Source organism: Acidocella aluminiidurans (assembly GCF_055383125.1).
On sequence record NZ_AP031589.1, the window covers coordinates 2,460,558 to 2,516,892 of the forward strand.

General features: G+C 64.5%; 56 protein-coding genes and 1 pseudogene (2 of these 57 only partly in view). 31 read left to right on the top strand and 26 right to left on the bottom strand.

Features of this window, described 5'->3' with window-relative positions; genetic code table 11:
* A protein-coding gene (locus ACZ46S_RS12220; protein ID WP_464061934.1) for a hypothetical protein crosses the window boundary here: on the top strand, nt 1-308 show its final stretch. 655 nt of this gene lie to the left of the window's left edge; 308 of the gene's 963 nt are visible here — the last part of the coding sequence; its start codon lies beyond the left edge, outside the window; the stop codon is at nt 306-308.
* A gap of 209 nt (nt 309-517) precedes the next feature.
* Here the strand turns inward: ACZ46S_RS12220 and ACZ46S_RS12225 are convergent, their stop codons facing one another.
* The 6 genes from ACZ46S_RS12225 to ACZ46S_RS12250 all read right to left on the bottom strand — a co-directional run bounded on the left by ACZ46S_RS12225 (nt 518) and on the right by ACZ46S_RS12250 (nt 9,094).
* A complete protein-coding gene (locus ACZ46S_RS12225) occupies nt 518-1,513 on the bottom strand; it encodes a WD40 repeat domain-containing protein (RefSeq protein WP_464061935.1) in 996 nt (331 codons plus the stop codon).
* 169 nt (nt 1,514-1,682) lie between these two features.
* Nucleotides 1,683-2,426: an ABC transporter permease gene (locus tag ACZ46S_RS12230; RefSeq protein ID WP_464061936.1), complete on the bottom strand. Its 744-nt coding sequence runs from the start codon at nt 2,424-2,426 to the stop codon at nt 1,683-1,685.
* Nucleotides 2,423-3,166 (bottom strand): ABC transporter ATP-binding protein, encoded by a 744-nt coding sequence (locus ACZ46S_RS12235; protein ID WP_464061937.1) that lies wholly within the window; start codon nt 3,164-3,166, stop codon nt 2,423-2,425. Before ACZ46S_RS12235 ends, ACZ46S_RS12230 begins: the two co-directional genes overlap by 4 nt.
* 78 nt (nt 3,167-3,244) lie before the next feature.
* Nucleotides 3,245-4,750, bottom strand: coding sequence for an efflux transporter outer membrane subunit (locus tag ACZ46S_RS12240; protein ID WP_464061938.1), 1,506 nt, complete (start codon nt 4,748-4,750; stop codon nt 3,245-3,247).
* Between the two features lie 3 nt (nt 4,751-4,753).
* Nucleotides 4,754-7,894, bottom strand: a complete 3,141-nt coding sequence (locus ACZ46S_RS12245; RefSeq protein ID WP_464061939.1) for an efflux RND transporter permease subunit — start codon at nt 7,892-7,894, stop codon at nt 4,754-4,756.
* Between the two features lie 21 nt (nt 7,895-7,915).
* Nucleotides 7,916-9,094, bottom strand: coding sequence for an efflux RND transporter periplasmic adaptor subunit (locus ACZ46S_RS12250; protein ID WP_464061940.1), 1,179 nt, complete (start codon nt 9,092-9,094; stop codon nt 7,916-7,918).
* A 202-nt stretch (nt 9,095-9,296) separates the two neighbouring features.
* Here ACZ46S_RS12250 and ACZ46S_RS12255 point away from each other — a divergent pair, with 202 nt between their 5' ends.
* Nucleotides 9,297-9,944 carry a TetR/AcrR family transcriptional regulator gene (locus tag ACZ46S_RS12255; RefSeq protein ID WP_464061941.1) on the top strand — a complete coding sequence of 216 codons (648 nt, stop codon included), beginning with the start codon at nt 9,297-9,299 and terminating at the stop codon, nt 9,942-9,944.
* A gap of 174 nt (nt 9,945-10,118) precedes the next feature.
* On the top strand, nt 10,119-10,244 hold the full coding sequence (locus tag ACZ46S_RS12260; protein ID WP_295742207.1) for a hypothetical protein: 126 nt from the start codon (nt 10,119-10,121) through the stop codon (nt 10,242-10,244).
* 118 nt (nt 10,245-10,362) lie between these two features.
* Here the strand turns inward: ACZ46S_RS12260 and ACZ46S_RS12265 are convergent.
* From ACZ46S_RS12265 to ACZ46S_RS12275, 3 genes are all read right to left on the bottom strand, one after another.
* A protein-coding gene (locus ACZ46S_RS12265; protein ID WP_464061942.1) for an IS630 family transposase occupies nt 10,363-11,308 on the bottom strand; the annotation gives its coding sequence in 2 pieces (ribosomal slippage) (nt 10,363-10,968 and nt 10,970-11,308; 945 coding nt in all).
* Between the two features lie 106 nt (nt 11,309-11,414).
* Nucleotides 11,415-12,083: a hypothetical protein gene (locus ACZ46S_RS12270; RefSeq protein WP_464061943.1), complete on the bottom strand. Its 669-nt coding sequence runs from the start codon at nt 12,081-12,083 to the stop codon at nt 11,415-11,417.
* On the bottom strand, nt 11,990-12,826 hold the full coding sequence (locus ACZ46S_RS12275; RefSeq protein ID WP_464061944.1) for an FAD/NAD(P)-binding protein: 837 nt from the start codon (nt 12,824-12,826) through the stop codon (nt 11,990-11,992). The genes ACZ46S_RS12270 and ACZ46S_RS12275 overlap by 94 nt, the downstream gene beginning before the upstream one ends.
* Before the next feature lie 92 nt (nt 12,827-12,918).
* On the opposite strand from ACZ46S_RS12275, the gene ACZ46S_RS12280 reads away from it, so the two are divergent.
* Both ACZ46S_RS12280 and ACZ46S_RS12285 read left to right on the top strand, forming a co-directional pair.
* Nucleotides 12,919-14,142, top strand: a complete 1,224-nt coding sequence (locus tag ACZ46S_RS12280; RefSeq protein ID WP_464061945.1) for an allantoate amidohydrolase — start codon at nt 12,919-12,921, stop codon at nt 14,140-14,142.
* A gap of 59 nt (nt 14,143-14,201) precedes the next feature.
* Nucleotides 14,202-14,888 (top strand): DUF6766 family protein, encoded by a 687-nt coding sequence (locus ACZ46S_RS12285; protein ID WP_464061946.1) that lies wholly within the window; start codon nt 14,202-14,204, stop codon nt 14,886-14,888.
* 3 nt (nt 14,889-14,891) lie between these two features.
* Here ACZ46S_RS12285 and ACZ46S_RS12290 read toward each other — a convergent pair whose 3' ends face one another.
* Nucleotides 14,892-16,109: a M20/M25/M40 family metallo-hydrolase gene (locus ACZ46S_RS12290; protein ID WP_464061947.1), complete on the bottom strand. Its 1,218-nt coding sequence runs from the start codon at nt 16,107-16,109 to the stop codon at nt 14,892-14,894.
* Nucleotides 16,110-16,254: 145 nt separating this feature from the next.
* Here ACZ46S_RS12290 and uraD point away from each other — a divergent pair, with 145 nt between their 5' ends.
* The 11 genes from uraD to ACZ46S_RS12345 all read left to right on the top strand — a co-directional run bounded on the left by uraD (nt 16,255) and on the right by ACZ46S_RS12345 (nt 28,484).
* Complete coding sequence (gene uraD, locus ACZ46S_RS12295) at nt 16,255-16,668, top strand: 2-oxo-4-hydroxy-4-carboxy-5-ureidoimidazoline decarboxylase (protein WP_464061948.1); 414 nt, start codon at nt 16,255-16,257, stop codon at nt 16,666-16,668.
* Complete coding sequence (uraH, locus tag ACZ46S_RS12300; RefSeq protein ID WP_464061949.1) at nt 16,665-16,973, top strand: hydroxyisourate hydrolase; 309 nt, start codon at nt 16,665-16,667, stop codon at nt 16,971-16,973. Before uraD ends, uraH begins: the two co-directional genes overlap by 4 nt.
* On the top strand, nt 16,945-17,886 hold the full coding sequence (gene puuE / locus ACZ46S_RS12305; RefSeq protein ID WP_464061950.1) for an allantoinase PuuE: 942 nt from the start codon (nt 16,945-16,947) through the stop codon (nt 17,884-17,886). Before uraH ends, puuE begins: the two co-directional genes overlap by 29 nt.
* Nucleotides 17,887-17,938: 52 nt before the next feature.
* Nucleotides 17,939-19,657 carry a thiol reductant ABC exporter subunit CydD gene (cydD, locus tag ACZ46S_RS12310; protein WP_464061951.1) on the top strand — a complete coding sequence of 573 codons (1,719 nt, stop codon included), beginning with the start codon at nt 17,939-17,941 and terminating at the stop codon, nt 19,655-19,657.
* Nucleotides 19,650-21,326, top strand: coding sequence for a thiol reductant ABC exporter subunit CydC (cydC, locus tag ACZ46S_RS12315; RefSeq protein WP_464061952.1), 1,677 nt, complete (start codon nt 19,650-19,652; stop codon nt 21,324-21,326). The genes cydD and cydC overlap by 8 nt, the downstream gene beginning before the upstream one ends.
* A gap of 306 nt (nt 21,327-21,632) precedes the next feature.
* Nucleotides 21,633-23,243: a cytochrome ubiquinol oxidase subunit I gene (locus ACZ46S_RS12320; RefSeq protein ID WP_464061953.1), complete on the top strand. Its 1,611-nt coding sequence runs from the start codon at nt 21,633-21,635 to the stop codon at nt 23,241-23,243.
* A 13-nt stretch (nt 23,244-23,256) separates the two neighbouring features.
* Complete coding sequence (cydB, locus tag ACZ46S_RS12325; protein ID WP_464061954.1) at nt 23,257-24,396, top strand: cytochrome d ubiquinol oxidase subunit II; 1,140 nt, start codon at nt 23,257-23,259, stop codon at nt 24,394-24,396.
* Nucleotides 24,397-24,413: 17 nt separating this feature from the next.
* Entirely contained in the window at nt 24,414-24,605 is a 192-nt protein-coding gene (locus tag ACZ46S_RS12330) for a hypothetical protein (protein ID WP_295746287.1), read from the top strand.
* A gap of 414 nt (nt 24,606-25,019) precedes the next feature.
* Nucleotides 25,020-27,158, top strand: a complete 2,139-nt coding sequence (locus tag ACZ46S_RS12335) for an Orn/Lys/Arg decarboxylase N-terminal domain-containing protein (protein ID WP_464061955.1) — start codon at nt 25,020-25,022, stop codon at nt 27,156-27,158.
* On the top strand, nt 27,110-27,307 hold the full coding sequence (locus ACZ46S_RS12340) for an Orn/Lys/Arg family decarboxylase (protein WP_464061956.1): 198 nt from the start codon (nt 27,110-27,112) through the stop codon (nt 27,305-27,307). The genes ACZ46S_RS12335 and ACZ46S_RS12340 overlap by 49 nt, the downstream gene beginning before the upstream one ends.
* A 157-nt stretch (nt 27,308-27,464) precedes the next feature.
* Nucleotides 27,465-28,484, top strand: coding sequence for a fatty acid desaturase family protein (locus ACZ46S_RS12345; protein WP_464061957.1), 1,020 nt, complete (start codon nt 27,465-27,467; stop codon nt 28,482-28,484).
* 39 nt (nt 28,485-28,523) lie between these two features.
* On the opposite strand, the gene ACZ46S_RS12350 is transcribed toward ACZ46S_RS12345, so the two are convergent.
* The 7 genes from ACZ46S_RS12350 to ACZ46S_RS12380 form a co-directional block, all read right to left on the bottom strand.
* A complete protein-coding gene (locus ACZ46S_RS12350; protein ID WP_008494800.1) occupies nt 28,524-28,733 on the bottom strand; it encodes a cold-shock protein in 210 nt (69 codons plus the stop codon).
* Between the two features lie 202 nt (nt 28,734-28,935).
* Nucleotides 28,936-29,370 (bottom strand): hypothetical protein, encoded by a 435-nt coding sequence (locus ACZ46S_RS12355; protein ID WP_464061958.1) that lies wholly within the window; start codon nt 29,368-29,370, stop codon nt 28,936-28,938.
* Entirely contained in the window at nt 29,367-29,543 is a 177-nt protein-coding gene (locus tag ACZ46S_RS12360; RefSeq protein WP_464061959.1) for a hypothetical protein, read from the bottom strand. The genes ACZ46S_RS12355 and ACZ46S_RS12360 overlap by 4 nt, the downstream gene beginning before the upstream one ends.
* A gap of 20 nt (nt 29,544-29,563) precedes the next feature.
* A complete protein-coding gene (locus tag ACZ46S_RS12365; RefSeq protein ID WP_464061960.1) occupies nt 29,564-30,061 on the bottom strand; it encodes a TIGR00645 family protein in 498 nt (165 codons plus the stop codon).
* Between the two features lie 68 nt (nt 30,062-30,129).
* Nucleotides 30,130-31,224 (bottom strand): redox-regulated ATPase YchF, encoded by a 1,095-nt coding sequence (ychF, locus tag ACZ46S_RS12370; RefSeq protein WP_464061961.1) that lies wholly within the window; start codon nt 31,222-31,224, stop codon nt 30,130-30,132.
* On the bottom strand, nt 31,224-31,802 hold the full coding sequence (gene pth, locus ACZ46S_RS12375; protein WP_464061962.1) for an aminoacyl-tRNA hydrolase: 579 nt from the start codon (nt 31,800-31,802) through the stop codon (nt 31,224-31,226). Before pth ends, ychF begins: the two co-directional genes overlap by 1 nt.
* Before the next feature lie 19 nt (nt 31,803-31,821).
* Complete coding sequence (locus ACZ46S_RS12380) at nt 31,822-32,475, bottom strand: 50S ribosomal protein L25/general stress protein Ctc (RefSeq protein WP_295745149.1); 654 nt, start codon at nt 32,473-32,475, stop codon at nt 31,822-31,824.
* A gap of 111 nt (nt 32,476-32,586) precedes the next feature.
* On the opposite strand from ACZ46S_RS12380, the gene ACZ46S_RS12385 reads away from it, so the two are divergent.
* Together ACZ46S_RS12385 and ACZ46S_RS12390 are read left to right on the top strand one after the other, a co-directional pair.
* A complete protein-coding gene (locus tag ACZ46S_RS12385) occupies nt 32,587-33,375 on the top strand; it encodes a carbon-nitrogen hydrolase family protein (protein ID WP_464061963.1) in 789 nt (262 codons plus the stop codon).
* Between the two features lie 3 nt (nt 33,376-33,378).
* Nucleotides 33,379-34,064, top strand: a pseudogene (locus tag ACZ46S_RS12390) (alpha/beta fold hydrolase).
* Here the strand turns inward: ACZ46S_RS12390 and feoB are convergent.
* Both feoB and ACZ46S_RS12400 read right to left on the bottom strand, forming a co-directional pair.
* Nucleotides 34,056-35,969 carry a ferrous iron transporter B gene (feoB, locus tag ACZ46S_RS12395; RefSeq protein WP_464061964.1) on the bottom strand — a complete coding sequence of 638 codons (1,914 nt, stop codon included), beginning with the start codon at nt 35,967-35,969 and terminating at the stop codon, nt 34,056-34,058. The pseudogene ACZ46S_RS12390 and the gene feoB overlap by 9 nt on opposite strands.
* 14 nt (nt 35,970-35,983) lie before the next feature.
* Nucleotides 35,984-36,292 carry a FeoA family protein gene (locus ACZ46S_RS12400; RefSeq protein WP_464061965.1) on the bottom strand — a complete coding sequence of 103 codons (309 nt, stop codon included), beginning with the start codon at nt 36,290-36,292 and terminating at the stop codon, nt 35,984-35,986.
* 94 nt (nt 36,293-36,386) lie between these two features.
* On the opposite strand from ACZ46S_RS12400, the gene ACZ46S_RS12405 reads away from it, so the two are divergent.
* The 5 genes from ACZ46S_RS12405 (at nt 36,387) to ACZ46S_RS12425 (ending at nt 40,251) form a co-directional block, all read left to right on the top strand.
* Nucleotides 36,387-36,680: a hypothetical protein gene (locus ACZ46S_RS12405; RefSeq protein ID WP_464061966.1), complete on the top strand. Its 294-nt coding sequence runs from the start codon at nt 36,387-36,389 to the stop codon at nt 36,678-36,680.
* A gap of 47 nt (nt 36,681-36,727) precedes the next feature.
* Nucleotides 36,728-37,159: a CBS domain-containing protein gene (locus ACZ46S_RS12410; protein WP_008494785.1), complete on the top strand. Its 432-nt coding sequence runs from the start codon at nt 36,728-36,730 to the stop codon at nt 37,157-37,159.
* Nucleotides 37,160-37,280: 121 nt separating this feature from the next.
* Nucleotides 37,281-38,492 carry a 5-aminolevulinate synthase gene (hemA, locus tag ACZ46S_RS12415; protein WP_464061967.1) on the top strand — a complete coding sequence of 404 codons (1,212 nt, stop codon included), beginning with the start codon at nt 37,281-37,283 and terminating at the stop codon, nt 38,490-38,492.
* Nucleotides 38,489-39,265, top strand: a complete 777-nt coding sequence (locus ACZ46S_RS12420; RefSeq protein ID WP_464061968.1) for an SDR family oxidoreductase — start codon at nt 38,489-38,491, stop codon at nt 39,263-39,265. Before hemA ends, ACZ46S_RS12420 begins: the two co-directional genes overlap by 4 nt.
* A gap of 407 nt (nt 39,266-39,672) precedes the next feature.
* Nucleotides 39,673-40,251, top strand: coding sequence for an acetate uptake transporter (locus ACZ46S_RS12425; protein ID WP_464061969.1), 579 nt, complete (start codon nt 39,673-39,675; stop codon nt 40,249-40,251).
* 324 nt (nt 40,252-40,575) lie between these two features.
* Here ACZ46S_RS12425 and ACZ46S_RS12430 read toward each other — a convergent pair whose 3' ends face one another.
* Nucleotides 40,576-42,561, bottom strand: coding sequence for a putative bifunctional diguanylate cyclase/phosphodiesterase (locus ACZ46S_RS12430; protein ID WP_464061970.1), 1,986 nt, complete (start codon nt 42,559-42,561; stop codon nt 40,576-40,578).
* Between the two features lie 240 nt (nt 42,562-42,801).
* On the opposite strand from ACZ46S_RS12430, the gene ACZ46S_RS12435 reads away from it, so the two are divergent.
* From ACZ46S_RS12435 to ACZ46S_RS12455, 5 genes are read left to right on the top strand one after another with little or no spacing between them, the layout of a single operon-like run.
* A complete protein-coding gene (locus ACZ46S_RS12435; protein WP_464061971.1) occupies nt 42,802-43,092 on the top strand; it encodes a hypothetical protein in 291 nt (96 codons plus the stop codon).
* Complete coding sequence (gene fabI, locus ACZ46S_RS12440; RefSeq protein WP_464061972.1) at nt 43,089-43,874, top strand: enoyl-ACP reductase FabI; 786 nt, start codon at nt 43,089-43,091, stop codon at nt 43,872-43,874. Before ACZ46S_RS12435 ends, fabI begins: the two co-directional genes overlap by 4 nt.
* Nucleotides 43,875-43,884: 10 nt before the next feature.
* Nucleotides 43,885-45,588, top strand: a complete 1,704-nt coding sequence (locus tag ACZ46S_RS12445; RefSeq protein ID WP_464061973.1) for a PHA/PHB synthase family protein — start codon at nt 43,885-43,887, stop codon at nt 45,586-45,588.
* Nucleotides 45,589-45,599: 11 nt separating this feature from the next.
* A complete protein-coding gene (locus ACZ46S_RS12450; protein WP_295742071.1) occupies nt 45,600-46,991 on the top strand; it encodes a bifunctional enoyl-CoA hydratase/phosphate acetyltransferase in 1,392 nt (463 codons plus the stop codon).
* On the top strand, nt 46,984-48,174 hold the full coding sequence (locus ACZ46S_RS12455; protein ID WP_464061974.1) for an acetate/propionate family kinase: 1,191 nt from the start codon (nt 46,984-46,986) through the stop codon (nt 48,172-48,174). Before ACZ46S_RS12450 ends, ACZ46S_RS12455 begins: the two co-directional genes overlap by 8 nt.
* On the opposite strand, the gene ACZ46S_RS12460 is transcribed toward ACZ46S_RS12455, so the two are convergent.
* From ACZ46S_RS12460 to hemE, 6 genes are all read right to left on the bottom strand, one after another.
* Complete coding sequence (locus ACZ46S_RS12460) at nt 48,159-49,004, bottom strand: oxidoreductase (RefSeq protein ID WP_464061975.1); 846 nt, start codon at nt 49,002-49,004, stop codon at nt 48,159-48,161. The two genes, ACZ46S_RS12455 and ACZ46S_RS12460, sit on opposite strands and share 16 nt — an antisense overlap.
* A gap of 189 nt (nt 49,005-49,193) precedes the next feature.
* A complete protein-coding gene (locus ACZ46S_RS12465; protein WP_464061976.1) occupies nt 49,194-49,811 on the bottom strand; it encodes a LysE family translocator in 618 nt (205 codons plus the stop codon).
* Nucleotides 49,808-50,257: a protoporphyrinogen oxidase HemJ gene (gene hemJ / locus ACZ46S_RS12470; RefSeq protein WP_464061977.1), complete on the bottom strand. Its 450-nt coding sequence runs from the start codon at nt 50,255-50,257 to the stop codon at nt 49,808-49,810. Before hemJ ends, ACZ46S_RS12465 begins: the two co-directional genes overlap by 4 nt.
* Nucleotides 50,254-50,913 carry an HAD family hydrolase gene (locus ACZ46S_RS12475; protein ID WP_464061978.1) on the bottom strand — a complete coding sequence of 220 codons (660 nt, stop codon included), beginning with the start codon at nt 50,911-50,913 and terminating at the stop codon, nt 50,254-50,256. The genes hemJ and ACZ46S_RS12475 overlap by 4 nt, the downstream gene beginning before the upstream one ends.
* A complete protein-coding gene (hemH, locus tag ACZ46S_RS12480) occupies nt 50,903-51,934 on the bottom strand; it encodes a ferrochelatase (RefSeq protein WP_464061979.1) in 1,032 nt (343 codons plus the stop codon). The genes ACZ46S_RS12475 and hemH overlap by 11 nt, the downstream gene beginning before the upstream one ends.
* Nucleotides 51,931-52,941, bottom strand: a complete 1,011-nt coding sequence (gene hemE / locus ACZ46S_RS12485; RefSeq protein ID WP_464061980.1) for a uroporphyrinogen decarboxylase — start codon at nt 52,939-52,941, stop codon at nt 51,931-51,933. The genes hemH and hemE overlap by 4 nt, the downstream gene beginning before the upstream one ends.
* A gap of 283 nt (nt 52,942-53,224) precedes the next feature.
* On the opposite strand from hemE, the gene ACZ46S_RS12490 reads away from it, so the two are divergent.
* The 3 genes from ACZ46S_RS12490 to leuS form a co-directional block, all read left to right on the top strand.
* Nucleotides 53,225-54,088, top strand: coding sequence for a pyruvate, water dikinase regulatory protein (locus tag ACZ46S_RS12490; RefSeq protein ID WP_295742091.1), 864 nt, complete (start codon nt 53,225-53,227; stop codon nt 54,086-54,088).
* Nucleotides 54,089-54,283: 195 nt separating this feature from the next.
* Nucleotides 54,284-55,063: an SDR family oxidoreductase gene (locus tag ACZ46S_RS12495; protein WP_464061981.1), complete on the top strand. Its 780-nt coding sequence runs from the start codon at nt 54,284-54,286 to the stop codon at nt 55,061-55,063.
* Between the two features lie 161 nt (nt 55,064-55,224).
* Nucleotides 55,225-56,335 carry the start of a leucine--tRNA ligase gene (leuS, locus tag ACZ46S_RS12500; RefSeq protein ID WP_464061982.1) on the top strand. The gene runs 1,451 nt beyond the window's last position, so only the first 1,111 of its 2,562 coding nucleotides appear in the window; it begins with the start codon at nt 55,225-55,227; its stop codon lies beyond the right edge, outside the window.

Genomic DNA, 56,335 nt, shown 5'->3' on the forward strand with positions numbered 1-56,335 from the left:
AGAAAGAACACAATAATAAAATTGACGATGAAATAATTGCCGAAATCCGCCGCTCTCGTTTCGTGGTCGCAGACTTCACATGCGGAATGATTGGCGGAACGGACGGACAAGTTTCTGTTTCTAGGGGTGGGGTATATTATGAAGCCGGATTTGCGCAGGGTTTGGGCATCCCGGTGATCTGGACATGTCGCGCAGATTCTATAAATCACGTGCATTTTGATACGCGACAATACAATCATATCGTTTGGAGTACCTCCGAGGAGCTTCGGCAAAAACTGCTCAACCGCATCCGGGCAGTCATTTTTTAAATTCCGATTATGCGGGATATGCTATGATATTGGGTTTTAAGTTTTGTCTGCTTTGCGAGGCTGGCACCTGAAACCGGACCGGCAGAAATTCCCCACACACCGTCTTTACAGATCCAGCGCCCAGTGCAGCAGTTTTTTCAGCAGCACATCCACCCCCACCCAAAGCAGATTCGTCATCCCCGCGAGCAGCCGGGCATTGGCGTTCGGCATCACCTTGCATCCAGTTGCAGCGCGTAGACATCAATCTTTCCGTTCACGGCGATGGCGAGCTCTTGCCCATCCGCCGAAAGGGCGGGGATGGCGACGGCATCGCCGATATCGGCGCTGATGGTCTGCGCCGGGCCGCCATTCAGGGGACAGAGTTTGGCCCCGCCTCGTTCATCGGTGACGACGAGGCCGCGCTGATCCGGCAGCCAGAGCATATTCGCCACACCATCCAGCTGGGGGCCACATAATGTCGAGGGCGCGCCGTGCGGGATGCCGTGCGAAACATGCCAGAGCAGAACCGGCGCGGTTGGAAACGGGTTGGGGGCCGTGCGTGGCGTACCGTCCGGTGATTGCAGCTCGACATGCCCGCCATTGGCAAAGCCAGCCGCCAGCACCGCGCCATTCGGGCTATAGGCCAGGGCGGATAAAGGTTCGGTCCAGCCATTGACCGGCAAGGCCAGCGTGCCCTCCGGCTTTGCCGCGGCGCTTGCATAAAAATCCAACCGATCCGGCGCGCTGGCGACGGCAAGGGTGGCACCATCCGCCGAGAGGGCGAGTTGCAGCATGTAGCTCACATTGATCACCGTTTCCGGCTGAAAGCCCGGCAAGGTGAAAAGCCGGATGGCACGCGCCCCAACCCCGTTGGCGGCGGCGGCGATGGTTTTGCCATTCGCCGCGATCGAAAGCATCGCCGCCCCCGCATCTTGGCCGGGCAGGCCCTCAATGTCGCGCTGCTTGGCGCCCGTGCGCGCCGCCCAGAGCGAGAGGAAGGCGGGGCCGCTTTGGCGTTGCGGCGGCAGGATCAGCGTGGCGCCGTCCGGGCTGAAGGCGAGCACCCCTTGCCCCCGGCTTTGGATCAGGCCGCCAATCTCCGGGATCACCGCGCGCGGGGCACCGGTTTTGGCATCGAGGATATGAACGCCGTCCGTTCCCGCATAAGCGATCTCACGGCCATCCGGACTCAGCGCCAGCCCGACGACCGGAGCATCATCAATCACAAACCCGGCAATCTGCCGTACGGGCTGTGCCGGCGCCGCCAGGGGCGCCGCAAGGGCCAGACTCAACGCCGCGAGAGGATGCCAAAGACCTTGCATTGCGTTTTGCTGCCGGGTGGAAGGGGCTTTGATGCCTTATAGTGGCGCGGTCCGGATCAGACCATGGACGCTTTTATGAGTCCGGCGCCCAGTGCAGCAGTTTTTTCAGCAGCATATCCACCCCCACCCAGAGCAGAATCGTCATCCCCGCCAGCAGCATCAGGGCGGCGAACATCACATTTGTCTGCATCCGGGCATTGGCGTTCAGCATCACATAGCCCAGCCCTTCGGAGGCGCCGGCCCATTCGCCGATGATGGCGCCGATGGGGGCGACGGAGGCGGCGATGCGCAAGCCGGCGCCGAAGGCCGGCAGGGCCGCCATCAGCCGCACCCGCCAGAGGATGGAAAGCCGCGAGGCGCCCATGGTGCGGGCCAGGTCCAGCCAGCCCGGCTCGGTGCGGCGCAGCCCGTCATAGAAGGCGGCGGTGACGGGGAAGAAGATCACCAGCACCGCCATCAGCACTTTTGAGGCGAGGCCGAAGCCCAGCCACAGCACCAGCAGCGGCGCCAGGGCGAAGACCGGCACCGCCTGGCTGAGCAGCAGCAGCGGCAGCAGCCAGCGCTGCACCCCGCGCGAGGCCACCATCACCAGCGCGCAGCCCGCCCCGAACAGCGTGCCCAAGCCCAGCCCGAGGGCGATTTCCAGCAGCGTCACCAGCGCGTTGCGGGCCAGGAAGCCCCATTGCGCCACCAGCGTCTGCGCCACCGCGCCGGGGCCGGGCAGCAGGAAGGCGGGGATATTGGCGAAGCGCGCCAGCCCCCACCAGAGCGCCAGCAGCCCCACGCAGGTGCCCAGCGGCCGCAGCACCCGGCTCATGCCCCTTGCCCCGCCAGCAAGGCGCGCAGCAGCTCGGCCTGGGTGTGCAGCAGCGCCGCGTCATCCGGGGCGCGGGGCGGGGTGCCGGGCACGCTGATCGCCGGGCCGAGGCGCGCCGGCTGCCCCGCCATCACATGCAGCCCATGGCCGAGCCGGCAGGCTTCCAGCGGGTCGTGGGTGATCAGCAGCATCGTCCGCCCGGCCAGCAGCTTTGCCGCCAGCGATTGCATCTGGGCGCGGGTGATCGCATCCAGCGCCGAAAACGGCTCGTCCATCAGCACCACCGGCCGGTCCTCATACAGCGTGCGGGCCAGGGCGACGCGCTGGCGCATGCCGCCGGAGAGTTCCTTGGGCAAAGCGCGCTCGCGCCCGGCCAGCCCCACCGCGGCCAGCAGCGCCATGGCCCGCGCCCGATCCGGGCGCTGCCCGCGCAGCCGGCTGCCGAGTGTGACATTCTCCAGCGCCCGCGCCCAGGGATAGAGCAGATCCTGCTGGCCCATCCAGGCGATGCGCGGGGCCAGGGCCAGGCCGTCATCGGCTTCCACCACCCCGGCATCCGGTGTCTCCAGCCCGGCGGCGATGCGCAGCAGGCTGGTCTTGCCCACCCCGCTCGCCCCCAGCAGCGCCACGCAGCGCCCCGCCGGCACGGTCAGCTCCAGCCCCTCGAAGAGCGGGCGGCCTTCATAGCGCAGGGTCAGCCCGTGCAGGTGCAAACCGGGCGGGCGGGGCGTTTGCTTCATCCCGTTCAGCTATACCCGCTTGCGCGCATGAAAAAAGGCCGGACCCCGGGGTCCGGCCTTGCACGGGGCAATTGCCTGTCAGTTGCCTGTCAGCGATGCCGGCTTGCCGGGGGCTTGCCCGGTCTGGGGCTGAGCCACCGGCTGCGCGGCCGGCACCGTTTGCGTGCCCGGGGTGCTGTTCGCCTCCCAGCCGCCGCCCAGCGCCTTGTACAGCGTGATCTCGTTCTGCCGCTGCGCCAGCTGCAGCGCCACCAGATTGAGCTGCGCGCTGAGCAGATCATTCTGCGCCACCAGCACGTTCAGGTAGGTGTCGATCCCCGCCTTGAAGCGCATCTGCGCCAGATCGTAATAACGCTGATCCGCGTTCACCAGATCCTGCTCATACTTCACCTGGTCCACATAAGTCGCCCGGCCGTTCAGCGCGTCCGAGACATCGTGGAAGGCGGACTGGATGGTCGCCTCATAGGTCGCGATCTGGATCTTCTTCTCGACCTTGGCGATATCGAGATTGGCGATATTGGCGCCGGCGGTGAAGATCGGGATGGTGATCTGCGGCTGGAAGGACCAGGAGGTCTGGCCGCCGGAGAACAGGCTGCTGAGGCTATTGCTGGCGACACCGCCGCTGGCGGTGAGCGAGATCGACGGGAAAAACGCCGCCCGCGCCGCGCCGATATTGGCATTCGCCGCCAGCAGCTCATGCTCGGCCGCGCGGATATCCGGGCGGCGGGTGAGCAGGTCGGAGGGCAGACCGGCCGGCACGTGCGGCAGCGGCGCCTCGGCATCCAGCCCGTCCACCGCGTTCATCTGCGCGAGCAAGGCGGGCGGAATGGGCGCGCCGGCCAGCAGCACCAGCTCGTCCATATCCTGCGCCACCTGGCGCTGATATTGCGCGACGCTGGCCGCCGCCGTGTCGTAGGTGATCTGCGCCTGGGCCAGATCCTGCGCCGTCACCGTGCCGTTATTCAGCTCCAGCTGCACCAGCGACAGGGATTTCTGATCCGCCGCCGCGGTGTTCTGCGAAATCCGCAGCGATTGCCGGTCCGCCAGCCAGGTATCGTACTCGGACGCCACCTGCGCCACCAGCGAGATCTGGGTGCTGAGCGCGGTATCCAGATCGCTCAGGAAGGTCTCATGCGCGGACTTCGCGGTCGAGCGCAGCTTGCCGAACAGATCGATCTCCCAGGAGACCGCCTGCGCGCCCAGGCTGTATTCATGCGAGGTGATGGCCCGCCCGGCCGAGCTGAGATTGGCCGGGGTGTGGGTGACGCTTTGATAGGCATCGCCCTCGATGGTCGGGAACAGGCTGGCGCGATCGACGCGATATTGCGCCTGCGCCTGCTGCACGTTCAGCGCCGTCTCGCGGAAATTGCGGTTATTCGCGAGGCTGAGGGAAATCAGCTGCTGCAGCGCCGGGTCCTTGAAGAAATCCTTCCAGCCGAGATCGGCGGCGGCGGGGCCGGAGCCCCCGCCGCCCACCGGGTAGGCATTCTGCACCGGCAGCGCCGGGCGGTGATAGGCCGGGATGAGCGAGCAGCCCGAGAGCAGCCCCAGCATCAGGGCGGAGACCGGTTTCACGTTACGCATGGATCAATGGCCCCCGCCGGTATGTGTCACTTCCACCTGCTCCGACTTGCGGCGCACCTTGGTCAAGCCAAGCACCACGACGAAGAAGATCGGCACGAAGAAAATCGCGAGCACCGTGGCGGTGACCATGCCGCCGACAACGGCGGTGCCGATGGCGGTTCGCGCCCCGGCGCCCGCCCCGCTGGCGATCGCCAGCGGGAAGGTGCCGAGGACGAAGGCGATCGAGGTCATCAGGATCGGCCGCAACCGCTCCTGCGCCGCATGCAGCGCCGCATCGAACAGGCTTTCGCCCTGCTCGTAGAAATTCCGCGCGAACTCGACAATCAGAATGGCGTTCTTCACCGCCAGCCCCATCGTGGTCAGCAGGCCGATCTGGAAATACACGTCATTGGCAATGCCGCGCAGCAGATTGGCCAGCACCGCGCCGATGATGCCCAGCGGCACCACCAGCATCACCGCCACCGGGATCGACCAGCTTTCATACAAGGCCGCCAGGCAGAGCAGGATGAAGACGACGGAGATGGTATAAAGCGCGCCGGTCTGCGAGCCGGCTTTCACCTGCTCGTAGGAGAGGCCGGTCCATTGCATGGTAACGCCCTTGGGCAGCTCGGCGGCGAGCTTCTCAACCTCCGCCATCGCCGTGCCCGAGCTCACCCCCGGGGCCGGCTGGCCCTGCATCTCATAGGCCTCGTCGCCATTATAGATTTCCACCGCCTGCGGGCCGACGCTCCAGCTGCCGGAGGTGAAGGCGCTGAACGGCACCATGCCGCCGGAGGAATTGCGGACATACCATTTATCCAGGTCGCTCGGCTGCATGCGCGCATCCGCCTCACCCTGGACATAGACATCCTTCACACGCCCGTCGCGCTGGAACTGGTCGACATATTCCGAGGCCAAAGCCGCCTGAATGGTGGTGTTGACATCGCTCATCGACAGCCCGAGCGCCGAGGCCGCCTCACGATCGACCTTCAGATTATATTGCGGCGCCTCGCCGAGGCCATTGGGGCGCACCGCCTCCAGCAGATGATCCTGCGCCGCCAGCCCCAGGAACTTGTTGCGGGCATTGAAGAAATCCTGGCTGCTGAGATTGCCGGAATTCATCAGCTCCAGATCGAAGCCGGTGGCGTTGCCCAGCTCCAGCACCGGCGGCGGCTGCAGCACGAAGACCTGCCCGGCCGGGTTGCCGGCGAAATGCGCCATCACCCGGCCCGCGATCGCGGCGACATTCTGCGACGCCTTGGGCCGGTCGGCCCAGGGCTTCATCAGCATCACCAGGAAGCCCTGGCTCTGCGCCTGACCGGCGAAGCTGAAGCCGGTGACGTTGAAGACGGATTTCACATTCGCGGATTCGGTCTTATCGATATAGTCACGCAGCTCGGTGTTCAGCGCCGTGGTCTGCTCGGCGGTGGAGCCGGTCGGCAGGGTCACCTGGCCCAGCAGCAGCCCCTGATCCTCGTTCGGCAGGAAGCCTGTCGGCAGCCGGGTGAACAGGAAGACGGTGAGGATGGTGATGCAGACAAAACCCACCATGGTCAGCCGGCGATGGCGCGACATTCTGCGCACGCCGCCGAGATAACCGTTACGGGTACGGTTGAAGTTGCGGTTGAACCAGCCATAGAACCCGCGCGTGCCGGCCCCTTCCTTCGGCGGGCGCAACAGCGAGCCGCAGAGCGAGGGGGTGAAGATCAGCGCGGTGAGGATAGACAGCACCATGGCCGAGACGATGGTGACGGAGAACTGGCGATAGATCACGCCGGTGGAGCCGCCGAAGAAGGCCATCGGCAGGAACACCGCCGCCAACACCAGCGCGATGCCGACCAGCGCCCCGGAGATTTCATCCATCGATTGGCGCGCCGCTTCTTTGGGCGCGAGCTTGCGCTCATGCATCAGACGATCGACATTTTCCACGACGACGATGGCGTCATCGACGAGCAGCCCGACGGCCAGCACCATCGCCAGCATGGTCAGGGTGTTGATCGAGTAGCCCAGCGCCGCCAGCACCCCGAACGTGCCCAAGAGCACGATCGGCACGGCGATGGTCGGCACCAGCGTGGCGCGGATATTCTGCAGGAACAGCAGCATCACCAGGAACACCAGCACGATGGCTTCCAGCAGCGTCTGCACGACCTCTTCCAGCGACAGCACGATATAAGGCTGGGTGTCGTACGGATAAACCAGCTTCACCCCCGGCGGCAGGCTCTTCGCCAGCACCGCCAGCTCCTGCTTCACCGCCTTTTCGGTATCCAGCTGGTTGGCGCCGGGCGCCAGCTTCAGCCCCATGGCGGCGGTCGGGTGGCCGTTGAAGGTGGCGTCGATCGCGTAGCTCTGCGGCCCCAGCTCGACCTTGGCGACATCCTTCAACCGCACCTGGGCGCCGCTGGTCTCCACCTTCAGCAGAATATTCTCGAACTGCTTGGGGTCGGTAAACTGGCTCGGGCCGTTGATCAGCGCGTCCAGCCGCTGGCCCTTCACCGCCGGCAGGCTGCCCAGCTCGCCGGACGGCACCTGGATGTTCTGCGCCTGGATGGCGGAGACGACATCGGCGGCGGTCAGGCCGTATTTGAACAGCTCACCCGGATTGAGCCAGATGCGCATCGCATATTCCGAGCCGAACAGCGTATAATCGCCAACGCCGGGAATACGGGTGATCGGATCCTCGAAATTGGAGGCGATGTAATCCCCGAGCGCGGCGTGATCCATGGTGCTGTTCGTGGATTCGAGCGCGAAGAACAACATATAGTTCTTCTCGGCCTTGCGCACATTGATGCCGCTTTGGGTCACTTCGCTCGGCAAGGTCGGCTCGGCCAGAGAGAGCTTGTTCTGCACCTGCACCTGGGCGATGTTCGGATCGGTGCCCTGCTTGAAGGTCAGGGTGATCGTCACCGCGCCGGTCGCCTCGGCGGTGGAATCGATATATTCCAGCCCGTCCAGACCCGACATTTGCTGCAGGATCGGCCGGATCACCGTATTCGCCGCCGTCGTCGCATTCGCGCCGGCATAGTTGGTGGAGATCGAGATCGCCGGCGGGGCGATGGAGGGATATTGCGCGATCGGCAGCTGGGTAATCTCGATGGCGCCGGCCAGCATCAGCACCAGCGCCAGAACCCAGGCGAAAATCGGCCTGTCAATGAAGAAACGTGACATATTAGAGTCCTGGAACCGGGGTCAGGAAGCGGCGTTGCCGGAGGCGAATTTGGCGGTCTCGTCGGTGGGCGTGACCTTCTGGCCGGGGGTGGCGTTGAGCAGCCCATCGACGATCACGCGATCGCCCGGCTGCAGCCCGCCCGTCACCACCCAGTCATTGCCGAGCGTGGCGCCGGTCTGGATCACTTTCTGCGCGACCACATCGTCCTTTCCGACCACCAGCACGGTCGGGTCGCCATGGGTGTCGTGGGAGACGGCCTGCTCGGGAACCAGAATGCCGCTCTTGTCCACCCCTTCATCGATCACCGCATGCACATACATGCCCGGCAGCAGCAGATGGTCGGGGTTGGGGAAGATCGCGCGGACCAGCACCGTGCCGGTGGTCTGGTCCACATTCACCTCGGCGAACTGCATCTTGCCCGCCGGCGCGTAGGCGGTGCCGTCCTCCAGGGTCAGCGTCACCTTGGCCGTGCCATCGGCGTTGGTCTGCAGCTTGCCGGACTGCATTTCCTGCTTCAGCCGCAGCCAGGTATCGGAGGATTCGTTCAGATCGACATAGATCGGGTCGAGCTGCGTCACCGTCGCCAGCGCGGTGCTCTGGTTGGCCGTCACCAGCGCGCCGGGGGTCACCGTCGAGGCGCCGATGGTGCCCGAGATCGGCGAAAACACCTTGGTGTAATTCAGGTTGATCTGCGCGCTCTCGATGCTGGCCTTGGCGGAGGCGACATTGGCCTCGTCCTCTTTCACCGTCGCCAGCGCGTTGTCGTAGGATTGCTGGCTGACCGCCTGGGCCTGCGCCAGGGGCTTGTAGCGGCGGGCCTGCGCCTGGTCCGTGGCGAGCTGGGCTTCATCATGCTTCAAGGTGGCGACGGCACTGTCGTAAGTCGCCTGATAGGGCGCCGGGTCGATCTGATAAAGCTGCTGCCCGGCCTTCACATCCGAGCCTTCGACGAACAGCCGCTTGAGAATCACGCCGGTCACTTGCGGGATGATCGGCGCCGTCATCACCGCCGCGGTGCGGCCCGGCAATTCGGTTTGCCGGATCACCGGCTGGGTTTTGATGGTGACGGTGCCCACCGCCGGCGGCGGCGGCGCGGAGGCGGCCTTCTGCTTGTCACAACCAGCCAGCAGCGTGAGCCCGGCAAGGCACGTTGCCGCCAGGGCACGGCCACGGGCGGGGCGACGAAATTCGACGGACATCAAGACCTCTCAAGGCAGGCTGGAAATGAAAAAGAAAGAAATCCGGTTAGAGTACGCAGAGTGAAGCAACACGCTCGAAACATTTACAGTACTTATAAGTACTGATATTGTGCGATTGCGAAGGACTGTCAAGACGCGACCGGTTGCATTTTGTAGCCGCCGCGGACCTGGAGCAGACGCAACGAAACTGGATGGAAATTAGGTGGCCAAGGAGATTTGCAAGCATCGGGGGCGGCCGAAAGCCTGTACGGACGAGACGCAGCGGCGATTGATCATCGATTGTTCACGGCGCCTGTTCCTGGAACAAGGCTATGGCGCGACCCGGACCGAGGATATCGCGGCGCAGTGCAAGATTTCCAAACAGACGCTTTACCGGCTGTTCCCGGGAAAATCCGCGCTGTTCGCCGCGATCGTGGATGCTGACCGCCCGCAATGGCTGGAGCTACCGGTGCCCGACGACCTGCCCTTGGCGACAGCGCTGGAGCGGATTTTCCGGATCGATATCAGCGAGGACGAGGACAGGCAGCGGCTGGATTTCTTCCGCATGACCCTGGCGGAGGCCCAGACCTACCCGGAGCTGAGCGAGATCACCCGGACCAGCGGGGCGCAGCAGGCCTATGCGGCGCTGGCCATCTGGATGCAGCGCCAGGCGGATCGCGGCGTGATCAACCTGGCGCTGGATGCGCTGACCAGCGCGCGCATGCTCTCGGACATGATTTTCGGCGCGATGATCGGGAAATCCATCGGTGATTTCGCCTGGCGCAGCGGCGAGGCGCGGCGCGCCCATATCCGCGCCGCCATTCATGTCTTCCTGCACGGCGTCTGCCCCGCCGCAGCCGCGTCAGCCTAACCCCATATTGCGCCGCACATGCGCGCGGAGCACAAAGCGGCCTTTCGGTTTTTAGGTCGCAATCCGGGAGTATTTTCTGGCCTTTGCCGGATCACAGCGCTAAGCTGACGATCCACCGCGCGAAAAGACGCGGCCCATTCCCGATCTGGGGGCGTGGAAGCAAAGGCAAGACACATGAACGACGTGACAATCTGGGCGGAAATGTTGGCGGTGCCGGTGGCAATCGGCTTCCTTGCGGTGATGATCTGCTTGTTCAAGGACAGGCTGGAATTCGAGCGCCACCACCCCCACAAGCCGTAAAATCAGCCCCGCCTCCCGGAGAGCTCCGGCAGCGCCGGCCAGGTGACGATCCTCAGCGTGCGGCGAGACGCAAAAACCGCCATGTCTTAGAGCATCAAGCTTTTAGAGTCTGATGACTTTAAGTTGACGCATAGCCTGCATTAGCGAGGTAGTTTTTGCACTCTTGCGGTGTGAAGGCGTCGAGTAGCGATCCGATCCGTCGCCAGGTTGCTTCCTTTGTTCTCTCGGCGGCTTTTCTGAGCAGGTGTTTGAGCTTGGCGAAAACTTGCTCGATGGGGTTGAGGTCTGGGCTATACGGCGGCAGGAACAAGAGCCTGGCGCCTTTGGCGCGGATGGCAGCTCTGATGGCGGGTTTCTTGTGGCTGGAGAGATTGTCCAGCACCACAATGTCACCCTGCTTGAGCGTGGGGCAAAGCTGCTGTTCGACCCAGGCGGTGAAGCTGGCGGCATTGATCGGCTGGTCGAAAACGAACGGTGCATCGATCCGGTCACATCGCAGTGCGGCGATGAACGTCATGGTTTTCCAGTGGCCATATGGTATCTTGGCATGCAGGCGCTGGCCCACAGGCGCCCAGCCGCGCAACGGCGCCATATTGGTCTTTGCCCAGGTCTCATCAACAAAGACCAGGCGCGTGGGGTCAATCCGGCGCTGATATTTTTGCCATCGCTCCCGATGGCGTGCGATCTTTGGCCTGAGCTGCTCGGCCGGCAGAACGCTTTTTTTTGAAGCTCAGCCGTTCTTCGTGAACAAAGCGCCAGACCTGGACATAGTCCACCTTCACGCCAAATTCAGCGAACAGCTCTGCGACAAGCCCGCGCAGCGTGAAGTCGCGGGCGGCCCTTGCAATCAGCCAGTCGCGCAAAGCACCGCGCAACAGCCGCGGCTTATGTCCGCCGATTTGCGATGGTGCCACACTGCCGGTCTCGCGATGCCGACGAACCCATTTGATCGCACTGCTCTCCGACACACCAAACCGAACCGCCGCCCCACGCGCCGACATCCCGCCAGTTAAAACCGCACCAACAACACGCTCACGATGGTCCATCGAATAGGGATGCGCCATCCAACGCTGGCCTCCATACCCAGCAATCAGCTTGAATCACAATTCAAACCGCGCCGGAATCCCAAATCAGAGTCAGATCAATGTCATCATGCTCTAGCTTGAGGCGCTAGGGCCAGACCCCGCTGAACTCCTCCTCCGCATAAGCCTTGTAATCCGCGAGGATCTCCGGCGCATCGTCGGTGAAAAGCTGCGAGACCACGCCGTAAACCAGTTTCGGCGCGGCGAATTTCATGCCTGAGAGCGCCGAGGCGGAGAGCCCGAGACTCGCCAGCGCCGCATAGTTGAAATTGAACAGCCCGTGCAGCCGGTCCGCCCCCTCCGGCGTCTTCGCGGTGAAGGCAAAATCCCTGGCCAGATAAGGATGATCGTCGATCAGCTTGTTCGGCTTCGGCGCCTGGTATTTATCCCGCCAGCAGGCAATGTCCCCGGCCAGCGCCACCAGCTCCGGGCGCAGCCGCGCATCGGTGAGCAGCCCGGTGGAGAGCACCAGGAAATCGAAAACATAGCTGCCCTTCGGCGTCGTCACCTCCACCCCATCCGGCGTCTCCCGCACTGAAAGCCAGGGCTCGCCAGGATGGAAGGAGAAGCCTTCATAGGCGCAGGCGCGGTTGAACGTGTCGTTGGTCGGCGGCTGGTTGAAGGACAGGAAATGGTCGATCCCGTCATAACGCTGGGCATCGCTCAGATCCGAAAAATGCCCGAGAAACCCGGCATTTTCCATGAAGCGGATCGGGTTGATCCGGGGCAGCGCCGGCTTGCGGATGAAGACCTGCACGCGCCCCACCCCTCCCCCAGCGCGAACTGCGCATTGTCAAAGGCCGAGGCGCCGCCGCCGAGAATGCCGATGCGGCGCCCCTGCATCGCGGCATAATCCACCGCCTCCGAGGTATGGGCGTAGCGGGATTTCGGCAGCGTCTTGATGAAATCCGGCGTGTGCCATTCGCCGCCGCCCTGAATGCCGGTGGCCAGCACCACCTTGCGCGCCAGCAGCGCCGAGCCGCTCGCATGCACGCGAAACAGCCCGCGCTGCACCGGCTCGATCAGCGTCACCTTCGCCTCGTTGCGCACCGGAATCCCCAGAATCCGGCGATACCACATGAGATAGCGCATCCAGGCCGCGCGCGGGATTTTGCCCAAAGCCTCCCAACCCTCGGCGCCATATTGCGCTTCCCACCAGGCGCGGAAAGTGAGCGCGGCCAGGCCGAGATCGACCGAGATCAGATGCTTGGGTGTGCGCAATGTGACCATCCTGGCATAGGTCACCCAGGGGCCTTCCTGGCCTTCCGGATTCTCATCCAGCACCAGGATATTCTCCACCTTCTCGCGCATCAGCCCGAAGGCCGCCGCCAGCCCGCTCTGGCCGCCGCCGACGATCAGCACGTCGTACACATGCCCTTCCGGATGGCGATGCGGGCGCACCCAGGGCCTGGCCGGATAATCCAGGCAGGCCAGATCATGCCGGACCCGCGCCGCCAGCGCCGCCAGCGCCTCGCTCTTCGGGGGAGAGATCTGGTCCATCCTTGGGCACTCCTTCACGCTGCTGGCTCCAAAGCAAATGCTAGCGAGCCATCTTATTGCGGGCAATCGCTATCTGCGGCTAGTTTTTGGGCATGACTCAGAGCCTTGGCGCCATCGCCGTCTCCCGTTGCGACCTGTTCAAGCAGCCGCCTTACAGCGAGGAGGCAGGCGCGCTGACCCGCCGCTTCCTGACACCCGCGCATAAGGCGGCGCTGGAGACGCTGACCGGCTGGATGCAGGCGGCCGGGATGAGCGTGCGGCTGGATGCGGCGGGCACGCTGATCGGCCGTTATGAGGGCACCGGCGCGGGCAGCGTGCTGATCGGCTCGCATATCGACAGTGTCCGCGATGCCGGCGCCTATGACGGCGCGCTGGGGGTGATGCTGGGGCTGGGCGTGGTCGAGGCGCTGGCCCGGCAGGGCAAGCGCCTGCCCTTCGCCATCGAGATCCTGGCCTTCGGCGATGAGGAAGGCTCGCGCTTCCACGCCTCGATGACCGGCAGCCGCCATCTCGCCGGCACGCTGGCGGACGACCCCACCACACTTCTGGATGAAGACGGCATTTCCATGGGCGAGGCGATGCGCGGCTTCGGGCTGGACCCGGCCGCCCTGCGCCAGCCCCCGCCGGGGCAGGATGTGCGGCTCTATCTGGAAGCGCATATCGAGCAAGGCCCGGTGCTGCAGGCGCAAGGTCTGGCGCTGGGCATCGTCACCGGCATCGCCGCGCAGACCCGCCTGGCCGTGAACCTCACCGGCATGGCCAACCATGCCGGCACCACGCCGATGGGGCTGCGCCGGGACGCGCTGGCCGCCGCCGCCGAGGCGGTGCTGCTGGTCGAGCGGATCGCCATGCGCGAGGGCATCGTCGGCACGGTCGGCGCGCTCAGCGTCGCCCCCGGGGTGGGCAATGTGATCCCCGGCGGGGTGAGCTTCTCGGTCGATCTGCGCGCCCCGCTGGCCGGCCCGCGCGATGCGGCGGAACGGGAGTTCCGCGAGGGGCTGGCGGCACTCTGCGCCCGGCGCGGCATCGGCCATGAGGTGAAAATCGTCCAGCAGCTCGCCCCCTGCCTGTGCGACGACATCGCCCAGAGCCTGCTGGCGGAGAGCATTGCCGCGCAAGGCGGGCGGCCCTTCGCGCTCGCCTCCGGCGCCGGGCATGATGCGATGAGCATGGCCGCGCTCTGCCCCGTGGCCATGCTGTTCATCCGCTGCCGCGACGGGGTCAGCCACAACCCCGCCGAACATGTGACGCCCGAGGATGTGGACGCGGCGGCGCGGGTGATGCTGGATTTCCTGGAGCGCCTGGCCGCGCGCTGAGCCATCTTCCCTGCGGCCTTGGCGGACATATATCTGCAAGACACGCTCAGAGGATGCGCATGTCCAGCCTGACCACCCCGTTGAACGAGAGTCTCGGCAACCGCCTGCGCAAGCTCTGGCGCGATGACGGGCTCTCCATCGCCTTCTTCACCCTGTTCATCCTCTGCCTGATCCCGCAGGGGCTCACCGGCTGGGCCGATTATAATGGCAGCCTGAAATCAGCGCATTTTCCGCCGGTCTCCCTCGGCGCCTATCTGCGCACCGGCAATTTCCTGGATGGCGCCTTCAGCAACTGGCAGGCGGCGATTTTGCAGCTGGCGGTGTTGATCGCCTTCAGCGCGGTGCTGCGGCAGAAAGGCGCGGCGCATTCGCGCAAGCCGGAGGGGTTCGGCCATCGCAGCCTGTATCTGAGGCTGCGCCGGCGCGACAACCTGGCCGACACGCTCTATGCCAACTCGCTGTCCCTGGCGTTCATCGCCATGTTCATCATCGCCTTCGGGCTGCATCTGCTCTTCGGCAGCTGGCGCTATAACGAACAGCAAACGCTGCAGCATCTGCCGACCCTCTCCACCCTTTCCTATGCCGGCAGCGCGGATTTCTGGTTCTCGGTGTTCCAGTGCTGGGAGGCCGAGTTCGGCGCCATCGGCCTCTATGTCGTGCTCAGCATCTTCCTGCGCCAGGAGAACTCGCCGGAATCCAAGAAAGTGGAGGCGCGGGATGGGGATACCGGCGAGACCAACGAGTAGGCCTCACCCCAGCAGATCCGCCAGCGCCAGCGCCACCACCTTGGTCGCGCGGTGCAGATCCCTAAGCGGCAGGCGCTCATCCGCCCGGTGCGCGTTGGCTTCCTCGATGCTGCGCGGCCCCGCGCCGTAGAGCACGATCGGCACGCCGGCGGCGGCGTAATGGCGGGCATCGGTATAAAGCGGCACGCCGGTGGTGCCGATCGGCTCGCCGTAGATTTCGGTCGCCCGGCGGCTCAGCGCCTCCGCCAGCCGCTCGCTCCCCGGCAGCGGGGTCAGCGGCAGCGCCAGCAGCACCTGGCGGATCTCCACCCGCGCCCCCGGCACCGCCACCACCGCCTGTTCGATCAGCGCCCGCAGCCCGGCTTCCACCGCCGCCGGGTTCTCGTCCGGGGTGATGCGCCGGTCCAGACGCAGCGTGATCTTGTCCGGCACCACATTGGTGTTGATGCCGCCCGAGATCAGCCCCACCGTCAGCCCTGGCGCGCCGATGCCGGGGATGGCGGAAGGCTGGCCGCGCAGGCTGGCCCGCTCGGCATAGAGGGCGTTGAGCACGCAGGTCGCGGCCTGCAGCGCGTCGATCCCGGTTTCCGGCTTCGCCGCATGGGCGGAGCGGCCGAGCACGGTCACTTCCAGATGCAGGCAGCCATTATGCGCGGTGACGACATTATAGGAGAAGCCCGCGGCAATCGCGGCATCCGGCTTGGAAATCCCCTCCGCCAGCAGCCAGCCCGGGCCGATCTCGCCGCCCGTCTCCTCATCGTAGGTGATATGCAGCTCGATCGTGCCCTTCAGCGCCAGCCCGCTCTCCTTCAGCGCCTTCAGCGCGAAGGCATAGGAGGCGATGTCGGATTTCGAGACGGCGGCACCGCGCCCATACATCCAGCCCTCACGGATCTCCGCCCCGTACGGGTCCGCGCTCCAGCCCTCGCCGGGCGGCACCACATCGCCATGGGCGTTGAGGGCGATGGTCGGGCCCGGGCCGAAGCCGTGGCGGACGATGAGATTGGTGCTGCTGACCATGCCATGCGCCCGCACCAGCGCCTCGGGGACCGCATGACGTTCCACGTGGAACCCTAACCGCTCGAGCAGTTGTGCTGTCATCGCCGCGTGCGGGGCGCAGTCCCCGGCCGGGTTATCGGAGGGGTGGCGGACCAGTTCGGCGAGGAATTCCTCGCGGGTGGCGTCATGCTGGTCGATCAGGTCGGTCAGGCTCTTCATCATCTCAGTCCCGGTTGCGCGCTTGGGCTATCGGCGCCACTATGCTTGGGTGAGTGATTTTCGCCAAGCGTGTCGCGAAATTCCCGGAGGTCGACATGATCGCTGAGTCCGGCCCGTATCTCGGCCTGTTCGAGCATTCCCCTGGGTGGTGGAACGGGCCTTCACAACCTCCCCCTTCCCGGACAAGGCCAGCCTGCACGCGGCTTTGATGGCGGTGGTGGCGGATGCGGCACAGGCCGAACAGCTGGCGCTGATCCGCGCCCATCCGGAGCTTGGCGCCGGCCAGGCGGACCTCACCGCCGCCTCCCAGGCCGAGCAGCAAGGGGCGGGGTTGCGGGCGCTGAGTGCGGAGGAATTCGCCCGCTTCACCGCGCTGAACGCCGCCTATCGGGAAAAATTCGGCTTTCCCTTCATCATCTGCGTGCGGCTGCAGCCCGGCAAGGCGGCGATCCTGGAAGCCTTCGCCAAGCGGCTGGCGCATGACCCCAGCACGGAGAAGGAGACCGCCTTGCGTGAAATCGGGCATATCACCTGGTTGCGGCTGCAGGACATCACGCCATGAAGGGCCTTACCACCCATGTGCTGGATGTGGTCCAGGGCTGCGGCGCGGCGGGAATGCAGGTGGAGCTGCACGCGCCGGGCGGGACGGTCACCTCGGTGACGCTGGACGAGGGCGGGCGCGCCTGCCTGGCCGAAACCCTCACCGCCGGCGCCTATGAGCTGCGCTTCCATGCCGCCGCCTATCGCCGGGCGGCCGAATTTTACGACATCATTCCGGTGCGCATTCTGGTGCATGAGCCGGAGCGCCATTATCACGTCCCCTTGATCCTGAGCGCCTATGGCTATTCCACCTATCGCGGCGGCTAACAGCCCCGCCTACCCGCGCGACCTTGTCGGCTATGCCGGCCATCCGCCCCGCATCACCTGGCCAGGCGGGGCCAGGCTCGCGCTCAGCTTCGTGCTGAATTACGAGGAAGGGGCGGAAAACACCGTGCTGCACGGCGATGAAGGGGCGGAGACCTTCCTCTCCGAAATCGTCGGCGCCGCCCCGGTGCCGGGCATGCGCCATCATTCCATGGAAAGCCTCTATGATTACGGGGCGCGGGCCGGGTTCTGGCGCATCCGCAAGCTGTTCGAAGAGCACGGCATGCCGCTCACCGTCTATGGCGTGGCGATGGCGATGCAACGCAACCCGGAGGCGGTGGAGGCGATGCTGAAATCCGGCTGGGAGATCGCCAGCCACGGCTATCGCTGGATCAATTACCAATATGTGCCGGAAGAGATCGAGCGCGAACATATGCAGCGCGCCATCGAGATCATCACCTCCCTCACCGGCCACCGCCCGCTCGGCTGGTACACTGGCCGCACCAGCCCCAACACCGCGCGGCTGGTGGTCGAGGAAGGCGGGTTTGTCTATGACGCCGACAGCTACGCGGATGATCTGCCCTATTACGACACCACATGGGGCAAGCCGCAGCTGATCCTGCCCTACACGCTGGACAGCAACGATATGCGCTTCGCCGCCGTGCAGGGCTTCAATACCGGCGCGCATTTCGTCACCTACATCAAGGACGCGATCGACGCGCTGCGGCTGGAAGGGGAGAGCAGCCCGAAAATGCTCTCCATCGGGCTGCATTGCCGGATCATCGGCCGGCCCGGGCGCATCGGCGCGCTGCGGGAGATTCTGGATTATGTCGCCAGCCTGCCGGATGTCTGGGTGGCGCGAAGGATCGACATCGCCCGGGAATGGCTGCGCCAGGTGCCGCCGCCGGAAGCGTGAGGATTTGACATAGATCTTGGCGCAGGCGGGCCGGCCGGGTTAGCTCGGCCGCATGAGTGACCGCATGGATCCGCGCCTGATGCGCGAAGGCAAGCGCGCCAGGGGCGCGCTTTATGGTAGCATCGGGCTGGGGCTGCTCTCCGCCTGGGTGGTGATCGGCCAATCCGTGCTGCTGGCGAAGCTGGTCACCGCCATCTCGTTTCACCATGTAAGGCTGGAGCGGCTGGAGACGCCGCTTTTGCTGCTGGCCCTGCTGTTCGGGCTGCGGGCTGTGCTCACCTATGGCGCCGAGCGCCTGGCCAGCCGCGCCTGCCTGACCATCAAAACCGGGCTGCGCGCCGCCTTGCTGGAACGGCTGTTCGCGCGCGGCCCGGCCGAGGGCGCCGCCAGCGCCGCGCACGCCACCGTGCTGCTGGACGGGGTGGAGGCGCTGGAGCCCTATTTCGCCCGCTATCTGCCGCAGATGTATCTCTGCGTGGCGGTGCCGCTGGCCATCCTCGCTTTGGTGTTTTCGCTGGACTGGATCAGCGGGCTGGTGCTGCTGGTCGCGGGGCCGCTGATCCCGCTATTCATGGTGTTTGTCGGCTACCGGGCGGAGGCGATCAATCAGCGCCAATGGCTGAAGCTGCTGGGCTTAAGCACGCATTTCCTGGATGTGCTGCAGGGTCTCACCACGCTGAAGCTGTTTGGCCGGGCGCGTGATGAGATCGCCATCATCGCGCGGATGTCCGACGATTATCGCCGCACCACCATGGATGGGCTGCGCATCGCCTTTCTCACCAGCGCGGTGCTAGAATTTTTCGCGTCGCTGGCGATCGCGCTGGTGGCGGTGCTGTTCGGGGCGCGGCTGATCCACGGGCATTTCGATTTCTACCCGGCCTTTCTGGTGCTGCTGCTGGCCCCGGAATATTTCGTGCCGCTGCGCGGGCTTTCGGTGCATTACCATGCAAAGATGAGCGCCATTGCCGCCGCGCGGCAGATTTTCGACCTTCTGGATGCGCCGGTGCCCGCGCGCGGCAGCGCCCGGCTGGCGCCGGCTGAGACGTATGAGATTGCCTGCGAAAAGCTGAGCTTTGCCTATGAGGGGCAGGTGGTGTTGCAGGATGTCACCGCCCGCTTTCCGGCCGGCAGCACCACCGTCATCGTCGGTGCCAGCGGGGCGGGCAAGACCACGCTCTCGCGCCTGCTGCTGGGGTTTCTCACCCCCAGCGCCGGGCGGATTCTGGTGAATGGGCAGGATCTGGCCGGCATCGATCCGCAAAGCTGGTGGCAGGCCCTGGCCTGGGTGCCGCAAAGCCCGCGCCTGTTCAAAGGCAGTGTCGAGGATAATCTCGCCCTCGGGCTGCCCCAGCGGGACTTCGCCGTGCTGCGCAATGCCGCGGCGCGCGCCCATGCCTATAATTTCATTCAAAGCCTGCCCGGCCAGTTCGGTGCGGCGATCGACGAGGGCGGCGCCAATATCTCCGGCGGCGAGACCCAGCGCCTCGCCCTCGCCCGCGCCTATGCCCGCCAGGCGAAGCTGCTGATCCTGGACGAGGCCACCGCCAGCCTGGATGCGCGGACCGAGGCGGCGATATTGGACGCGATGGACCAGGATGCGGGTGTCACCGCCATCATCATCGCACATCGGCTGGCGCTGGCCGAGCGGGCGGACCAGGTTCTGGTGCTGCAGGAGGGGCGGCTGGTGCAGTCCGGCACCCATGCCAGCCTGCGGGCCGTTCCCGGCCCCTATCGGGACATGCTGCGCACACAGGAGGCGGCCTATGTCTGACATCTGGCGTCTGATCCGCCTGACCGCGCCGCGCCAAGGCTGGATGCTGGCCGGGCTGGGGCTGGCCACGCTGACCTTGCTGGCGAATTTCGGGCTGCTCGCCCTCTCCGGCTGGTTCCTCGCCGCCACCGCCATCGCCGGCCTAGCCGGGATCGCGGCGCAGAATGCCTTCAACTTCTTCACCCCCTCGGCGATGGTGCGGTTTTTCGCGACGCTACGGGTGGCCTCGCGCTATGCCGAGCGGCTGGTCACGCATGAGGCCACCTTCCGGCTGCTGGCGGATCTGCGGGTCTGGTTCTACACCCGGCTGGAGCCGCTGGCCCCCGCCGCGCTGCAGGGGCAGCGCAGCGCGGATCTGCTGGGGCGCATCGTCGCCGATATCGACACGCTGAATTTGTTTTATCTGCGGGTGTTCGTGCCGGTGCTGACCGCTTTGGCGGCCTCGCTGCTGATGGCGGCGTTCTTCGCGTTCTTCTCCTGGCCGGCGGCGCTGGCGCTGATCCTCGGGCTGGGGTTGAACGGCGCCCTCGCCCCGGTGCTGACGGCGCGGCTGGGCGCCGGCCCGGGGGCGGAGATCACCCGGCTGAATGCGGGTTTGCGGGCCGAGTATGTCGAGGCGCTGCAAGGCATGGGGGAGCTGCTGGTGAGCGGCGCGGCTGCGGCGATGCAGGCCCGCGCGGCGGCGCTGAATGAAGAGCTGGCCGGTGCCCAGGCGCGGCTTGGCAATGGGGCGGCGCTGGGCGCGGCGCTCTCCGGGCTGGCGGCGAACGCGACGCTGCTGGCGGTGCTGGTGTTCGGCGCGCGGCGCTTTGAGGCGGGCGGGCTGAGCGCCGCACAAGTGCCGATGCTGCTGCTCGGCGCCATGGCCGCCTTCGAGGCCACGGCCCCGCTTCCCGCGGCGCTGAATTATCTCGGCCAGATCAAAACCGCCGCGCGGCGTATTTTCGCGCTGGCGGACCAGATGCCGCCGGTCGCCGCCCCCGCAACCGCCGCCCCGGATTTGCAGCGCTACGATCTGGAGCTGGCGGGGGTCGCGCTTGCTTATGATGGCGGCCGCAAGGTGCTGGATGGGTTCAGCCTGAGCCTGCCGGAAGGGCGGCGTGTCGGGATTGTGGGCGTCTCCGGCGCCGGCAAATCCACGCTGATCAATCTGCTGCTGCGCTTTCATGAGTACCAGGCCGGCACGGCGCGGTTTGGCGGGGTGGATCTGCGGGCCTTTTCCAGCGCGGAGATGGCGCGCCATGCCACCATCATCTCCCAGCGCAGCCATCTGTTTCACACCAGCATCCGGGATAATCTGCTGCTGGCCAATGGCGCGGCGGATGAGGCGGCACTTTGGCACGCGCTGGAGGTGGCGCAGCTGGCCGGCTTCGTGCGCGGGCTTACACATGGGCTGGATCATCTGGTGGGGGAAGGCGGGGCCAGCCTGTCCGGCGGGCAGGCGCGGCGCATCGCGCTCGCCCGCGCCGTGCTCAAGCCGGCGCCGCTGCTGATTCTGGACGAGCCGACCGAGGGGCTGGATGTGGAGACCGAGCGCGCCTTCCTGGCCGACCTCGCGCCGCTGCTGGCCGGGCGCAGCGTGCTCTACATCACCCACCGCCCGGCCGGGCTGACGCTGATGGACGAGGTGTATGAGCTGCGGGACGGCAAGGCGCTGCGCCGGCGATAGGCCCCGGACCAGCATTCACTTAGAGCGATATGTGTTGAGGTTGGCGCGGCAGCGGCAACTTAAACACATGAAATTGCTCGCCAAAACGAAAGCTAGAGCCTTCAGCTAAAAGCTGAAGGCTCTAGACGATCCCTCAAAACGCCTGCCCCCCTGCCATGCCCCTACCGAAGGGCAGCAATTCACCTCTTTCTCCCGGCTTCACCCGCTCCGCCGCCGGAATTTGACAGAGATCAAGCCGCGTTTTGCCGGCACCGCCTATACCCGGTTCGCTTGGTTAAAGTTTTTCCACAACTGGAGAGAGCGGTCATGCCGTTAATCGATCCGAGTGTCGTCGATCTATCGCGTCTGCAATTCGCGTTGACGGCCCTCTACCACTTCCTGTTCGTGCCGTTGACGCTCGGCATGACCTTCCTGCTCGCCGCGATGGAGACGGTCTACGTCATCACCGGCAAACAGATCTACAAGGACATGACCCAGTTCTGGGGCAAGCTCTTTGCGATCAATTTCGCCATCGGTGTCGCCACCGGCCTGACGATGGAATTCGAGTTCGGCACCAACTGGTCCATGTACTCGCATTTCGTCGGCGACGTGTTCGGCACCCCGCTGGCGATCGAGGGGCTGATGGCCTTCTTCATGGAATCCACCTTCATCGGTTTGATGTTCTTCGGCTGGGACCGGCTCTCCCGCCCGGGCCATCTCGCCGTCACCTATCTGACGGCGCTGGGCTCCAACCTCTCGGCGCTGTGGATCCTGGTCGCCAACGGCTTCATGCAGAACCCGCAAGGGGCGAGCTTTAATCCGGATACGATGCGCATGGAGTTCAACTCCTTCCTGCAGCTGGTGTTCAGCGAGGATGCGCAGGCGAAATTCGTGCACACCTCGATCGCCGGGTTCGTCACCGGGGCGCTGTTCGTGATGGGCATTTCGGCGTTCTACATTCTGCGCAAGCAGCATCGTGAGCTGGCCGCGCGCTCCTTCCGCATGGCCGCCCTGTTTGGCATCATCTCCTCGCTGGCGGTGGTGACGCTGGGCGATGCGCTGGGGCGGCTGGATTATCTGGTGCAGCCGACCAAGATCGCCGCGATCGAGGGGCTCTGGCAGGATAGCGCCGCCAATGGTTCGGCGGCTTCCGCCCCCTGGCTGCTCTTTGCCCTGCCCGACCAGGCGAAGCAGACCAACTATGCCGAAATCGGCGTGCCTTATGTGCTGGACCCGCTGATCGCGCATTCCTTCAACACCAACATCCCTGGCCTGATCTCGCTGGAACAGCAGGCCGGCCCGCGGATTCAGAAAGGCATCGTGGCGCTGAACGCGCTGCAGGCCTATGGCAAGGACCATGACGCCGCCGCACTCGCCACCTTCAAGGCGAATGAGAGCGACATGGGCTATGGCTTCCTGGCGCAGCGCTACGCACCGAACCAGGATTTGAACCTGATCACCCCGGCCAATCAGGGCGCCATCATCGCCCAGGCGGAGAAGGACACGATCCCCAACGTGCCGGTCACTTTCTGGTCCTTCCGCATCATGATGGCGCTGGGCTTCTTCTTCGTCGGACTGTTCGCCTTCGCGGCCTATTACAGCCTGAAGAACCAGCTGGAGCGGCATCCGCTGCTGCTGAAGCTGTGCGTCTGGTCGATCCCGCTGCCGATCCTGGCCTGCGAGTTCGGCTGGATCACCGCCGAGGCCGGGCGTCAGCCCTGGTCGGTCTATGGCTATCTGCCGACCTTCCAGGCGGCCTCCAGCCATGGGCTTGGCTATATGGTGTTCTCGCTCATCGGCTTCGCGCTGCTCTACAGCGCCTTCATCGCCGCTGAATTGTACCTGATGTTCAAGTTCGCCCGCCTGGGTCCGCAGCCGCACCATGCGCCGACCCAAGAGGCTGCCCCGGCGCCGATGTTCGCCGCCCCGGCCGAGTAAAGGAGCGTTTATCATGGAACTCTATGTTGTTCTGAAACTGATCTGGGCGGTGCTGCTGGGGGTGCTGCTCTCCGGCCTGGCCGTGATGGTCGGCATGGATATGGGGGTCGGTAGCCTGCTGCGCTTTGTCGGCCGCAACGATGCGGAGCGCCGGGTGGCGCTCAACATCATCGGCCCGCATTGGGATGGCAACCAGGTCTGGTTCATCCTGGGCGGCGGCGCCATCTTTGCCGCCTTCCCCACGCTTTATGCCACCTCCTTCTCGGTGTTCTACGTGGTGATGATCCTGCTGCTGTTCAGCATGATCATGCGCCCGGTGGCCTTCGAGTATCGCTCCAAGGTGGATGCCGGCAAATGGCGCGGCACCTGGGACTGGGCCTTCCTGATCTCCGGCGCGGTGCCGATGATCGTCTATGGCGCGGCCTTCGGCAATGTGATGCAGGGTGTTGGCTATCATTATGGCTGGGACGGACAGTATTATCAGGATGAGAGCTTCATCTGGTATCTGCTCAACCCCTTCGCGCTGATGTGCGGCGTGATGTCTCTGGCCCTCTCCATCCAGCAGGGCGGCACCATGCTGATGCTGCGCGGCGAGCAGCCGATTTATGGCCGCGCCCGCAAGGCCGCCATTGGCGGCGGGCTGGTCGGCGGCATCCTGTTCCTGGCGGGCGGGCTGTGGCTCGGCCACCTGACCGGCTTTGCCTATACCAGCGCGGTTGACCCCAACGCCGCCGCCACCCCGCTCACCGGGCCCACAGTGGCGCCCGTGGTCGGCGCCTGGCTGCATAACTACGCCGCCTACCCGGCGCTATGGGTGCTGCCGGCGCTGGGTCTCGTCGGCATGTTCGGCGCGGCGCTGCTGAATCTGGCGGGCAAGCCGGTGCTGGCCTGGTGGCTGGGGGCGATCGGCTGGATCGGCGCGATCTTCACGACGGGGGCCAGCATGTTCCCCTTCCTGATGCCCTCCACCACCAATCCGAGCCAGAGCCTGACCGTGTGGAACGCCTCCGGCAGCGAATATAATCTCGGCTGGATGCTGTTCTTCGCGCTGGTCTTCACGCCGATCATCATCTGCTACACCTCCTGGTGCTTCTATGTGATGCGCGGAAAAGTAAAGGCTTCCGCGGTGGCGCATGACGAGCACAGCTATTAAATAGAAAGGGCAACGAAATGGGTAAATTATTCACCTTCGTGGGCCTCGGCGTGGTGCTTGCTCTGGCATTGCTGCTCGCCGTGGTGGCTGGGGATTACGGTCCCTGGTATTTCGCCTGGATTGTCGGCACGGTGATGATCGTGCTGATCGCGGGCTGCGGCGCCGTCATGTACGACGCCCAGCACGAAACCGGACGGGAGGAAATCTGATGCCGGTCGAGCTGGAAAGCCTGATTGTCTTTATTCCCTTCCTGTATCTGGGTCTTTTGGGTATCGCCTATCTGTATACCCGGAGGAAGTTCCCCTAACCCCTTGGGATGCTTCCGGGCCAAGGCCGCGCCGGCGTTCTCCACCGCCGGCGCGGTTGTTTTTTGGAGGCATCCCATCGCCTGACGGCGTGCAAGACCTATCCGCGCCCCAAGCGGTTGAAACACTTAGAGGCTGTTTCAAAAGTCGCTATGGTGAGTCGTCAAGTGGTGATTTGCGAGCACCGGAGCGCAGCAAATCGCCGCTTGGCGGCCGCCAGAGTGGCTTTTCAAACAGCCTCTTATTCCATGATGCCGGCGGGGCTGGACAGCGCCGCGCAAACGCCATCCAATCCCGAAAGCCGCAAAAGGGAGCATCATGGCCAGGACGGAACAGACAGGCAAACGCATCGGCCGCAATGTGCTGCTGGTCTGCGACCGGCTGCACGAGGGCTCATCCCCAGGCCGGGCCGCCCGCGCCTTGCGGGAGGATCTGACAGCGCATGAGCTGATCCCGGTCATCGCCCTCTCCACCGCCGCCGCGCATGAGGAGATCGAGGCGGACCCGCATCTGCAGGCGCTGCTATTGGATTGGGACCTGCACCAGGACCCCAGCCACACCCAGGCGCGCGAGGTGCTGGATGCGCTGCGGGCCCGCAACGCCAAGCTGCCGGTGTTCCTGCTGGCGACGCGCGAGGCCGCGCCCCACGTGCCGGCCGAGGTGATGCGCGCGGCGGACGGCTTCATCTGGCTGCTGGAGGATTCGATGGAATTCGTCAGCACCCGGATTCTGGAGGCGGTGCGCCGCTACCGGCTGGCGCTGCTGCCGCCGATGTTCGGGGCGCTGGCGAAATTCGCCGACGAGGCGGAATATTCCTGGCACACACCCGGCCATACTGGCGGCTCCGCCTTTCTGCGCTCGCCCGCCGGGCGGATGTTTTACGATTATTTCGGCGAGAAGCTGCTGCGGGCGGATCTTTCGATCTCGGTGGCGGCGCTGGGCTCGCTGCTCGACCATACCGGGCCGATCGGCGATGCCGAGCGCTATGCCGCCTATGTGTTCGGGGCGCAGCGGAGCTATTTCGTCACCAACGGCACCTCCACCGCCAACCGGGTGGTGTTCACCGCCTCGGTGGCGCGCGGCGAGACGGTGCTGGCGGATCGCAACGCGCATAAATCCATCGAGCATGGGCTGGCCCTCACCGGGGCACGGCCGGCCTATCTGCTGCCCTACCGCAACCATCTGGGCATGATCGGGCCGATCCCCCCGGCCTCGCTGAGCAAGGAAGCCATCGCGCATAATCTCGCCACCTCGCGCCTGACCGCCGGCCAGGCCAGCCGGCCGGCCTTGGCCATCGTCACCAACTCCACCTATGACGGGCTGTGCTACAATGCCGCGCGGGTCGAAGCGCTGCTCAGCCCCTCGGTGGACCGGATTTTGTTCGACGAAGCCTGGTTCGGCCATGCCCGCTTCAACCCGATTTACGAGAACCACTACGCCATGCGCGGCGACCCGGCGGGGCGCGACAGCACCGGCCCCACCATCTTCGCCACCCAATCCACCCACAAGCTGCTGGCCGCCCTCTCCCAGGCCTCGATGGTGCATCTGCGCGAGGGGCGGGTGCCGATCGAAGCGGTGCGGTTCAATGAATCGCTGATGATGCACGCCTCCACCTCGCCCAACTACGCCATCATCGCCTCCACCGATATCAGCTCGGCGATGATGGATGGCGCCGGCGGGCAGCTGCTGACCTCGGAGGCGATCGCCGAGGCGGTCGCCTTCCGCCAGACCGTCGCGCGGCTGCAGGCTGGCTTCCTGGAAAAGGGCGATTGGTTCTTCGGCGTCTGGCAGCCGGATTTCGTGCGTGACGGGGCGCTGCGCCTGCCCTTCGCCGATGCGCCGCCGCAGCTGCTCGCCAGCAGCCAGGCCTGCTGGGCGCTGGAGCCGGGGGCGGACTGGCACGGCTTTGCCGGGCTGGAGCCGGGCTATTGCCTGCTCGACCCGATCAAGGTGACGCTGACCACACCGGGCATGGGGCGCGACGGCAAGCTGGAGGCGCAGGGCATCCCCGCCCCGCTGCTGGCGCATTATCTCGCGGAACACGGCATCACCCCGGAAAAAACCGCGCATTTCTCCATCCTGTTCCTGTTCTCCATCGGCGTGACCAAGGGCAAATGGGGCTCGCTGGTGAGCGCGCTGCTGGATTTCAAACGCGATTACGATGCCAACACCCCGCTCAGCCGCGCCCTGCCCGCGCTCTGCGCCGCGCACCCGGCCGCCTATGGCGCGCTCGGGCTCAAGGAGCTGGGCCAGGCGATGTTCAGGGCGATGGGCGAGACCGGCTATCCGGAAAAGTTGCAGGAGGCCTATAACCTGCTGCCGCTGCCGGAGATGATCCCGGCGGAGGCGCATGACCGGCTGATCCGCGGCGAAGGCGGCATGGCGGGGCTGGCCGCGCTGGCCGGGGGGTGGCGGCCACCGCCATCGTGCCCTACCCGCCGGGCATTCCGCTGCTGATGCCGGGGGAAAATTTCGGCACGGTGGACGGGCCGGTGCTGCGCTATCTGGCGGCGGTGGAGCGTTTCGACCGGCAATTTCCCGGCTTCGGGCATGATACGCACGGGGTGGAACCGGCGCCGGGCGGGTATCGGGCGCTGCGCTACTGAACGCTTGTGTCACGGGAGCTTCACGCAACCGGGCTTGTCCGCCCGGGGCACAGGGCCCATGCCATGCCGCGCGGCGGCGGACAGGACATGAATGAGTTGGTTTCCGGGGCGCCGATCGTGATAGAGACAGATTTATAAGAAAAACGCCGGAGGCCTCTTGTCGTCCACAGAATTCAGCAGCCCATTGTCCGCCGGCGCGCTGCCGCTCGGGCTTTTGCGGAGCTATCAGGCGCCCTGCCCGCGCCGCGCCGCGTTTCAGGCTGCCTCCACCTTCGGGCTTTATCTGCTCTGCGTCGCCGCCATGTATGCCAGTCTGCATGTCGCGCTCTGGCTGACCCTGGCTTTGGCGCTGCCCGCCAGCGGGCTGATCGTGCGGCTGTTCATGTTCCAGCATGATTGCGGGCATGGCTCGTTTTTCGGCTCCAAGCGCCTCAATGCCGGCTTCGGGACGCTCTGCAGCCTGGTCACCTTCACGCCGTTTTCCTATTGGCGGCGGCTGCATGCGCGGCATCATCAGAGCTGGAACAATCTGGATGGGCGCGGCATTCCCGCGGATTTCTTCTCGGATTGCGCGACGCTGGCGGAATACCAGGCGATGTCCGGCTGGGGCAAACGCCTGTACCGGCTGAGCCACCATCCGCTGCTGATCCATGTGCTGCTGCCGCCGGTGATCTTCCTGCTGCTCTACCGCCTGCCCTTCGATACCCCCCGCGCCCGGCAGCGGGAACGGCGCAGCGTCTATCTGCTCGATCTGGGTCTTGTGCTGGTTTATGGCGGGTTGATTATGACGTTTGGCCTGAAGGCCGTGCTGCTGGTGCATCTGCCCGCCATCATCCTGGCGTCGATCATCGGCATCTGGCTGTTCTCGGTGCAGCACCGGTTCGAGGAGTCACAATGGGCCCGTCAGGAAGATTGGTGCCCCACGGAAGCCGCACTGCATGGCGCCTCGTATTTGAAGCTGCCGGCCTGGCTGCAATGGTTTTCAGGCAATATCGGGCTGCACCATATTCACCATCTGCGCCCCGGCATTCCGAATTACCGGCTGCAGGATTGCCATGATGGCTGCCCGGAGGTGACGCAGGACGTGACCATCCTGACGCTGCGCGAGGCGCTGGCCGCGCCCAGCTTCACGCTGTGGGATGAGGCCGGCAACCGCATGGTGCCATTCCCGGCCTGACCCAAAAAAGCCGGAAAGCAAGCTTTCCGGCCATCCGGCTTACGCCGCTTCGAGGTTGTCGGCGGCGGTCTTGCCGCTGCGGCGATCCTGCACCTGCTCGAACTTGACCTTCTGGCCCTCATTCAGGCTGCGCATGCCAGCGCGCTCCACGGCGGAGATGTGCACGAACACATCCGGGCCGCCGGTCTCCGGGCTGATAAAGCCGTAGCCCTTGGTTTCGTTGAAAAATTTAACAGTGCCGATCGCCATAAGAAATTCCTAACTCATTCTTGGCTTGTCTCTGGCAGGGAACATACTCTGCCACGAAAGCCACCCGCTCCCCCCACGGCACTGTTACATTGTCAATGTTCCAGGGCATGCGGCAGGATCGGTCTGATACGCCTAGGGCCTATTGGGGAAAAGCGCAAATCCGGGCTGCAATGGGTTTCATACGGGGCGGGGTTGGAGGGGGTCAGAACGGGTTATGGAGTTTGGCCAGGCTGGCTTGGATATCCGGCGGCAGAACGGCCGGGTCGTCCGTGCCGATCCACTCCATTTGCACGCGCTTGCCATCGGTCTCGTAAAATCCAACCCATATTTTCGCCGCCGCCGGGTCGATGACCAGAACCGCACTTTCGCTGCCGCACATATGGGGCATGCAGAACTGCGCCATTAAATCACTGCCGATTTTCGAAACCGGCGGCGAAACCGCCATCGCCTTCAACTGCGCCCGCTGCCGCGGGCTCAGTAAATTACTAAGTTGCTGGCGTATGATCGCCGATTTCATCAACCCCGCCGCCGGATAAGTACCCGCGAATGTATCGAGGCCGGACCAGTCGGAAGATGAAGCGAGAGCTGGCCCGGCGAGGAGGGAAAAAGCTGTTATGCCTTGAATGAGCCGCTTCATTTGTGGATCTGCAAAAGGCAGGTTTTGGCCAATTTCGGATCGATCACATTATTGCTCCCTTTAGATTTTTTCAAACAAGCGGCGGCGGCTAGAATATCACTGGCGTAACCTTTTCCCGTGCCAAACCGATCCAAACCGGCTTTCAGGTCGCTGCCTGCACGACGATAAATCATATCCAGATAGTATGTTCCGCCTACTCTTTATGCTCCACCCGGTCGGTCAGCGCCAAAACCAGCGACAGCAGCCCGAAGGCCAGCACGATCACCAGCTGCCAGAACAAATTCCGGTCCGTCTCATTGGCCACATCCAGAAAGCTGCGCAGCAGATGCACCGCACCGATCACCGTCATCGAAGCGAGAAGTTTCAGCTTCAGCCCGGAGAAATCGATTTTCGACATCCATTCCGGCCGCAGGTCGCTCTCGTCGAACGCCACCCTGCGCACGAAATTCTCATAGCCGGAGAGGATCACCAGCACCACGAGATTGGCGGTGAGGGAGAGGTCGACCAGCGAGAGGCTGAAGATCAGCAGCTGGTTTTCGGTGATGCTGGCGATGCCGGGCAGCGCATGCACCAGCTCGCCGATGAAATAGACCACGATGATGCCGAGCAGCACCAGCATGGCGAGATAGACCGGCACGATCAGCCAGCGCCCGCCGAACAGAATGGCTTCGATCACGCGCGCTGGGGACATGGAGGCTCCTGAGATAAAAAAGGGGCGCTCCCGTCGCCGGGGCGCCCCTTTATCCTAGCCTGCCAGGCCTACACGTTGAAGCGGAACAGCATCACATCGCCATCCTTGACGACATATTCCTTGCCCTCGACCCGCAGCTTGCCGGTATCGCGCGCCCCGGCCTCGCCCTTATTGGCGACGTAATCATCGTAGGCGATGGTCTCGGCGGCGATGAAGCCGCGCTCGAAATCGCCATGGATCACCCCCGCCGCGCCCGGCGCCTTGGTGCCCTTGATGATGGTCCAGGCGCGGGTCTCTTTCGGCCCGACGGTGAAATAGGTGATCAGCCCCAGCAGCTGGTAGCCGGCGCGGATGATGCGGTCCAGACCGCTATCCTCCAGCCCCAGATCGGCCAGGAAGCCGGCGCGGTCCTCGTCCGGCAGCTGGCTCACCTCGGCCTCGATCGCGGCCGAGATGATCACATGCGCCGCGCCCTGCGCCTTGGCCATCTCCGCCACCCGGGCGGATTGGGCATTGCCGGTGGCGGCCGAGGCTTCCTCGACATTGCACACATACAGAACCGGCTTGGAGGTGAGCAGGTTGAGGCGCTTCACCGCCTCCTCCTCACCCTTGGGGATGCCCGCGCGCACCGGCTTGCCCGCTTCCAGCAGCTTGATCAGCGGCTCGATCAGCTCCAGCTCGGCGGCGGCGGCCTTGTCGTTGCTCTTCGCCTTCTTCTGCAGCAGCGGCACGCGCTTGGTCAGGCTCTCAAGATCGGCCAGCATCAGCTCGGTTTCCACCGTCTCCGCATCGCGGACCGGGTCGATCGAGCCTTCGACATGGGTGATGTCGTCATCCTCGAAGCAGCGCAGCACATGCACGATGGCATCCACCTCGCGGATATTGGCCAGGAACTGGTTGCCCAGCCCCTCGCCCTTGGAGGCGCCGCGCACCAGCCCGGCGATGTCGACAAATTCCAGGCTGGTCGGCACCAGCTTCTGGCTCTTGCCGATCTCGGCCAGTATTGCCATGCGCTTATCCGGCACCGCCACCCGGCCGACATTCGGCTCGATGGTGCAGAACGGGTAATTCGCCGCCTGGGCGGCCACCGTCGCGGTCAGCGCATTGAACAGCGTGGATTTGCCGACATTCGGCAGGCCCACGATCCCGCAATTGAAACCCATTATTTCTGCACTCCGTTGACCAGCGCCAGGCGCGTCATGAAATCCTCGGCCTTGCCCTGCGCCAGCAGCCCAGCGTTATCCGCCACGCCGTCCAGCACCGGGATCAGCCAGTTTTGATCCTGTTTTGAAAAATCCCCGAGCACATGGCCGGTCACCCGGGCCTTGTCGCCAGGATGGCCGATGCCCAGACGCACCCGCCAGTAATCCGGGGTGGAGAGATGCTTATCCATGCTGCGCAGCCCGTTATGGCCGGCATTGCCGCCGCCTTTCTTCACCCGGATTTTGCCCGGTTCCAGATCCAGCTCGTCATGGAAAGCCGTGATGTCCACGGGCGCGATCTTGTAGAAGGAGGATGCCTCCTGCACCGCCTCGCCGGACAGATTCATGTAGGTCATCGGCTTCAGCAGCAGGATCTTCTGTGTGCCGATGCGCCCCTCGGCGGTCATGCCCTTGAAGCGGGCACGCCAGGGGGAAAAGCCATGGCGGGACGCAATCGCGTCCACCGCCATGAAGCCGATATTATGGCGTTGCCGCGCCATGCCCGGTTCCGGGTTTCCTAGACCAACCCAAAGCAGCATGGCGCGGTAACTTTACGTCTTACTTCTTGCCGCCCTTCTTGGCGCCGCCCTTGGCGGCGGCGGCGGCGGCAGCGGCGGCGGCCTCAGCAGCCAACTGCTCGGCGCTCACCAGCGGCGGGGCGATGGTGGCGATGACGAAATCGCGGCCGGTGATCACCGGCTTGCAGTTCTCAGCGCCCTGCAGGTCGTGCCAACGCACATTGTCGTTGATGTCCAGCTTGCCGAGATCGATCTCGAACTTCTCGGGGATGTGGTCGGCATCCACCACCACTTCCACCTTGTGGCGCACGACGTTGAGCACGCCGCCGCGCTTCAGGCCCGGCGAGGTCGCTTCGTTGAGGAAGTGCACGGCCACGGCCACCTTCACCGGCTCACCGGCGACGAGGCGCTGGAAATCCACATGCTCGGGCTGGTCGGTGACGGGGTGGAAGGAGACGTCGCGCATCAGCGCGCGGGTCTTGGTCCCGGCCACGTCGATCTCGTACAGGCGCGAACGCCAGCCGCCACGCTTCAGCTCCTTGATCACGATGCGCGGGTCGAGCGCGATCAGGCTCGGCTCCTGGCGGGCACCATAAATCACGGCGGGCACCTTGCCCTCACGCCTCGTCGCCCGCGCCACCCCCTTGCCGGCACGCGAACGAGCAGAGGCTTCAATCAGTTCAAAATCGGCCATTTTCAGCTCCATAAAACAACAAAAGCCGGCCTCCAGGGGTGCCGGCGGGCGGGGTTTATCGGGTTTTTCCGGGATTTTCAACATTTGCGCGCCGGTGCTACGCTGCCATGCATGAAAATCGCGCTGTATCAGGGCCCAGGATGCGTCAACAACCTCGAAGCCGGCTTCGCGCATCTGCGCGCGCAGGCGGTCTCGGCCAAGGCGCAGGGGGCGGATCTGCTCATCCTGCCGGAAATGTATCTCTCCGGCTATAATATCGGCCCGCAGGCGGCGCTGGCGCTGGCCATTCCGCAATCCGGCCTGGCCCCGGCGCAGGCGGCGGCGGCTGATCTGAACATCGCGCTGGTCTTCGGCTATCCGGAGCTGGTGGCGGGCCAGGTGGCCAACGCCGCGGTGCTGATCGGCCCGGATGGGCGGATTTTGCTGAATTACCGCAAGACGCATCTGTTCGGCGAGCTGGACCGGGACATGTTCAAGCAGCGCGGGCAGGATTTCCCGGTGGCCGAGCTGGGCGGGCTGAAAATCGGGCTGCTGATCTGCTACGATATCGAATTCCCCGAGCCCGCCCGCACTCTGGCCCTGGCCGGGGTGGATCTGCTGCTGGTCCCCACCGCGCAGATGGAGCCCTATGAGCAGGTGGCGCGGCATGTGATCCCGGCGCGGGCTTATGAGAACCAGGTCTATCTCGCCTATGCCAACCATTCCGGCGAGGAGAACGGGCTCGGCTATATCGGTCTCTCCTCCATCTGCGGGCCGAACGGGGCGGTGCTGGCGATGGCGGGCACCGGCGAGGAGATGCTGTTCGCCGAGATCGACCCTGCCCATCACCAGGCGGTGCGGCGGGCGGACCCGTTCTTCACCGACCGCCGGCCCGGGCTGTACGGGCCGATCGCCGGCTGAACCATGGCGGTGTTTCTGCTGGTTCCCGGCGCCTGGCACGACGCCTGGTGCTGGGCGGCGCTCACCCCGCTCCTGGAAGCGGTCGGGCATCAGGTAATCGCGCCGGATCTTGCCCCGGTGCCGGCCGGCGCCAACCCGCTGCCGCTCTGGGCGCGGCAAATCGCGGATCTGGCGCTGGCGGCATCCGCGCCCGTGCTGCTGGTCGGCCATAGCCGGGGCGGGCTGGTGATTTCGGAAGCTGGTGCAATCGCGCCGCAGGCGGTCCGCAAGCTGGTCTATCTCACCGGATTTCTGCTGCCGCCGGGCGGCAGCATGCAGAGCGCCATCGCCATGCAGGAGGCGGGCGGCGCGCCGGATTATCTGCGCCCGGCCCGTGGGCGCTGCCTTGCGGTGGCGCCGGACGCGGTGGCGGCCCGGTTTTACAATCTCGCCCCGCCGGAGGTGGCGGCCAGCGCCGCCGCGCGGCTGCAGCCGGAGCCGATGGGAAGTTTCTCGGCCCCCTCACCGCCATGCCGGATTTACCCCGGGCCTATATAGAATGCACGCAGGACAGGGTTCTGCCGCTGGCCCTGCAGCGGGCGATGCAGGTGGCACTGCCCTGCGAGACGGTGCTGACCCTGCCAGCCGACCACTCGCCCTTTTTATCCATGCCGGGGGCGCTGGCGGAGGCTTTATTGGCGCTACCCTAACCCTGCCAGGCAGGCGAGCTGATAGGTCGCGAACGCCGCCCCATACGCCAGCGTCAGCATATAGGCGAACACCAGAGCCGCCCAGCGCCAGCCGCCGGTCTCGCGGCGGATGGTCGCCAGGGTGGAGGCGCATTGCGGGGAGAACACGTACCAGGCCAGCAGCGCCAGCGCCGTGGCGATGCTCCAATGCGCCGCCAGCACCCCGCCCAGATGCCCCGGATCATCCGCCGAGGCGGAGATGGAATACACCGTACCGAGTGCGGCCACCGCCACCTCACGCGCCGCCATGCCGGGGATCAGCGCGACATTGATCTGCCAGTTGAAGCCGATCGGCTGGAAGATCGGCGCCAGCACATGGCCGATCCAGGCGGCGGCGCTGTAATCGATGGCGGGCTGGGTGGCCCCCTTGGGCGCCAGCGGCAGCGAGCACAGCGCCCAGATCACGATCATCATCGAGAAAATCGTCGTCCCGGCGCGCTTCAGGAAGGCTTTCGCCCGCTGCCAGAGGCCGATGGCCACGCTGCGCGGGCTCGGCATCTTGTAATCCGGCAGCTGCAGCAGGAACGGGTCATGCTGCGCCTTGCGCCAGACCAGACGCTTCATGATGAAGGACACGCCCAAAGCCGCGACAATGCCCACCGCATACAGCCCGAACATCACCAGCCCCTGCAGCTGGATGCCCAGCACATGCTTATCCGGAATGAAGGCGCCGATGATCAGCGTATAAACCGGAATTCGGGCCGAGCAGGTCATCAAGGGCGCGACCAGAATCGTCGCCAGCCGATCCCGCCGGCCATCGATCACCCGGGTGGCCATGATGCCGGGAATGGCGCAGGCGAAGCTGGAGAGCAGAGGGATGAAGGCGCGCCCATGCAGCCCGGCCCCGCCCATGATCCTGTCCATCAGGAAGGCGGCGCGGGCCATATAGCCGAAATCCTCCAGCACCAGGATGAAGAAGAACAGGATCAAAATCTGCGGCAGGAACACCACCACGGAGCCCACCCCGTTCAGCACGCCATCGCGCACGAAGGAGAGCAGCGGCCCCTCCGGCAGCACATGCCCGGCGAGCACGCCCAGCCAGTCGAACAGGTTGGAAATCGCATCCATCGGCGCCTGCGCCCAGGTGAAGACCGCCTGGAACATCACGAACAGGATCGCGAACAGCACCACCAGCCCGGCGAGCGGGTGCAGCAGCACTTTGTCGATGCGCGCCGTGGTGCTGTAGGTCTGCGCCGGCATGGTCACGCAGGCGGCGATCAGCGCATCCGCCTGGCGCTGCAGGTCGCGCATGGCGTGGCGGTCCGGCGCCTCCCAGGCGGGCACGGGCTGCGGCGCCGGCAGTCCCAGCGCCACGCGCTCATCCAGGAAGGCCAGCAGCTCGCGGATGCCGGCCTTGCGCACCGCCACCGAGGCGATGACCGGCATGCCCAGCATCCCCGCCAGCTTTTCGGTATCGATGACGATGCCGCGATGCTTGGCGATATCCGCCATGTTCAGCACCAGGGCCATCGGCGCGCCGAGCGCCTTCAGCTCCAGCGCCAGGCGCAGCGAGAGCCGCAGATCCGTCGCATCCGCCACACAGAGCAGAAATTCCGGCAGCGCCTCGCTGACCACCCGGCCCAGCACCACGTCGCGGGCGATCACCTCATCCGGGCTGCGGGCGCGCAGCGAATAGGTGCCGGGCAGATCCAGCACCCGGATGGCCCGCCCGCCCGGCGTGGTGAAATGCCCCGCCTTGCGCTCAACCGTGACCCCCGGATAATTCGCCACATGCTGGCGGCTGCCGGTCAAGGCGTTGAACAAAGCGGTTTTGCCGCAATTCGGGTTGCCGATCAGCGCGATCCGCGCGATCGTCTCGGCATGCAAAACCGCCCCGTTTTCCGGGGCCTCGGCACAATGGCTCATCTGTTAAATCCGGTTCAGGCGGGCACCACCAGCACCGCACCGGCTTCCCGCCGGCGCAGCGCGAAGGTGGCGCGGCCATTGATCCGCACCGCGATCGGGTCGCGCCTTATCAGCCCCTCATGCAGAACCTCGATCTCGGCCCCCTCCACCAGCCCCATCTCCAGCAGCCGGCGCTCCAGCTCCTCTTCCGGCAGGCTGCCCTGCACGCCAATCGGGTCCACGGCGAGGATATTGCCTTTGAAGCCGGGCTTCGCCTGCCCCAGCGTCATGTCACGCGGGGTGGTTCCGGCATCGGACGAGCCTAAATGGGTCTGGCGCAGCACTTGGTATCCCCAAAGCAGAGGTTTGAGACCCAGACTTAATGCGAATGAATGTCAAAAACAATGATTTGAATCAAAGCGTCGAGTCATTCCCGCCATGCGGCAGCACCGCGCCATCGGTGTGGTGTTTCAGGACGCCATGCTGTTCAACCGCTCCAGCCGCGTGACTCTGCGGATCCGCCGCCCGGACACGACACCGGCGGACATCCGCCGCGCCTGCGAGATAGCCGAGGCGTTAAATTGCATCGAGGCACAGCCGGAGGGTTTTGAAACCCTGATCGTCGAACGCAGGACCTTCCAGCATTTGCTGGCCCAGCACAGCGTGTTCGCGCATCTGGTCGAGATACAGCTTATACCTGAAATTTCTGAGACCCATTCAAATAATAATTGAACCTTGCCGCGGCTTTGCCCCATACTTGCCGAAAACGGAGGAATAAAATGCTCGTAAGCGCGATCTTGAAGAACAAGCCCCCCGGTTTCGTTTCGGTTCCGGCGGATCTGCCGGTCAGCGGTGTCGTCAGCATCCTGGCGGAGAAAGTCATCGGCGCCGTGCTGGTGGTGGAAAATGGCGAGCTGATCGGCATTCTCAGCGAGCGCGACGTGGTCCGCACCCTGGCCACCCGCGCCGCCGGCACGCTCTCCATGACCGCCGGCGCGTTGATGACCCGCAAGATCACCACCGGCACGCCGGAAACCACCGTCGAGCAGGCGATGGAGATGATGACCAACGGCCATTTCCGCCACCTGCCGATCCTGGAAAATGGCCGCCTCACCGGGCTGGTCTCGATCGGCGACGTGGTGAAGGCCCGCATCGACCAGAGCCAGCATGAGGTGGACAGTTTGCGCACCTACGTCGCCGGGCGCGTTTAGCGGCGCTGTAAACCGGGCAAGCTTGTGCGCCGCACAAAGCTGCCCGGTTGATTTGCGTCATTGACTTGGGCGGCGCGGGGGCGCTTTTTTCGCCCAGGATTTTTCACGAACGCGGGTCGAGATGCATAAATTTCTTACCAAATGCGACGAAGCGCTGGCCGACATCTCGGCTCAGGGGCGCTATCGCCGTTTCGTGGCGCTGGAGAAGCTGGCCGACCGCTTCCCCTATTATTCCGTCACCATGGAAGGCCAGACGCGGGATATTCTGGTCTGGTCGACCAATGACTACCTCGCCATGGGCACCGATCCGCGGGTGATCGAGGCCGCATCCGCCGCCGCCCAGCGCTACGGCGCCGGCGCCGGGGGCACGCGCAACATCGCCGGCTCCTCGCCGCTCCATGTGGCGCTTGAGGAGGAGCTGGCCGATCTGCACGGCAAGGATGCCGCGCTACTCTTCACCTCCGGCTATGTCTCCAACCAGGCGACGCTGACCGCGATCCTGAATTCCCTGCCGGACTGGCATGTGTTCTCGGACGCGCAGAACCATAATTCCATGATCGTCGGCATCAAGGGCGGCAAGACCGCCACGGTGCATGTGTTCAAGCATAACGATCTTGAGGATCTGGAGCGCCTGCTCGCTGCCGCCCCGGCGGAGGCGCCGAAGCTGATCGTCTTCGAGAGCGTCTATTCCATGGATGGCGACATCGCCCCCATGACGGAAATCTGCGATCTCGCGGATAAATATAACGCCCTCACCTATCTGGACGAGGTGCATGCCGTGGGCATGTACGGCGAACATGGCGGCGGCGTTTCCGAGCGCGATGGGGTGGCGAACCGCATCACCATCATCGAGGGTACGCTGGCCAAGGGCTATGGCTGCCATGGCGGCTATATCACCGGCGATTTCAAGGTGCTGGACTATATCCGCTCGGTCGCGGCCGGCTTCATCTTCACCACCGCTTTGCCGCCGCCGACCGTCGCCGCGGCGCTGACCTCCATCCGCATCCTGAAGGAGGACCATGAACGCCGGGCCCGGCTGTTCGACCGCGCGGAGACGCTGAAGGCCAAGTTCAAGACGGCCGGCCTGCCGGTGATGGAGAGCAATTCCCATATCGTGCCGCTGATGATCGGCGACGCCGCCAAGGCCACCGAAGTCTCCATGCGGCTGATCCGGGAATTCGGCATGTATGCCACGCCGATCAACTACCCCACCGTCGCCCGCGGCACGGAGCGTCTGCGCTTCACCCCCGGCCCGAAACATACGGATGCGATGATGGATGATCTGGTGGCGGCCCTGCAGCACATCCTGCTGCCGGCCGAGGTCGCGGCGTGATCGATCTCGGGCTGGCCGGCAAGGCTGTTCTCGTCACCGGCGGCTCCAAAGGGATCGGCCTGGCCTGCGCCAAGGCCTTCCTGGCGCAAGGGGCAAGGGTGGCCATCGCCTCGCGCGATCAGGCCAATATCGACGCCGCGTTGGCAGCACTTCCGGGCGCCGTCGGCTTCGCCGCCAATCTCTCGGAGGCGCAGGCGGCACTGGCGCTGCTGGACAAGACCGAGGCGGCTTTGGGGCCGCTGGAGGTGCTGGTGAACAGCGCCGGCGCGGCGCGGCGCAACCCGCCGCCGGACCTCACCCCCGATGCCTACCGCGCGGCGATGGACGCGAAATATTTCTCCACCATCAATCTGGTCGACCCCGCGATCAAGCGCATGGCCGCGCGCGGGCATGGGGCCATCGTCAACATCATCGGCGTCGGCGGCAAGGTGGCCGCGCCCGAGCATATCGCCGGCGGCGCGGCGAATGCGGCCTTGATGCTGGCCACGGCCGGCCTCGCCGCCGCCTACGCCACCTCCGGCGTACGCATCAACGGCATCAATCCCGGCCTCACCGAGACCGGCCGCGTGCAGGAAGGGCTGCAAGCCACCGCCCGCAGCCGCAACATCTCCATGGACGAGGCTTTGACCGAGACGGTGGCGAAAATCCGCGCCGGGCGGATGGCCAAGCCGGAAGAGATCGCCAATGCGGCACTGTTCCTCGCCTCGCCGCTCTCCAGCTACGTCAATGGCGCGGTGCTGCCGATGGACGGGGTCCAGAACCCGGTCATCTGAGGAGCAGAGCGGCCTGGTTTCAATTATGCCCTCTAAACCCATATTGCTGGCCAAAACCTGAGTCGCGCGTGGGGGTAAAGCCTTCGCGCTCCGACATATCCCGGCGACGCCTCAGCTGGCCGCCCCATCGGGTGTGGATGAGGGCCGGAACAAAACGTTCCAAAACGAGACAAGCACGAGAGCGATAGATGTTGAGGCCGACGCGGCCGCGTCAAAATAAACACATGGAATTGCTGACCAAAACAAAAATGAGCGCGTCAAGCTAAAGGCTTGATGCATCAGAGTTCTTCCGTGACCATGAAAAATATGCAATAAGCTACATATCAGAGGCCGAATAACGGCCCGGCAACAAAACAAAATGACAAAAAGACGACCAAAAAGCGCAACTCTTCTGGAGGAATAAGAATATGAAGCTCGCAAATCCTGCCCCGCTCGGGCTGTTCGGCTTTGCCCTGACCACCTGGCTTCTCTGTCTAATCAATTCCGGCCTCATGCCCGCCACCGCCGTGCCGCTGGTGCTGGCCATGGCCATCGCCTTCGGCGGTACCGCGCAATTCTGCGCCGGGCTGATGGAGATGGTGAAAGGCAACAGCTTCGGCTTCGTCGCCTTCTGCTCCTACGGCGCCTTCTGGTGGAGCTTCGCGCTGTTCGTGGAATTCTTCGCCAAGGGCGTACCGGCTGTCGCTGTCGGCTGGTATCTGCTGGTCTGGGGCGCCTTCACAATCGCAATGTGGATCGGCACCTTCGCGCTGAACCGCACCTTGTTCCTGATCTTCGCGGCCCTTTCCATCACCTTCCTGCTGCTCGGCTTCAAGGATCTGCTGGGCATCCCCGCCCTGGGCACGCTGGGCGGCTATGGCGGGCTGATCACCGCGATCCTGGCCTTCTATCTCGGCGCCGCCGAGATCATCAACGAGGCGCATGGCCACACCGTGCTGCCGATCGGCGTGCCCGGCCCGCGCCTGAGCCACGCCGCCGCCGAATAATTCACCAACAATAAGCTTAACCCCTTACTGACCCAGGCGCCGCAAGCGTCTGGGTTTTTTGCGGCTTGGCGCGCAAGACGCGCTCTTGCTGTTTGTTTGAGCCAGAAGCTTTATCCGATCAAAAAACTATTTAACCGGATGCTGCTCCAGCGCGATGAATGAAGCTTCAGGCCAATCGCGCAACCTGTTTCATGCCGCCTAGAGCATCAAGCTTTTAGCTTGATGCTCTAGGCTTTGTTTTAGCGAGCAATTTCATGTGTTTATTTTGACGCTGGCGCGTCAACCTAAACACATATTGCTCTAGACTGCCTCCGCCTTGCCGCGTCAGGCCGCATGCGGGGCGGCGGCTTCAAACCCCTCGATCAGCCCCGCCACCGCCTCCGCCGGCACCGGCCGTGAAATCAGAAAGCCTTGAATGAAATGGCCGCCCAAAGCTGCGATGGTGTGCAGCTGCTCCAGCGTCTCCACCCCTTCCACCACGCAATCCAGCCGCAGATTGTCGCAAAGCGAAATGATCGTTTTGACAATATTGGCCGAAACGGCACTCGCATGCACATCGACGACGAAGCTGCGGTCGATCTTGATTTTATCCAGCTGCAGCCGGCTGACATGGCTGAGGCTGGAAAAGCCGGTGCCAAAATCATCCAGCGCAATCCGCGCCCCCAGCGCCCGCAATTCCCGCAAACAGGATTGCGCATGCTCGAAATCTTCCAGCAAGGCGGATTCCGTCACCTCGAACTCGATCCGCGACGGCGCCAGCCCGCTCCCCGCCACCAGCGTACGGAGCCTGCTCATCGTCTCCGGCGAGGTGAAATTATACGGCGAAAGATTGAAGTTCAGACTGACATGGTCCGGCCATTCCTTCGCTGCCGCCAGGGCTTTTTGCAACAGCACCGCCGTCATCGGGCAAACCAGCTGGGAGCGTTCGGCCAATGGCACGAACAGGCCCGGGCTCACCAGCCCCAGCTCCGGGCTTTGCCAGCGCGCCAGAGCCTCGAACGCCACCACCTTGCGCTGCGCGACATCCACAATCGGCTGGAACGCCACCCATAATTCCGATTCCATATCCGAATGGCGAAAGGCCTGCTCCAGCCGCGCCTCGGCGCGGATGCGCGTTTCATGTTCCTGGGAGAACAGCACCATCCCGCCTTTCTGCGTCTGTTTGCCGTGATACAGCGCGTAATCTGCGCGCTCGAACAATTCCTCGGCGGTGGCGCCGGCATCGGGATAGATCGCCACCCCCAGCGAGCTGGAAATCGTCGCCAGCCGGTCCCCGACGATGCACGGCCCTTCCAGCACATGCCGCACATCGTTGGCGAATTGCCGCACCGCCGCGTCGCCCTGACAATCGCGCAAAATCACCCCGAACTCATCCCCACCCAGCCTGGCGATGAACACCCCCTCCCCCACCAGACGCCGTAGCCGCGCGCCGACCTGTGCCAGCAACCTGTCCCCGGCCGCATGGCCATACATGTCATTGACGCCCTTGAACCGGTCCAGATCCATCAGCGCCACCGCGAGGCATCGTCCGGCTTGCGCGGCATCCGTCAGCGCCTGCTCCAGCTCGGCGAAAAACCGCCGCCGGTTGGGCAGGCCGGTGAGCGAGTCCAGATAGGCCAGACGCGAATTCTCGTCCGAAAGACGCTGCGTCTCGCGCTGGCGGCGTTGCAATTCCCGCTCCGAATGGCTGAGGGCGACGAAATCCTTGGCGTTGCACAGCAGCATCTGAAGGGTGACGAACAGCACCAGAACCGCCCCGGCGCCGCTCAACCGCACCGGCGCTTGCGGCGCCGAAAGAAAGACCAGCGCACTGGGCAAACCGACAATCAACCCCAGCAGGATCGCCGCGCTGCGCAGGCTGATCAGGCAGATGAAGCAAGTGAGCAAAAATAATGCGACCGCGATCTCCACCTGAAAACGCTGATAGACATCGCCATAAGGCAGCAGCAGCAGCGCCCAGCCCCCGGCACAGCTCCCCAGCACCACCCCGCTGCGCCGCGCCGCGCGCAGCTTGCGCACCGCATCCACCCGCGCGCTCGGGCGGGCGCGACGATACAGCCACAGCGTCAGCCGGATCGTCGCGATCACCAGCAGCAGCAACGGGATCATCCACCCTAGCAGCGGCGGCGCCACTTCCATATGCGTGATCGCCAGGCTGCTCAGATTGAAGATCGATACCAGATAAAGCGTAGGCAAGCGCTGCGACAGCGCCGCGAGCTGCGTTGCCGCCAGGGCCGGATCATCCTCCGGCAGGGCCATGAGATCGTGCATCCAGCGCATGAAGCGCCGTTTCCCTAGCAGGTTGCGCATGGTTTGCCGGCCCCTGGAAAGAAATCTGCTCATGCCGCCACCAGACCCGAATTTTGTAAACAGAATGTATATTTCCGGCTCGGATATTTATCCGCCGTTAATGCCCTGACCTTGTGCGGTTTTTCCTTTCCGTCCCGCGTGACTCAAAACCGTCACGCCCGGGGCTTGATAAAGGTCAATGCGCCAGACCACGAAAGATGGCTGATTTCGGGCATTGATCCTGACCCAGGAGACTGTGTTATGTCGGACAAGACCCAGAGCGATCCGTTCAACGTTCTCGGCATCTCCAAGGAGCTTCTCGCCGCCGCGAAACTCCCTTATGGCGGCGCCATGTTCGCGGACATGGCCGAGCGCATGCAAAGCCTCACCCAGGCGCAGATCGCCTATGGGCAGACCATCATGCGCGCCAATGCCACGCTGCTTTCCGCCTGGCTGGATATCAAGGCCGCGCGCGATGCCGAGGACGGCCCCCAGGCCCGGGCCGAGCGCCCCAGCAAGGCCGCGCACCGGCCGGACGTCTCCGCCCCATGACGCCCCCCGCCGCTCCGGGACGGCTTGCCGGAAAGCGCGGGCTCATTCTTGGCATCGCCAACCGGCACAGCATCGCCACAGGCTGCGCCCAGGCCTTCGCAAACGAGGGCGCGGTGCTGGCCGCCACTTATCTGAACGACAAGGCCAAGCCCTTCGTCGAGGCCGTGACCACCACCCTGCCCTGCGATCTGCTGCTGCCCTGCGATGTGCAGGCCCAAGGCGCGCTGGAAGCGGTGTTCGACGCGGTGAAGGCCAAATGGGGCGGGCTGGATTTTCTGCTGCACTCCATCGCCTTCGCCCCGGCGCAGGATCTGCACGGCCGCGTGGTGGACAGCTCCGCCGCCGGCTTCGCCCAGGCGATGGATATTTCCTGCCACTCCTTCCTGCGCGCCGCCAGGCTGGCCGAGCCCTTGATGCCGCAAGGCGGCACGCTGCTCGCCGTCACCTATCAGGGCGCCGAGCGCGTCATTCCGCATTACGGGCTGATGGGCCCGGTGAAGGCGGCGCTGGAGAGCGCGGTGCGCTACGCCGCCGCTGAGCTGGGAGGCAAGGCCATCCGGGTCAATGCCATCTCGCCGGGCCCCATCGCCACCCGCGCCGCCAGCGGCATCGCCGAGTTCTCCGCGCTGCTGGACAATGCCGCCCGCATTTCACCGGAACGGCGGCTTGCCAGCATCGAGGATTGCGGGGCGCTCGCCGCCTTCCTGGTCTCGGATGCGGCGCGCATGCTCACCGGCCTCATCCTGCCCATCGATGGCGGCGAACATCTCATCGGGAATTAGGAAGCCTCTCATGTCCGAACCACCCCACCCCCCGGCGGATCTCGACCGCGCCTTGCACGCCGCCCAGGCGCGGCTCACCGGCGGCCTCTCCCTCGCCGCCTTGACCCTGGCCTGGGCGGATTGGGCGCTGCATCTGGCCGACCAGCCCGGCCGGCAGCTGCAGCTCGCCCGCCAGGCCGCGAACGACGCCCAGGCCCTCACCCGCCAGGCGCTGGGCCTGTCCTACGATCCAGTCACGCCCGAGCCGCAGGATCACCGCTTCCGCGACCCCGGCTGGGCCCAGGGCCCGGCCGCCTTCGCCACCCAGGCCTTCCTGCGCACCGCGCGCTTCTGGGAGGCGGCCACCACCAATATCGACGGCGTCAGCCACGAGAATGAACGCATCGTCAATTTCGCCGCCCGCCAGATGCTGGACGTGCTGGCCCCTTCCAACTTTCCCCTCACCAACCCGGAAGTGCTCAAGCGCGCCCAGGAAAGCCATGGCGAGAGCCTGCGCCAGGGGGCGAAAAACCTGATCAAGGATCTGCGCGCCGCCGGCACCAGCAAGGCCCAGCCGCTACCGATGCGCCCCGGCCGCGAGGTCGCGCTCACCCCCGGCCGGGTGGTGCTGCGCAATGAATTGCTGGAGCTGATCCAATACGCCCCGGAGACCGAAACCGTCCGCCCGGAACCGATCCTCATCGTCCCCGCCTGGATCATGAAATATTACATCCTCGATCTCTCGCCGCAGAATTCGATGGTGAAATATCTGCTCTCCCAGGGCTTCACCGTGTTCTGCATCTCCTGGCGCAACCCGGACGCCGCGATGCGCGATGTGTCGCTGGATGATTACCGCCGCCTGGGCACGATGGCCGCCATCGACGCCGTCTCCGCCATCTGCAACGGCGAAAAAATCCATGCCGCCGGCTATTGCCTCGGCGGCACGCTGCTCTCCATCACCGCCGCCGCCATGGCGCGCGACGGCGATGAGCGCCTCGCCTCCCTCACGCTGCTCGCCGCCCAGACGGATTTCACCGAAGCCGGCGAGCTGCAGCTTTTCATCAACGAATCCCAGCTGCACTTCCTGGATGATGCGATGTGGGCGCAAGGCTATCTGGACGCCCCGCAAATGGCCGGCGCCTTCCAGATGCTGCGCGCCAACGATCTCGTCTGGTCGCAGATGATCCGCCGCTATTATCTCGGCGAGCAGGACCATCCGAATGATCTGATGTCCTGGAACATGGACGCCACCCGCATGCCCTACCGCATGCATTCGGAATATCTGCGCAAGCTCTTCCTGAATAACGACCTTGCCGAAGGCCGCTTCGAGGCCGGCGGGCGCAAGATCTCGCTGGCCGACATCAAGGCGCCGTTCTTCGTCATCGGCACCGAGACCGACCATATCGCGCCCTGGCGCTCGGTCTATAAGCTCCAGCAGCTCAACGGCAATGATTTCACCTTCGTGCTCACCTCCGGCGGCCATAATGCCGGGGTGGTGAGCGAGCCCGGCCACCCGCACCGGCATTTCTGCAAGCTGGAGCGCAAAGCTGGGGATCTCTACGTGCCGCCGGATGAATGGCAAAGCCACGCTTATTGCCAGGAAGGTTCCTGGTGGCCGGACTGGGCCGGCTGGCTCGCCGCACGCTCCGGCCCTCCCACCAATCCGCCGCAACTGGGCAACGCCGCTTACCCGGCGAAAGAGCGCGCCCCCGGCACCTATATTTTCCAACGCTGAAGGATATCACCATGGATATGCAGACAGAGCAGCTGGAAAACCGCATCTTCGCCGAGCTGGCGCTGGGCGATCACGCCAGCCTCACCCGCACCATAACGATGGACGATATCGCCCTCTTCTCCGTCATCTCCGGCGATGTGAACCCGGCGCATCTGGACAAGGATTATGCCGCGTCCGACCTGTTCCACCATATCATCGCCCAGGGCGTGCTCACCGCCGGGTTGATCTCCGCCGTGCTCGGCACCAAACTCCCCGGCCCCGGCACCATCTATCTCGGCCAGGAGCTGAAATTCCGCGCCCCCGTCGCCCCTGGCGACACCATCACCGCGACACTGACGATCACCGAGCTGCAACCGGAAAAACACCGCGTCATTCTGGATTGCCATTGCCGCAACCAGGAGGGCAAGGAGGTACTGAGCGGCACCGCCATTGTGCAGGCGCCGACGGAAAAAGTCAGCCGCCCCGCCATCGCCTTGCCGGAAGTGCGGCTGCTGCGGCATGAATTTTTGCGCACGCTGCTGGCCAAGGCCACATCCGGCGAGAAGCTCGCCACCGCCATCGCCTGGCCCTGCGATGAAACCTCGCTGCAGGCCACCGCAGAAGCCGCTTCGCGCGGCCTCATCACCCCCATCCTGGTCGGCCCGGCCGCCCTCATCCACGCCAAAGCCGCGCAATATAACATCGATATTTCAGCCTTCCGCATCGAGGAGGCGGCAAGCAGCGCGCAGGCCGCCAGCCGCGCCGTCGCCCTGGCGAAATCCGGCGAGGCCGGCGCGCTGATGAAAGGCGCTCTGCATACGGATGAACTTCTGCACGAGGTGATGAAACCCGAGACCGGCCTGCGCAATGGCGGCCGGCTCAGCCATGTCTATGTCATGGATGTCCCCGCCTACCCGAAACCGCTGCTGATCACCGATGCCGCGATCAATCTCTGCCCAAATCTGGAGGAAAAGCGCGACATTCTGCAAAACGCCATCTCTCTGGCGAAGGCTCTGGGCATTGCGGAACCGCGCGCCGCGATCCTGGCCGCGGTGGAAACCATCAACCCGCATATGCAGGCGACATTGGACGCCGCCGCGCTTTGCAAGATGGCCGAACGCGGCCAGATCAAAGGCGCCATTATCGACGGTCCCTTGGCCTTCGACAATGCGATCAGCGCCGAGGCCGCCGCGCAGAAACACATCACTTCCCCCGTCGCCGGCCAGGCGGATATTCTGCTGGTGCCGGATATCGAATCCGGCAACATGCTCGCCAAACAGCTGAGCTTTCTCGCCAATGCGGATGCGGCGGGGATCGTTCTGGGCGCCAGCGTGCCGATCATCCTCACCAGCCGGGCGGATACGGAGCGCGCCCGCCTCGCCTCCTGCGCCATCGCGGTGATGCTGGCGGGCCAACATGGCTGACGCGATCCTCACCATCAATGCCGGCTCCTCCAGCATCAAATTCGCTCTGTTCGAGCTGCGCGACGGCCTCACCCGCATCGCCGAGGGCGAGGCCGAGAATATTGGCGCCGCCCCGCATCTGCGCATCAAGGCCGGCGGCGCCGTGGCGTTCGAGCGGCGCTGGCCGGACCACGCGCCGCTGGATCATGAAGAGCTTCTCAACGAGGTTCTGAACTGGGTGGAAGCCCATCTCGGCGATGACAAGCTCATCGCCGCCGGCCATCGCATCGTGCATGGCGGGGCCAGCTTCACCCAACCGCTGCTGCTCGATCCTTCGCATCTGGCCGAAATCGCCAAACTCAGCCAGCTCGCCCCGCTGCACGAGCCGCATAATTGCGCCGGGGTGCAGGCTCTGTTCAATCTCCGCCCGGAGCTGAAACAGATCGGCTGTTTCGATACCTCCTTCCATCACACCATGCCGGATGTCGCGGCACGCTTCGCGCTGCCGGAAGCGCTGCATCAAGAGGGCGTGCGCCGCTACGGGTTTCATGGCCTCTCTTACGAATATATCGTCTCCCGGCTTCCTGCCCAGGCCCCGCATCTGGTGAAAAGCCGCGTCATCATCGCGCATCTTGGCAATGGCGCCTCGATGTGCGCGGTGAAAAACGGAAAATCCATCGATTCCACCATGGGCTTTACCGCGCTCGATGGTCTGGTGATGGGCACGCGCACCGGCGCCATCGATGCCGGGGTGCTGCTTTATCTCATGCAGTCCCACAACATGAACGCTGCCGCCCTCACCGATCTGCTCTACAAAAAATCAGGCCTGCTCGGCCTCTCCGGCATCTCCGGCGATGTTCGGCTGCTCCTGGCCGACGGCTCCCCCGCCGCGAAACTGGCGCTGGATGTCTTCGCCTACCAGGCGGCGAAGCAGGCGGCCGGGCTGGTGGCGGCACTTGGCGGGCTGGACGGGCTGATCTTCACCGCCGGCATCGGCGAGCATGCCGCCCCCATCCGCGCCGCCATCTGCGCGCATCTCTCCTGGCTGGGGCTGAAACTTTCTCCGGAGGCCAATGACGCGAACGAGCCCGCCATCAGCGCTCCGGATAGTACGATCGAGGTGCGCATCATCCCCACCGACGAGGAGTTGATGATTGCCCGCCACACCTACGATCTTTTGAAAATCGCTCAGCCGGTCGGATAATCGGCGCTGTAGGATGCCTCTTTCTGGCTGCTGATCTCGGCCAGACGCTCTTCCAGCCTCTTTGTCACCGCGTCATAACCAAAGGCACCAAGCACGATATGGCGCGGCGCCTTGGCACGCTGCGTCAGCTCGATCATGATGTCGCTCGCCCGCACGGGATCCCCCGCCTGGTTACCGCTGCGCGCCTTGGTCGCATCCAGCCGCGCCCCGGCGGTGTCGGCGTAATCGGCGATCCTGTTCGGGGTCTGCTTCAGCGAGCGCCCGGCCCAATCCGTCCGGAACGGCCCCGGCTCCACGCAAGTCACCTGAATGCCGAGCGCCGCCGTCTCCACCCGCAGCGAGTCCGAGAATCCTTCCACCGCATGTTTGGACGCCGAATAATAAGCCGAAGCCGGATAGCCGATCAGCCCGGCGACCGAAGTGATGTTGAGAATATGCCCGCTTTTCTGCAAGCGCATCACCGGCAGCACCGCGCGGGTGAGCGCGAACAGCCCGAACACATTGGCATCGAACATGGCGCGGATCTCATGCTCCTCGCCTTCCTCGGCGGAGGTCTGGTAGCCATAGCCGGCATTATTCACCAGCACATCGATCCGCCCGAATTTTTCCACCGCCGCCGCCACCGCCGCGTCGATCTGCCCCTGATCGGTGACATCCAGCCTCACCGCCAACGCATTTGGTTGGTTTTCGACAATATCGGCAATCTGCGCGGCATTGCGCGCACTCACCACCACGTTCCAGCCACGCTGCAGCACCCGCAAGGCCAGCTCGCGGCCAAAGCCGGTCGAACAGCCGGTAATGAACCAAACAGGATTTTGACTGTCGCTCATTGCATCCACTCCTTGCAAACAAGGCAGCTTATGTAGACCGCGCCACCAGAATTTTCAGAGTTGACATATATTTTTCTTAAAATTTTCAAAAGTTTTTGGGGGTATGGGGAGTTTTTCCAAAAAGTCCCCATAAACGTCCGGGCCGTTCGCAACACCGTTCCCAATCCCCCAAGCCTCTTGTCAAGAACACTACAATTTAGAAAAAGCCAGCTTAAACCCAAAGAGAATAAAAACCCCTCCAGCCACGCGATCAAGCCACGCAATCACCCCAGGCCGCTGCAGCCCCCGCCGCACCCGCGCCGCCGCCTCGATCAAAACCGTGAACCAAACCAAGCTCAGCGCCACATGGATCAGCACCAGGCAGAGAATATCCGCCCCCAACGCCGCCCCCGCCGGAATAAATTGCGGCAGGAAGCTGACATAAAACACCCCCACCTTGGGGTTCAGCAGATTGGTGAACAGCCCGCGCCGGAAGGCCTGGCCGTGCAAATCCTGCCCCTGGCCCAAAAGCTGGCGCGGATGCCGCAATAATTTCACACCCATCACCAGAAGATAGGCCGCACCTGCATATTTCACCACATCATAGGCCAAAGGCGAGGCCCGCAGCAGCGCCCCCAGCCCCAACGCCACCGCCGCCCCCCATAGCAGGCAACCCAGCGAGATCCCAAACGCAGCCGCCCGCGCCGGTCGCTTTCCCCCGGTCGCGCAGGCCCGCAGCACCATCGCCGTATCCACCCCCGGCGTCAGCGTCAGCAAGGACGCCGCCAGGATGAAGGCCAGCAGCAGCGGCGGGCTGAACGAGATCAAGGTTTCACCACCACGGCGATGATGATGACGATGAACAATATCGTCGGCACCTCATTGGCGATGCGGTAAAACCGCTCCGGCCGGCGATTTGAATCATTCAGAAAATCCCGGCGCCAGCGCGAGCAGGCGCCATGAAACCCGAACATCAGCACCAGGGCTACGATCTTCGTCCACCACCAGCCAGCACTCCAGCTCACCGCCCCCGGTGTCAGCACCAGCAGCACGCCGAAAATGAAGGTGGAGATCATCGCCGGATTGATGATCTGTTTCAGCAAACGCCGTTCCATTACCTTGAACCGTTCGGATTCAACCGATCCGGCCTTGGTCTGGCAATGATACACATAGAGCCGGGGCAGATAGAACATGCCCGCCATCCAGGCGGTGAAGCTCATGATATGCAGCGCCAGAAACCATTTGAAAAATGGCAGCAGAACCGGAAAGCTCACGCCAGCACCTCGAAAATCTGCTCCAGCCGGCTGAACACCCGCACCGAGCCCTCGGCCAGAAGCTTCGCGCCATCGCCATGCGGATCATAGCCGTAAGCGACCATGCCCGCCGCCACCGCGGCGCGCGTGCCCAGCACGCTATCCTCCAGAACGATGCAGCGCTCCGGCGCGATTTTCGCATCAGCGGCGGCTTCCAGAAACACATCCGGCGCCGGCTTCGCCCGCCCGCCGCGCGCGATCACCCGGCCCGCGGAAATGCAGCGCCCGGCGGTGATCTCGGACAAGCCGGTGCGGGCGAATTTCACCGCCATCTCCTCATCGGAAGAGTTGGAGGCAATGCGCCAGTCAAATCCCAGCGCATTCACCTTCTCCAGCATCGCATCCGCGCCGGGAATCAGCTCCGCCTCCTCCTTCAACACCTCAATCAGCTGGTCCGCCATCGTGCGCCGCCATTCCGGCGGCAGCGTGATCCCCAGCCTGGCTTCGATCTTCGGCTGCATATCGCCGATATTCATGCCGAGAAATTGCCGCATGGATTCGTCCGCATCCATCGCCCAGCCCAGCCGGGTCATCTCCTGCGCCACCACCCGGTTGGCCACGGTCTCGCTATCGATCAGCACGCCGTCGCAATCGAAAATAATCAAATCAGGACGCACGCTGTCTCTCCCAGGGGCAATCCTTATGCGCCGCCCCGCAGCGCCCGCCTTCCTTGCACAGGCCGGTTTCCCCCGCCCGCCGCACCAGCCCGGCCACGGACGCGATGAAGGCCGGATCGTCGTTCGCCACCCGCGCCCGCACATAAAGCGGCACCTTGTTTTCCTCGGCCAGATGCCGGTTCTCGATATCCAGCTCCACCAGGGTCTCGATATGGTCGGAGACGAACGCAATCGGCACCACCACCAGCCCGACACCATCCCGCCCCGCCTGCTCGATCGCCTGGATCGTGCTCGGCTCCAGCCATTTCTGCGGCGTCGCCCGGGATTGGTAGCAGACCAGATGTTCAACCCCCATATCCGCCAGCCGCGCCATCACCCCGGCCGTGGTGCCTTCCACCTGCGCCTGATACGGATCGCCCGCCTTCACGATGCTCTCCGGCAGCCCATGCGCCGAAAACAGCACCCGCAATCTCAAATCCGGCCGCTGCGCCCGCGCGGTCTCGATCGCCTCGCGCACCATCGAAGCCGTCGCCTCGATATAGGCAGGATCGTCGAACCAGCAGCATAAAGTCGTCACCGGGGCGATCAGCCCGGCCTTCGCCGCCGCCTCGCGCCAGTCGCTCAGCGAGGAGCCGGTGGTGGTGGTGGAAAATTGCGGATAGAGCGGCAGCAGCAGCACCCTCTCCGGCGCCCAATCCTTCACCTCGCGCACCGTCTCCGCCGCGAACGGGTGCCAATAGCGCATGGCGATGAAACAGCGATATTCATCGCCCAGCGCCGCCTCCAACGCCCTGGCCTGCTTCTGCGTCAGCGCCAGCAGCGGCGAGCGCCCGCCCATCAGCTGATAATTCTCATAAGCCGCCTTGGCGGAGGAGCGCGCGATCAGCCGCGAGAGCCAGACCCGGATGAACCAGGGGGCGCGGATGATCGCCTTGTCGGAAAACAGATTGACCCGGAAGGGCTTGATCGCCTCCGGCCGGTCCGGACCGCCCAGATTGAACAGGACGATCGCGGTTTTCATCTTGCTGCCCTCACCTTTTCCACCAGCCTCGCCACATGCGCCTCCGGGACATCCGGGGTGATGCCATGGCCGAGATTAAGGATATGTGGATGCCCCTTCACCTGCGCAAGCAGCGCGTCCACCGCCTCATCCAGCGCGTCACCGCCCAGTTTCAGCAGCAGCGGGTCGAGATTGCCCTGGAAGATCGTCCCTGGCGGGCAAGCCGCCCGCGCCTCGGCCAGGCCGGTGACGCTATCCAGCGCCACCACATCCACCCCGCTCTCGCGCGCATATTCGCCCAGCATCAGCCCGGCCAGGCGCGGAAACCCGATAATCTTCAACCCCGGATGCAACGCCCGCAGCCCCTCGCAGATGCGCCGCGCCGGGCGGATCACCAGCTCGCGGAACTGCGCGGGGGGAAACAGCCCCGCCCAGCTCTCGAACAGCATCACGCAATGCGCCCCGGCCTGCACCTGGGCGGAAAGATATTCAATGCTCGCCTCGGCCAATAGATCCACAAGCTGGCGCACGAAACCCGGCCGCTCATAAGCCAGCTGCCTGGTGCGCGGAAAGCCGCCGCCCTGGCCATCCAGCATATAGCAGGCCACCGTCGCCGGCCCGCCGGCGAAGCCGATCAGCCCCGTCTCTTTCGGCAGAGAGGCGCTGAGCCGGCTCACCGTCTCGATGACGGGCGCATAGACCGAGGCCGCCTTGCCCGGCTGCAGCAGGCTCAGATCCTCCAGCGGCGGCATACGCGGCCCTTCCCCCTCGGCGAAGCGCAGCCCCTGCCCCAGCGCCATCGGCAGGATCAGGATATCGGAAAACAAGATCGCCGCGTCGAACCCGAATTTACGGATCGGCTGCAGCGTCACCTCCTCGGCCAGTGCCGGATTCAGGCAGAGCGAGATGAAATCCCCCGCCTTCGCCCGCGTCGCCCGGTATTCCGGCAGATAGCGCCCGGCCTGGCGCATCAGCCAGAGCGGCGGCGGCCAGACCTCATGTCCTCCCAGGACTTCACGGAATTTCATGCCCACCGCCTAAACCTAATCTTTATTTATTTAAAGGGAGAGTCGTAGTGATAGTACCCTGTGGATAACGGGGGTTAAGGCTCTTGGAGTCGCAATCCACAAACTTATCCACAGCAGGAAACCAGCGCTAAGGCTCTGTTTTTTACATATCCCCAGCACTTATGCACAATCTGCACAGGGATGGTTTGAGTCTCATCCCCCGTTTCCCGGTTTTCCCGGTTTATCCCCACAATCCGGAAAATCGGGCGAGCCAAGCCGAGTTATCCACGCTATGAACAGCATTATGGACAGTGATAAGCTCGATATACATCTGATATCCGACGCCACTGGGGATACTTTGACCGCCCTGGCCCGCGCCGCCGTGGCGCAGTTCGATGAAAGCCGCGTCTCCTATCATCGCTGGTCGCTCATCCGCTCGCGGCTGCAACTGCACCGCGTGCTGGAGGGGATCGAGGCGGATCCCGGCCCGGTGCTCTGCTCGCTGGTGGATGACGCGCTGCGCCATGAGCTGGACGCCGCCTGTGCCCGGCTCGGCGTGCCGCTTCTGCATGTGCTGGACCCGCTGATGGACATGCTGCAAACCCATTTCGGCGCCCCCGCCAAGCATAAGCCAGGCCGCCAATATGTGCTGGATGCGGATTATTTCCGCCGGATCGATGCCATGCATTTCGTCATCTCGCATGATGACGGCCAGGCCAATCGCGGGGTGAGCGAGGCGGATGTGGTGCTGGTCGGCGTCTCGCGCTCCTCCAAAACCCCCACCTGCTTCTACCTCGCCAATCGCGGCATCAAGGCGCTGAACGTACCTTTGGTGCCCAACACGCCGCTGCCCAAGGAGCTGGAAAACCCGTCCTGCCCGATCATCGGCCTGACCATCGACCCGAAATCCCTCATCGATATCCGCCGCCACCGGCTGAAACTGATCGGCAGCAACGAAATCTTCGGCCGGGTCGACAGCTCCGATTACGTCGACCAGGATTCGGTGGAAAAAGAGCTGATCTGGGCAAGGCGCCTGTGCAATGAGCGCGGCTGGCCGACCATCGACGTCACCCGCCGCTCGATCGAGGAGACCTCGGCGACGGTGCTGAAGCTGATGGAAAACTGGCATAATAAGCGCGCCGCCGCCGCGGCTGAAAATGCCCAGTAAAGCCTGAAAATCGCGATGAGATGAAAGTCCAGGGCGATGCGCCGGTTCCTTGCCGGCCGATCTAGAGCTTTTAGCTGAAGGCTCTAGCTTTTGTTTTGCGAGCAATTTCATGTGTTTAAGTCGCCGCTGCGGCGTCAACCTCAACACATATCGCTCTGACTGATAGAAAGCCGCATCGCATTGGAGAATTTCGTCATGGATCTTGGTCTTCAGTCCCGCACCGCCCTGGTCTGCGCCGCCAGCGCCGGGCTTGGCCGCGCCAGCGCCCTCGCCCTCGCCCAGGCCGGCGTGGCGGTGACCATCACCGGCCGCAATGAGGAAAAACTGGCCGCCGCCGCCAAGGAGCTGGCCGAGGCCAGCGGCGCCAAAATCAGCTTCGCCGCCGGGGACATCACCACCCCGGAAGGCCGCGCCGCCGCCCTTTCTGTCTGCCCCAGCCCGGATATTCTGGTGAATAATGCCGGCGGCCCGCCCGCCGGGGATTTCCGCGATTTCTCCGATCAGGATTGGCAGGACGCGCTGAATGCCAATTTGCTCACCCCGATCGCTTTGATCAAAGCCGTGATCGACCCGATGATCGAGCGCAAATGGGGCCGTATCGTCAACATCACCTCCGGCTCGGTGAAGGCGCCGATCCCGCATCTGGGCCTCTCCAACACCGCCCGCACCGGCCTCACCGGCTTCATCGCCGGGCTGTCGCGCCAGGTCGCCCAGCATAATGTGATCATCAACAATCTGCTCCCCGGCGCGTTCGACACCGACCGGCTGCAGAAACTGGCCAAGGTTGAGGCCGAAAAGAGCGGCAAGAGCATCGAGGAGGTGGTGAAATCCCGCGCCGCCGGCCTGCCCACCCGTCGCGTTGGTCAGCCCGAGGAGTTCGGGGCGATGTGCGCGTTCCTGTGCTCGCAATATGCGGGCTATATCGTCGGTCAGAACATCCTGATGGATGGCGGCAACATCAACAGCACGCTTTAAACGAAGGTTTTTTTCAGCCTTTTTGACCCTTAGAAGGCGGGCCGATTCAGACAACGCAGCTTAGCTGCGTTGTCATCGGGCCGCTTGTCGCCCCAAAAACTTTTGCTCCTCTGGGTCCTAGCCCTTTCCGGGTCTAAGCCCCAGGGATAAACAGACGCACCATGTCTGAAACCGAACCCACGCGCTATGATTTCTCCACCGCCGAGCCGCATTGGCAGGCGCAGTGGGAGGCCCAATCCTGCTTCAAGGCGGAAGACGTTCCCGCCGAGGGCAAGCCCAAATATTATGTGCTGGAGATGTTCCCCTACCCGTCGGGGAAAATCCATATGGGCCATGTGCGCAATTACACCCTCGGTGACGTGGTCGCCCGCTACAAGCGCGCCCAGGGCTTCGCCGTTTTGCACCCGATGGGCTGGGACGCGTTCGGCCTGCCCGCCGAAAACGCCGCCCGCGAAAACAAGGCCAACCCGGCGGACTGGACCTACAGGAACATCGCCAATATGCGCGCCGAGCTGAAGCGCATGGGCTTCTCGCTGGACTGGAGCCGCGAATTCGCCACCTGCGATCCCGAATATTACGGCCAGCAGCAGAAGCTGTTCCTGGATTTCTGGAAAGCCGGCCTGGTCGAGCGGCGCGACGCCTCGGTCAACTGGGACCCGGTGGACATGACCGTGCTCGCCAATGAGCAGGTGATCGATGGGCGGGGCTGGCGCTCCGGCGCGCTGGTGGAGAAGAAGAAACTCTCCCAATGGTTCCTGAAAATCACCGATGCCGCGCAGGATCTGCTGGACGGGCTGAACAGCCTGGAGCGCTGGCCGGAGCGGGTGAAGCTGATGCAGGAAAACTGGATCGGCCATTCCCAGGGCGCTGAGGTCAGCTTCAAGCTGGCGGATGGGTCGGACAACATCACCGTCTATACCACCCGCCCGGATACGCTGTTCGGCATGTCCTTCCTGGCCATCGCGGCGGAACATCCCATCGCCAGCCTGGTTGCCCAGAGCAACCCGGAAGCCGCCGCCTTCATCGCCGAATGCGCCAGCCAGGGCACCTCCGAGGCCGCCATCGAGGCCGCCGAGAAGCGCGGCTTCGATACCGGCCTGAAAGTCATCAACCCGCTCACCGGCCAGGAGCACCCGGTCTGGATCGCCAATTTCGTGCTGATGGAATACGGCACCGGCGCCATCTTCGGCTGCCCCTGCGGCGACCAGCGGGATCTGGATTTCGCCCGTAAATATAACCTGCCGGTGCCGGTGGTGGTCTCGCCCGACAAGG

Bases quoted from the DNA above. Each gene is read 5' to 3' on its own strand.
- ACZ46S_RS12460 (WP_464061975.1), bottom strand. From the start codon at position 49,004: ATGAGCGACAGTCAAAATCCTGTTTGGTTCATTACCGGCTGTTCGACC.
- ACZ46S_RS12355 (WP_464061958.1), bottom strand. From the start codon at position 29,370: ATGAAGCGGCTCATTCAAGGCATAACAGCTTTTTCCCTCCTCGCCGGG.
- ACZ46S_RS12445 (WP_464061973.1), top strand. From the start codon at position 43,885: ATGTCCGAACCACCCCACCCCCCGGCGGATCTCGACCGCGCCTTGCAC.
- ACZ46S_RS12490 (WP_295742091.1), top strand. From the start codon at position 53,225: ATGGACAGTGATAAGCTCGATATACATCTGATATCCGACGCCACTGGG.
- ychF (WP_464061961.1), bottom strand. From the start codon at position 31,224: ATGGGTTTCAATTGCGGGATCGTGGGCCTGCCGAATGTCGGCAAATCC.
- puuE (WP_464061950.1), top strand. From the start codon at position 16,945: ATGGCTATTCCACCTATCGCGGCGGCTAACAGCCCCGCCTACCCGCGC.
- ACZ46S_RS12365 (WP_464061960.1), bottom strand. From the start codon at position 30,061: ATGTCCCCAGCGCGCGTGATCGAAGCCATTCTGTTCGGCGGGCGCTGG.
- ACZ46S_RS12430 (WP_464061970.1), bottom strand. From the start codon at position 42,561: ATGCGCAACCTGCTAGGGAAACGGCGCTTCATGCGCTGGATGCACGAT.
- ACZ46S_RS12455 (WP_464061974.1), top strand. From the start codon at position 46,984: ATGGCTGACGCGATCCTCACCATCAATGCCGGCTCCTCCAGCATCAAA.
- ACZ46S_RS12320 (WP_464061953.1), top strand. From the start codon at position 21,633: ATGCCGTTAATCGATCCGAGTGTCGTCGATCTATCGCGTCTGCAATTC.
- fabI (WP_464061972.1), top strand. From the start codon at position 43,089: ATGACGCCCCCCGCCGCTCCGGGACGGCTTGCCGGAAAGCGCGGGCTC.
- ACZ46S_RS12385 (WP_464061963.1), top strand. From the start codon at position 32,587: ATGAAAATCGCGCTGTATCAGGGCCCAGGATGCGTCAACAACCTCGAA.
- pth (WP_464061962.1), bottom strand. From the start codon at position 31,802: ATGCTGCTTTGGGTTGGTCTAGGAAACCCGGAACCGGGCATGGCGCGG.
- cydC (WP_464061952.1), top strand. From the start codon at position 19,650: ATGTCTGACATCTGGCGTCTGATCCGCCTGACCGCGCCGCGCCAAGGC.
- uraH (WP_464061949.1), top strand. From the start codon at position 16,665: ATGAAGGGCCTTACCACCCATGTGCTGGATGTGGTCCAGGGCTGCGGC.
- ACZ46S_RS12290 (WP_464061947.1), bottom strand. From the start codon at position 16,109: ATGATGAAGAGCCTGACCGACCTGATCGACCAGCATGACGCCACCCGC.
- feoB (WP_464061964.1), bottom strand. From the start codon at position 35,969: ATGAGCCATTGTGCCGAGGCCCCGGAAAACGGGGCGGTTTTGCATGCC.
- ACZ46S_RS12275 (WP_464061944.1), bottom strand. From the start codon at position 12,826: ATGGACCAGATCTCTCCCCCGAAGAGCGAGGCGCTGGCGGCGCTGGCG.
- ACZ46S_RS12250 (WP_464061940.1), bottom strand. From the start codon at position 9,094: ATGTCCGTCGAATTTCGTCGCCCCGCCCGTGGCCGTGCCCTGGCGGCA.
- ACZ46S_RS12425 (WP_464061969.1), top strand. From the start codon at position 39,673: ATGAAGCTCGCAAATCCTGCCCCGCTCGGGCTGTTCGGCTTTGCCCTG.
- ACZ46S_RS12245 (WP_464061939.1), bottom strand. From the start codon at position 7,894: ATGTCACGTTTCTTCATTGACAGGCCGATTTTCGCCTGGGTTCTGGCG.
- ACZ46S_RS12230 (WP_464061936.1), bottom strand. From the start codon at position 2,426: ATGAGCCGGGTGCTGCGGCCGCTGGGCACCTGCGTGGGGCTGCTGGCG.
- ACZ46S_RS12280 (WP_464061945.1), top strand. From the start codon at position 12,919: ATGACTCAGAGCCTTGGCGCCATCGCCGTCTCCCGTTGCGACCTGTTC.
- ACZ46S_RS12330 (WP_295746287.1), top strand. From the start codon at position 24,414: ATGGGTAAATTATTCACCTTCGTGGGCCTCGGCGTGGTGCTTGCTCTG.
- ACZ46S_RS12450 (WP_295742071.1), top strand. From the start codon at position 45,600: ATGGATATGCAGACAGAGCAGCTGGAAAACCGCATCTTCGCCGAGCTG.
- ACZ46S_RS12495 (WP_464061981.1), top strand. From the start codon at position 54,284: ATGGATCTTGGTCTTCAGTCCCGCACCGCCCTGGTCTGCGCCGCCAGC.
- ACZ46S_RS12410 (WP_008494785.1), top strand. From the start codon at position 36,728: ATGCTCGTAAGCGCGATCTTGAAGAACAAGCCCCCCGGTTTCGTTTCG.
- cydB (WP_464061954.1), top strand. From the start codon at position 23,257: ATGGAACTCTATGTTGTTCTGAAACTGATCTGGGCGGTGCTGCTGGGG.
- cydD (WP_464061951.1), top strand. From the start codon at position 17,939: ATGAGTGACCGCATGGATCCGCGCCTGATGCGCGAAGGCAAGCGCGCC.
- ACZ46S_RS12285 (WP_464061946.1), top strand. From the start codon at position 14,202: ATGTCCAGCCTGACCACCCCGTTGAACGAGAGTCTCGGCAACCGCCTG.
- hemA (WP_464061967.1), top strand. From the start codon at position 37,281: ATGCATAAATTTCTTACCAAATGCGACGAAGCGCTGGCCGACATCTCG.
- hemH (WP_464061979.1), bottom strand. From the start codon at position 51,934: ATGAAAACCGCGATCGTCCTGTTCAATCTGGGCGGTCCGGACCGGCCG.
- ACZ46S_RS12360 (WP_464061959.1), bottom strand. From the start codon at position 29,543: ATGATTTATCGTCGTGCAGGCAGCGACCTGAAAGCCGGTTTGGATCGG.
- ACZ46S_RS12240 (WP_464061938.1), bottom strand. From the start codon at position 4,750: ATGCGTAACGTGAAACCGGTCTCCGCCCTGATGCTGGGGCTGCTCTCG.
- ACZ46S_RS12405 (WP_464061966.1), top strand. From the start codon at position 36,387: ATGCGGCAGCACCGCGCCATCGGTGTGGTGTTTCAGGACGCCATGCTG.
- ACZ46S_RS12380 (WP_295745149.1), bottom strand. From the start codon at position 32,475: ATGGCCGATTTTGAACTGATTGAAGCCTCTGCTCGTTCGCGTGCCGGC.
- hemE (WP_464061980.1), bottom strand. From the start codon at position 52,941: ATGAAATTCCGTGAAGTCCTGGGAGGACATGAGGTCTGGCCGCCGCCG.
- ACZ46S_RS12435 (WP_464061971.1), top strand. From the start codon at position 42,802: ATGTCGGACAAGACCCAGAGCGATCCGTTCAACGTTCTCGGCATCTCC.
- ACZ46S_RS12235 (WP_464061937.1), bottom strand. From the start codon at position 3,166: ATGAAGCAAACGCCCCGCCCGCCCGGTTTGCACCTGCACGGGCTGACC.
- ACZ46S_RS12350 (WP_008494800.1), bottom strand. From the start codon at position 28,733: ATGGCGATCGGCACTGTTAAATTTTTCAACGAAACCAAGGGCTACGGC.
- ACZ46S_RS12260 (WP_295742207.1), top strand. From the start codon at position 10,119: ATGAACGACGTGACAATCTGGGCGGAAATGTTGGCGGTGCCGGTGGCA.
- ACZ46S_RS12335 (WP_464061955.1), top strand. From the start codon at position 25,020: ATGGCCAGGACGGAACAGACAGGCAAACGCATCGGCCGCAATGTGCTG.